38 protein-coding genes and 1 riboswitch (1 of these 39 cut by a window edge) are annotated in these 40,895 nt (G+C 58.0%); of the genes, 24 read left to right on the top strand and 14 right to left on the bottom strand.

Annotation, left to right across the window (positions count from 1 at the left end; genetic code table 11):
• Both IIA05_07995 and gshB read right to left on the bottom strand, forming a co-directional pair.
• On the bottom strand, positions 1-908 hold a 908-nt coding region (locus tag IIA05_07995; GenBank protein MCH9027039.1), incomplete at its 3' end, for an FAD:protein FMN transferase.
• Entirely contained in the window at positions 868-1,842 is a 975-nt protein-coding gene (gene gshB / locus IIA05_07990; GenBank protein MCH9027038.1) for a glutathione synthase, read from the bottom strand. The genes IIA05_07995 and gshB, both read right to left, overlap by 41 nt.
• Positions 1,843-2,068: 226 nt before the next feature.
• Here gshB and pilG point away from each other — a divergent pair, with 226 nt between their 5' ends.
• The 6 genes from pilG to IIA05_07960 are packed head-to-tail and all read left to right on the top strand — an operon-like array spanning position 2,069 to position 11,279.
• Entirely contained in the window at positions 2,069-2,464 is a 396-nt protein-coding gene (gene pilG, locus IIA05_07985) for a twitching motility response regulator PilG (protein ID MCH9027037.1), read from the top strand.
• A gap of 24 nt (positions 2,465-2,488) precedes the next feature.
• The gene (locus IIA05_07980; GenBank protein MCH9027036.1) at positions 2,489-2,854 is read left to right on the top strand and encodes a response regulator; all 366 of its coding nucleotides are present in this window, start codon (positions 2,489-2,491) and stop codon (positions 2,852-2,854) included.
• Positions 2,855-2,858: 4 nt separating this feature from the next.
• The gene (locus tag IIA05_07975; GenBank protein MCH9027035.1) at positions 2,859-3,440 is read left to right on the top strand and encodes a purine-binding chemotaxis protein CheW; all 582 of its coding nucleotides are present in this window, start codon (positions 2,859-2,861) and stop codon (positions 3,438-3,440) included.
• 14 nt (positions 3,441-3,454) lie between these two features.
• Positions 3,455-5,512, top strand: a complete 2,058-nt coding sequence (locus tag IIA05_07970) for a methyl-accepting chemotaxis protein (GenBank protein MCH9027034.1) — start codon at positions 3,455-3,457, stop codon at positions 5,510-5,512.
• Positions 5,513-5,517: 5 nt separating this feature from the next.
• Positions 5,518-10,815, top strand: coding sequence for an Hpt domain-containing protein (locus IIA05_07965; protein ID MCH9027033.1), 5,298 nt, complete (start codon positions 5,518-5,520; stop codon positions 10,813-10,815).
• Complete coding sequence (locus IIA05_07960) at positions 10,812-11,279, top strand: hypothetical protein (protein ID MCH9027032.1); 468 nt, start codon at positions 10,812-10,814, stop codon at positions 11,277-11,279. Before IIA05_07965 ends, IIA05_07960 begins: the two co-directional genes overlap by 4 nt.
• Before the next feature lie 28 nt (positions 11,280-11,307).
• Here the strand turns inward: IIA05_07960 and IIA05_07955 are convergent, their stop codons facing one another.
• The gene (locus tag IIA05_07955) at positions 11,308-12,126 is read right to left on the bottom strand and encodes a 16S rRNA (uracil(1498)-N(3))-methyltransferase (protein MCH9027031.1); all 819 of its coding nucleotides are present in this window, start codon (positions 12,124-12,126) and stop codon (positions 11,308-11,310) included.
• A gap of 42 nt (positions 12,127-12,168) precedes the next feature.
• On the opposite strand from IIA05_07955, the gene ampD reads away from it, so the two are divergent.
• From ampD to IIA05_07940, 3 genes are read left to right on the top strand one after another with little or no spacing between them, the layout of a single operon-like run.
• The gene (gene ampD, locus IIA05_07950) at positions 12,169-12,744 is read left to right on the top strand and encodes a 1,6-anhydro-N-acetylmuramyl-L-alanine amidase AmpD (GenBank protein ID MCH9027030.1); all 576 of its coding nucleotides are present in this window, start codon (positions 12,169-12,171) and stop codon (positions 12,742-12,744) included.
• Positions 12,741-13,655 carry a regulatory signaling modulator protein AmpE gene (gene ampE / locus IIA05_07945; protein MCH9027029.1) on the top strand — a complete coding sequence of 305 codons (915 nt, stop codon included), beginning with the start codon at positions 12,741-12,743 and terminating at the stop codon, positions 13,653-13,655. The genes ampD and ampE overlap by 4 nt, the downstream gene beginning before the upstream one ends.
• A 7-nt stretch (positions 13,656-13,662) precedes the next feature.
• Entirely contained in the window at positions 13,663-14,535 is an 873-nt protein-coding gene (locus IIA05_07940; protein MCH9027028.1) for a cobalamin-binding protein, read from the top strand.
• Between the two features lie 6 nt (positions 14,536-14,541).
• On the opposite strand, the gene IIA05_07935 is transcribed toward IIA05_07940, so the two are convergent.
• Positions 14,542-15,096 (bottom strand): cob(I)yrinic acid a,c-diamide adenosyltransferase, encoded by a 555-nt coding sequence (locus tag IIA05_07935; GenBank protein ID MCH9027027.1) that lies wholly within the window; start codon positions 15,094-15,096, stop codon positions 14,542-14,544.
• Positions 15,097-15,121: 25 nt separating this feature from the next.
• Complete coding sequence (locus tag IIA05_07930; protein MCH9027026.1) at positions 15,122-16,933, bottom strand: TonB-dependent receptor; 1,812 nt, start codon at positions 16,931-16,933, stop codon at positions 15,122-15,124.
• Positions 16,934-17,040: 107 nt separating this feature from the next.
• Positions 17,041-17,261, bottom strand: a riboswitch (cobalamin riboswitch).
• A gap of 98 nt (positions 17,262-17,359) precedes the next feature.
• Between IIA05_07930 and IIA05_07925 the strand changes: the two genes are divergently transcribed.
• Together IIA05_07925 and IIA05_07920 are read left to right on the top strand one after the other, a co-directional pair.
• Positions 17,360-18,118: an inositol-phosphate phosphatase gene (locus IIA05_07925; protein ID MCH9027025.1), complete on the top strand. Its 759-nt coding sequence runs from the start codon at positions 17,360-17,362 to the stop codon at positions 18,116-18,118.
• On the top strand, positions 18,115-18,918 hold the full coding sequence (locus IIA05_07920) for a PhzF family phenazine biosynthesis protein (protein ID MCH9027024.1): 804 nt from the start codon (positions 18,115-18,117) through the stop codon (positions 18,916-18,918). The genes IIA05_07925 and IIA05_07920 overlap by 4 nt, the downstream gene beginning before the upstream one ends.
• Here the strand turns inward: IIA05_07920 and IIA05_07915 are convergent.
• Entirely contained in the window at positions 18,900-19,667 is a 768-nt protein-coding gene (locus IIA05_07915; protein MCH9027023.1) for an ABC transporter ATP-binding protein, read from the bottom strand. The two genes, IIA05_07920 and IIA05_07915, sit on opposite strands and share 19 nt — an antisense overlap.
• A gap of 69 nt (positions 19,668-19,736) precedes the next feature.
• On the opposite strand from IIA05_07915, the gene IIA05_07910 reads away from it, so the two are divergent.
• Positions 19,737-20,537 (top strand): alpha/beta fold hydrolase, encoded by an 801-nt coding sequence (locus tag IIA05_07910; protein ID MCH9027022.1) that lies wholly within the window; start codon positions 19,737-19,739, stop codon positions 20,535-20,537.
• Between the two features lie 19 nt (positions 20,538-20,556).
• Here IIA05_07910 and pdxH read toward each other — a convergent pair whose 3' ends face one another.
• The 4 genes from pdxH to IIA05_07890 all read right to left on the bottom strand — a co-directional run bounded on the left by pdxH (position 20,557) and on the right by IIA05_07890 (position 24,890).
• Positions 20,557-21,246, bottom strand: coding sequence for a pyridoxamine 5'-phosphate oxidase (gene pdxH, locus IIA05_07905; protein ID MCH9027021.1), 690 nt, complete (start codon positions 21,244-21,246; stop codon positions 20,557-20,559).
• A gap of 95 nt (positions 21,247-21,341) precedes the next feature.
• Positions 21,342-22,820 carry a gamma-glutamyltransferase gene (locus IIA05_07900; protein ID MCH9027020.1) on the bottom strand — a complete coding sequence of 493 codons (1,479 nt, stop codon included), beginning with the start codon at positions 22,818-22,820 and terminating at the stop codon, positions 21,342-21,344.
• Positions 22,821-22,911: 91 nt separating this feature from the next.
• Entirely contained in the window at positions 22,912-23,772 is an 861-nt protein-coding gene (gene fghA, locus IIA05_07895) for an S-formylglutathione hydrolase (protein ID MCH9027019.1), read from the bottom strand.
• Positions 23,773-23,780: 8 nt separating this feature from the next.
• Entirely contained in the window at positions 23,781-24,890 is a 1,110-nt protein-coding gene (locus IIA05_07890; GenBank protein ID MCH9027018.1) for an S-(hydroxymethyl)glutathione dehydrogenase/class III alcohol dehydrogenase, read from the bottom strand.
• 118 nt (positions 24,891-25,008) lie between these two features.
• Between IIA05_07890 and IIA05_07885 the strand changes: the two genes are divergently transcribed.
• From IIA05_07885 to IIA05_07860, 6 genes are all read left to right on the top strand, one after another.
• The gene (locus tag IIA05_07885) at positions 25,009-26,451 is read left to right on the top strand and encodes a coniferyl aldehyde dehydrogenase (protein MCH9027017.1); all 1,443 of its coding nucleotides are present in this window, start codon (positions 25,009-25,011) and stop codon (positions 26,449-26,451) included.
• Positions 26,452-26,549: 98 nt separating this feature from the next.
• Positions 26,550-27,098: a hypothetical protein gene (locus tag IIA05_07880; GenBank protein ID MCH9027016.1), complete on the top strand. Its 549-nt coding sequence runs from the start codon at positions 26,550-26,552 to the stop codon at positions 27,096-27,098.
• A 115-nt stretch (positions 27,099-27,213) separates the two neighbouring features.
• Complete coding sequence (locus IIA05_07875) at positions 27,214-28,308, top strand: sensor domain-containing diguanylate cyclase (protein MCH9027015.1); 1,095 nt, start codon at positions 27,214-27,216, stop codon at positions 28,306-28,308.
• Positions 28,309-28,436: 128 nt separating this feature from the next.
• A complete protein-coding gene (locus IIA05_07870; protein ID MCH9027014.1) occupies positions 28,437-29,441 on the top strand; it encodes an extracellular solute-binding protein in 1,005 nt (334 codons plus the stop codon).
• Positions 29,442-29,464: 23 nt separating this feature from the next.
• Entirely contained in the window at positions 29,465-31,111 is a 1,647-nt protein-coding gene (locus IIA05_07865) for an iron ABC transporter permease (GenBank protein ID MCH9027013.1), read from the top strand.
• The gene (locus IIA05_07860; GenBank protein ID MCH9027012.1) at positions 31,101-32,156 is read left to right on the top strand and encodes an ABC transporter ATP-binding protein; all 1,056 of its coding nucleotides are present in this window, start codon (positions 31,101-31,103) and stop codon (positions 32,154-32,156) included. Before IIA05_07865 ends, IIA05_07860 begins: the two co-directional genes overlap by 11 nt.
• A gap of 14 nt (positions 32,157-32,170) precedes the next feature.
• Here the strand turns inward: IIA05_07860 and IIA05_07855 are convergent, their stop codons facing one another.
• Complete coding sequence (locus tag IIA05_07855; protein ID MCH9027011.1) at positions 32,171-33,115, bottom strand: iron ABC transporter permease; 945 nt, start codon at positions 33,113-33,115, stop codon at positions 32,171-32,173.
• 179 nt (positions 33,116-33,294) lie between these two features.
• Between IIA05_07855 and IIA05_07850 the strand changes: the two genes are divergently transcribed.
• On the top strand, positions 33,295-33,849 hold the full coding sequence (locus IIA05_07850) for an RNA pyrophosphohydrolase (protein ID MCH9027010.1): 555 nt from the start codon (positions 33,295-33,297) through the stop codon (positions 33,847-33,849).
• A 9-nt stretch (positions 33,850-33,858) separates the two neighbouring features.
• Here IIA05_07850 and IIA05_07845 read toward each other — a convergent pair whose 3' ends face one another.
• Positions 33,859-34,278 carry a CopD family protein gene (locus IIA05_07845; GenBank protein MCH9027009.1) on the bottom strand — a complete coding sequence of 140 codons (420 nt, stop codon included), beginning with the start codon at positions 34,276-34,278 and terminating at the stop codon, positions 33,859-33,861.
• A gap of 130 nt (positions 34,279-34,408) precedes the next feature.
• On the opposite strand from IIA05_07845, the gene IIA05_07840 reads away from it, so the two are divergent.
• The 3 genes from IIA05_07840 to erpA are packed head-to-tail and all read left to right on the top strand — an operon-like array spanning position 34,409 to position 35,958.
• Positions 34,409-35,134 carry a hypothetical protein gene (locus tag IIA05_07840; protein MCH9027008.1) on the top strand — a complete coding sequence of 242 codons (726 nt, stop codon included), beginning with the start codon at positions 34,409-34,411 and terminating at the stop codon, positions 35,132-35,134.
• A gap of 26 nt (positions 35,135-35,160) precedes the next feature.
• A complete protein-coding gene (locus tag IIA05_07835; protein MCH9027007.1) occupies positions 35,161-35,565 on the top strand; it encodes a polymer-forming cytoskeletal protein in 405 nt (134 codons plus the stop codon).
• 51 nt (positions 35,566-35,616) lie between these two features.
• A complete protein-coding gene (gene erpA / locus IIA05_07830) occupies positions 35,617-35,958 on the top strand; it encodes an iron-sulfur cluster insertion protein ErpA (GenBank protein MCH9027006.1) in 342 nt (113 codons plus the stop codon).
• A gap of 11 nt (positions 35,959-35,969) precedes the next feature.
• Here erpA and IIA05_07825 read toward each other — a convergent pair whose 3' ends face one another.
• Together IIA05_07825 and IIA05_07820 are read right to left on the bottom strand one after the other, a co-directional pair.
• Complete coding sequence (locus IIA05_07825) at positions 35,970-37,079, bottom strand: anhydro-N-acetylmuramic acid kinase (GenBank protein ID MCH9027005.1); 1,110 nt, start codon at positions 37,077-37,079, stop codon at positions 35,970-35,972.
• Positions 37,080-37,086: 7 nt separating this feature from the next.
• Positions 37,087-38,541, bottom strand: a complete 1,455-nt coding sequence (locus IIA05_07820) for a peptidoglycan DD-metalloendopeptidase family protein (GenBank protein MCH9027004.1) — start codon at positions 38,539-38,541, stop codon at positions 37,087-37,089.
• Positions 38,542-38,698: 157 nt separating this feature from the next.
• On the opposite strand from IIA05_07820, the gene IIA05_07815 reads away from it, so the two are divergent.
• Positions 38,699-39,901, top strand: coding sequence for a tyrosine--tRNA ligase (locus IIA05_07815; protein ID MCH9027003.1), 1,203 nt, complete (start codon positions 38,699-38,701; stop codon positions 39,899-39,901).
• A gap of 81 nt (positions 39,902-39,982) precedes the next feature.
• A protein-coding gene (locus tag IIA05_07810; GenBank protein ID MCH9027002.1) for a bifunctional helix-turn-helix transcriptional regulator/GNAT family N-acetyltransferase crosses the window boundary here: on the top strand, positions 39,983-40,895 show its 5' portion. It continues 62 nt past the right edge of the window; only the first 913 of its 975 coding nucleotides appear in the window; its start codon is at positions 39,983-39,985; its stop codon lies beyond the right edge, outside the window.

Below are 40,895 nucleotides of genomic sequence, written 5' to 3'. Positions count from 1 at the left end.
CCCGCGACGAACAGCGCCGTTGCCGATGCATCGGCGAGTGCGCCGTTGCCGGCGATGACGGTCAGCGACACGGTGCCGATCGCGGGATAGCCTGTCTCCGGGTCAAGAATATGGTGATAGCGAACCCCCTGGTATTCGAAGAAACGTTCGTAATCGCCCGAGGTAAAAACGCTTTCATCGCCGTCGATATCAATGCCGGCGATCACGCCCGGGCGGCGGGGATGGCGAATTCCTATGCGCCAGGCGCGCTCATTGCGTCGACCCATTGCGCGCAGATCGCCGCCCGCATTGACGATGGCGTTTTCGATACCGGCTTCGCGCAGCAGTTTTATCGCGCGGTCGACGGCGAGCCCTTTGGCGAATCCACCCAGATCGATTGCCCAGCCCCCGGTCGGCGACACGAGGCGGCCTGGCAACCAGTCTATATGCTGCTGGCTGGGCATCGCCGCCAGTAATTCCAGCAATTTTGCCGGGTCCGGTGGAGCCGAGATCGGCGCCGCCTGGTTAAACCCCCATTCCCTGACCAGCGCAGCCACGGCCGGGTTGAAGCGGCCGCCGCTGAGCCTTGTATAAGCCATCGCCTGCCGGACCATCTCGAGCAGCTCGGCATCGGCGGTCGCCGACCCGGTGGCCATCAGTTGCGCGTTTAACCTGGCGAGTTCGCCATCGGCCCAGGGATGCCAGCGATGATGCAGCGCCTCGAACAAGATTCTGATCCTATCGCTTGCCTGGCGTGCGCGGGTCTCCGGCACGCCGGCGATGGAAATCTCGATTTGCGTTCCGAAAGCGGGGAATGCGCTGTGCCAGACCGGCGATCCCGGCTCGCAGGAGACCACTAGCAGCGCGGCGCCGATAATCAGCAGGCGTCTAATTTTTGGGCCCCTCTGCCAGCCTTGACTGAATCGCATCCATGATCAGGCCGCCGATATCCAGATCAAACTCTGCGTCGAGTTCTCTGATGCAAGTCGGGCTGGTCACGTTGATTTCGGTCATGTAGTCGCCGATCACATCCAGTCCCACAAACAGCAGTCCCTTTTCTTTCAGGGTCTGGCCCAGTTGGGCGCATATCCAGTAATCGCGTTCGCTCAACGGCACGCCCTGGGAACTGGCGCCGAGCGCAAGATTTCCCCGGGCTTCTCCCTCCGCCGGAATACGGGCCAACGCGTAGGGCACTGGCTCACCATCGATCAGCAAGATCCGCTTATCGCCGGTTTCGTTGATTTCCGGCAAAAACCGCTGTGCCATCGTGAATTGCTGACCGAAATCGGTCAGGGTTTCGGCTATTACGTTGGTATTGGGATCATTACTAGCGACTATAAAAATCGATCGCCCCCCCATGCCATCCAGCGGTTTGACAACGATTTTGTCATGGGTTTTGGCAAATTCCCGGATGCGGGCGATCGACCGGGTAATCAAAGTTTCCGCACAGCACTGCGGAAACCACGACATATAAACCTTTTCGTTGGCATCGCGCAGGCTGGCGGGATCATTGACCACCAGGGCGCCCTGATCCTGCGCCAGTTCGAGTATATAGCTGGTATAGATGTATTCCATGTCGAACGGCGGGTCTTTGCGCATCAGGATGACATCGAGATCGCCCAATTCCATGTCCTTGCTTTCGCCCAGGGTAAACCAGTCGGTTGGCTGGTCGCGCACAGCCAGCAGGCTGGCCGTGGCCATCGCCTTGCCGTTTTCCACCCACAGGTCAGCCTGCTCCATGTAATGCAAGATCCAGCCACGGGCGGCCGCGGCCAGCAACATGGCGAAAGTACTGTCCTTGTAAGGTTTGATATCGGCGATCGGGTCCATGACGACGCCGAGCCTGACTGGATTCTTGTTCATATTCTTTTGCTTCTCCGGCCCGTTTGGACGGGGTATTCTACTGCCACGCCAGTACCCGCATAATAGCAAAGGGCGGCCTCACTGAGCCGCTTGCCGTCTGGATGACGGCAGCGGTCCCAATATGTTAAAACCCCCATCAACACAGTGATTCACTGATCGGATTGGCAAAGATTTTTTCACACCTCCAGAATGGACCGGCAGGTGGCAGCGAACAGGAGTAGCGCTAGTGGCTGAGGAAAATCGACCGAATCTTGTTGGCCTCAAGGTGCTGGTTATCGATGACAGCAAAACCATACGAAAAACAGCCGAGACTTTGCTATCCAGGGAAGGGTGCGAGGTGTTTACCGCGGTGGACGGATTCGACGCCCTTTCCAAAATTGCCGATCACCAACCGGATATCGTTTTCGTGGACATTATGATGCCACGCCTCGACGGCTACCAGACTTGCGCGCTGATCAAACACAATAAGGTTTTCAGGTCGATTCCGGTCATCATGCTTTCCAGCAAGGACGGTCTTTTCGACCGTGCCAGGGGGCGAATTGTCGGCTCACAGCAATACCTGACAAAGCCGTTTACCAAGGACGAGTTGCTAGGCGCGATTGCGAGCCACGTCCGCGCTTGAAGGGGGACTGGACAGGAGAAAGATATGGCGATGGTGCTGATAGTCGATGATTCACCCACCGAAGTGCACGTTATGCGGCAAGCGCTGCGCAAACACGGATTTGATACGGCCGCGGCCGGCGATGGCGCCGAAGGAATTCGCATGGCACAGAAACTCAAGCCGGACCTTATCCTGATGGATGTGGTCATGCCGGGACTCAACGGTTTTCAAGCGACCCGGCAACTCAGCAATGATCCTGAGACCGCCGATATACCGATCATCATGGTGACCACCAAAGGAGAGGAGACGGATCGCATCTGGGGGATGCGCCAGGGAGCCATCGACTACATCGTCAAACCCTTCGCCGATTCCGAGCTTGTTGCGATTGCCCGTTCGGTGCTCGAAAAGTGAGACCATGAAGAATTCATCCGGGTTGAAGAAGCTGACTGACCGGCCATTCGAGTTGTTGCTGGAAATGGAAAGGCGGGCGCGAGCGGCAGCTTCGGGGAGCCAGAAGCAGACCGCTGAGGAAAAGGAATACGTCGGTATTGGTTTTCGGTTGGGAGACGAACAATTTCTGGTGGCCAGGGATGAAATCCGGGAAGTCCTGACGCTGCCGTCCGGCGTTGCCAGGGTCCCGGGGGCGAAGCACTGGCTGCGTGGGCTGGTCAATATACGCGGGCAACTTTTGCCGCTGATTGACATCAACCATTTTTTTGGCGGCGGCATCGCGGCAAACAGCCGTCGCGCCAGGGTCTTGTCGGTCAATCATCGGGATGTGCCGGCCGGCCTGCTGGTTGATGAGGTACTGGGGTTCCGGCGCTTTCCGGAAAGCCAAAGAAACCGTGAGAAGCCAAAAACGGTGATCCGCTGCGATCGGTTTCTCAGGGGCTCCTTTGCACAAGGCGGCGAAATCTGGCCCGTTCTGAGCCTGAAAAGCCTCGTCGAAAGCGATGAATTTCTGAATGCGGCGGATATCGGGCCGGTAACGTCCTGAAACGGAATATATCAATGACAGACAATTTTGATTCGGTTAAATGGCTGCCTGCGCTGATGGGTGCGCTGGGCCTGATGTTGCTGTTGGCGCTGTTGACCGCCTACATGGGCAGTCGCGCAAGCAGCGCCAGCCAGTCCAGGGCCCTCGGCGTAAGCCTTCTGGACCAGCGGCTCGGTGCCGTGGCGGAGGCCGTAAGCAGCGCCGGCAAGGGCGAGAGCGCGGGCTATCGGCAACTCGCTGACCTCAAGGAGGCAGTGGCGTCGGCCCGGGAAAAGCTTGCCGGGGCCGGTATCGAAGCCGGGTTATCCGGGGACTGGCAGGCATTCAGCATTGCCATGAACGGGCTGCTCGCTGCGCAGGATAAGGCGCAAGGATTACCGGCCGCCGTCGATCAGGCGATTATCGATGCCGGCGTATTTATCACTGTACTGAAGCGCATGTCGGCGAGCCTGCTCGGCAGCCGCTGGCAGGATCAGCGGGAGAGCCTGGAACAGGCTGCCGGTCTCACTGGTTCCGCAGTGGTGATCCTGCAGTCGTATAAGGACGGGCAGATTGGAGTCGAAGAATTCAGCACGCAGATTGCTTCCACCGCAGAAAATCTGGCCGCTAAAGTTGAACAATTGCTGGGCGATCAGCAATTTGGCGGCCAAGCTGCGGACGAAGTCGGTCTGGCCTACCAGACAGTAGCGCCGGTGTTGCGGGCCGCGGCAGAGGGCGTTGCCGCCAGCGTCAGTTCACTGGCCGCGGGCGCCGATCTTATCGCGGTGGCCAATAGCCTGCGCGGTAAAATTACAACCGCGGTTGACGAAGCGGGTCCGGCCGGGGGGCTGCTTGCCAGCCCGGCCCTGCATTTCATCATCCTGGTAGCTGCGCTGTTATTTCTGGCGGGCGTGGTCTGGTTCTATTTCTCGAGCGCCAATATACAGCGGGTTGCCGAGGAGCATGCCCGTCAGAATGAGCGCAACCAGCAAGCAATACTCAGGTTGCTGGATGAATTGGGTAATCTTGCAGATGGCGACCTGACCGTGCAGGCAACGGTAACCGAGCATATTACCGGCGCTATCGCCGACTCCATCAATTACGCGATCGAGGCATTGAGGAACCTGGTCACGACGATCAGGGATTCCTCGATCCTGGTGGATGCGGCTGCCAGGCAGTCAGAAGCCACGATCAGCCATCTTGCAGCGGCCAGCGAGACCCAGGCTCAACAGGTTGGTTCCACGACCGAATCGATCGCCCGGATGGCCAACTCCGTCGAGGAAGTGTCGGGTAACGCGGAACGTGCGGCAGATGTTGCGCGCCATTCGGTTGATGTCGCCCACAAAGGCGGCGATGCTGTACGCCGGACGATCGAGGGGATGAACAGGATTCGCGAAACCATTCAGAATACGTCCAAGCGCATCAAAAGGTTGGGAGAAAGCTCGCAGGAAATCGGCAATATTATCGAGCTGATCAATGATATTGCCGAGCAAACGAATATTTTGGCATTGAACGCTTCGATACAGGCGAGCATGGCCGGCGAGGCGGGCAGAGGATTCGCGGTGGTCGCCGATGAGGTTCAGCGTCTGGCCGAACGCTCGACCAATGCGACCAAGCAGATCGAAGTCCTGGTGCGCACGATCCAGTCGGATACCAATGAAGCAGTTGTTTCAATGGAGCGCAGCACGACCGATGTGGTTGGCGGCGCGCTGCTGGCTGAAAACGCCGGTGCGGCGCTGGAGGAAATCGAACAGGTTTCAAACCAGATCGCTTCCCTGGTACAGAATATTTCCGATTCAGCCAGGCAACAGTCGCTGGTTGCTGCCGATATCTCCCGCAATACGGGAGTACTCAGGGAAATCAGCGACCAAACCGCGGAAAGCACGAGCGCGACTTCGGCGTCGATTCGCAAGCTCGCTGAACTGGCGACTCAACTCAAGCGCTCGGTGGCAGGTTTCACCCTGCCGGACGACGAAACCGGAAACGACAGCCCGGCGGTGGGGAAACAAACAGCCGACGCACCGCTGGTCGAACCGAACCTCGTCGATGCATTGAATGCGGGGGACGACCGCGACGAGGCAGTGCAGGTTTGAATCAGGTGTCCGACAACCGGTACGGCGGTGAAATAACCCGGCAAAACCTGGAGTTGGTTAGCCAGGGTCTGTCAGAGACCCTGCAGTGCGCGCGCGTCGCCCTTGAGGAGTATATCGAGGATCACGGGCAACAGCAGATTCTGCGGCAGGCAGCGGAGCATCTGCATGTAGTCCAAGGGGTGCTGCGTCTGGTCGAAATTTATGGCGCGGCGTTGCTGGCCGAGGAGATGGAAAAAGTTATTGCCTATCTCCTCAAGAGCCAGCGTGGAGAGAAAACGCAAACCGATGCGTTGGAGGCGCTGAGTCGCTCGATGATTCAGTTACCGGTTTACCTGGATCGGGTTATCAATGGCGGCCGTGATATCGCGTTGATTCTCTTGCCCCTGCTCAACGATCTCCGCTCGGTTCGTGGACGACCGCTGTGGTCTGAAGGGACATTGCTGCTGCTGAATCTCACCGCTGACAGGCAACCCGCAGCTTCACCGGGCAAAAAAGTTATCGATAAGCAACTCGATATCCGGGAAGTTGCAGCGCGTCAGCGACCGAGATTTCAAAACAGTTTGCTTGGCTGGATACGCGGCAGCGATCCCGGAAAGGAACTCGAAATCCTGTCCGAGATCGCGGAAAGCCTGGAGCTGGCGGCAAGCAACCGCGAGGTAGAGCAGCTTTGGTGGGTTGTAGGCGGCATCATCGAGGCCCTGAGCGACCAGGGGCTGGAGACCAGCGTGTCGTTAAAACGGTTGCTCGGCCAGGCGGATCGACAAATAAAAAGATTGGTCGATATTGGCGAGGAAGGCGACGGCGGGGACAGTTCCGCCGAATTGCGCAACAACCTGCTGTATTACATCGGCCGCGCCACCAGTAACGGCACGCGCGTTGCTGCGATCCAGCGTGCTTTCAAACTGGACGAAATTCTGCCCGGCGATGAGGAAATTGAACGGGCACGCGAGGGTCTGTCTGCGCCAAGCGTGAAGCTGATGAAAACAGTTGCCGCGGCTATCAAGGAAGATCTGGCCAATGTAAAGGATGTACTCGATATTTTCGTTCGCACCGGTATGGAATCCGTGCAGGAGTTGATGCCGCAGGCCGAATTGCTCAAGAAAATAAGCGATACGCTCGGCGTGCTTGGGCTGGGTGATCTGCGCACCCTGGTCATGAATGAGACCAGCCGTCTGCAGGTGCTTTTGAGTGGCGACGATTCACTCGAGGAAGCTGATTTTTTGCAGATGGCCGCCGCCTTGCTCCAGGTCGAGGATAACCTGGATGACGCGTTGCTAAAGCTGATTTTACCGACGCCAGAAAAAAAGCAGGTAGCGGAAGGTGAAGACAGCGATGCGGCACGCGAATTTCGTCCGGTTGCCGATGCGGTGCTGCGAGAATGCCTGGTCAATCTCGCAAGAGTAAAGGACGCGATGAGCCATGCGCTGAATCACGGCGAGTTCCAGCCGATGGACCAGGTTCCCGACTTGATGCGCGGCGTCGTGTCCGGACTGCTGATGCTGGAAAAATCGCGTGCGGTCGAGCAAACGGAGAAAATCAGCGCCCTGATTCGGCAATACGTGCAACCTGGGCTGGAATCGATCAGCGCCAGGGGGCTGGATCTGCTCGCCGATGCACTCGTCAGCGTCGAGTATTACCTGGAAACAATGAGAAATGGCCGTAGCGACCCCTGGTACATGCTGGGCAATATCGATAACTGTCTCGAGGCGCTGGCAGCGCTCGGGGAAATGGATCGAATCCCGGCAGTAGACGAAGCGGACCAGGATGCGACCGTCGTTGTCCGGCAAGCCGGAGAATGGCCACGGGGCGAGGTGAGAGAGCAGGCCAGGCTAACTGTCGAAGAACTGCCGGTGCTGGACCTAAAAACAGGCGATCCGGGCGAAAGGCTGGATCCCGAGTTTCTCGAGTTGTTTATCGAGGAAGCGCGCGACGAAATTCTGGTGATCAGGAAGCAGCAGGCGATCTGGAAAGCGGACACCGGCAACCATGAGGCTTTGCGTCGGATGCGGCGCTCCTACCACACGCTCAAGGGCAGTGGCCGGATGGTTGGCGCCAGACGGATCTCCGAATTTTCCTGGGCGGTTGAGAACCTGATGAACCGGATCATCGACGGTACGCTGGAGCTCGATATTGAGATGATCAGGTTGCTGACCGTCAGTTGCGCGGTGCTGCCGGAATTGGTCGAGGAACTGGAGGTTGGCAGAAAGACCAAGACCAACGTCGCAGGGCTGGTGGCGCTGGCGGTCCGCCTGGCCGAACCTGGTCCCGTTGAGTCGGAAATTGAACAAGCCGCCGCTGTCGATGATATCGGTGATGCCACCATGGTTGCGCCGCACATTGACGGCCTGCTCGAGGCCGCGGGTCAGGAGCCGGCGCAAGACGTGCCTGAGCCGGAAATGGACCCGGTACTCAGGAAAATTTTCGTCAAGGAAACCACCGGCCATCTCAAGATCATTCGCGATTACCTGCAAGCCTGTGTCGCTGGCGCCGCACCCTATCCGATTACTGAGAGGCTGTACCGGGCCTGCCATACCTTACATGGCAGCGCAAAAATGGCGGGGGCCATGCAAGGGGTAAAGGTCGCCGAGCCACTGGACCACCTGGTTCGCAAACTGTACGACATGGGCAAGGGACTCGACATGGCCGGCATCAAGGTCTGCCACGATGTCGTCGCATCGTTTGACCGGATTATCAGTCATCTCGATGAGGATACGGGTTTTTTCCCCAGTCACCACGGGCTGATCGAGCGACTTCACGATCTCGAAGCCAAGCTGGATGCTGAGCAGGAAGACGCTGGCGACGGGGAAGAAATTGAGCCGCGGGCTGAGGAAGCAGAGGTCGAGTTCGACAGCGAAATCGCGTCGATTTTCAGTGAAGAGGCTGCTGAACTGCTGGATACTGCGGAGACAGCGCTGTCCGGCCTGCGCGCCGACGCAGCTGACCAGACCGCGCTTGCAGAACTGAAACGATGCCTGCACACGCTTAAAGGCGGCGCACGCATGGCCGGTATACCGGCAATGGGAAATCTCAGTCACGAGACTGAGTCTTTGCTGGATATGATCGGCCAGGATCAACTGAGCTTTAGCGACTCGTTGGCGGAAGTCCTGCAGGCCTCATTGGATGGTTTGCATGCAATGCGTGAGACGGTGAGCTTTGGGCAGCAGGTGGCAGCCAGAAACGATCTACAGCAAGAGATTGCCAGCTTGATGGATGGTGCCGGCAGTGATGCCAGGAAAGCAGCGGCGCAGCTAACCGCGCCAGGCCAGCAAGGCGAGCAGGCCGAGGACCGGCAAGCACAGGAATTTTCGGACCGGGAACCGGTGCGTGCGGCAAGAGTACAACCAGGCGCAGCGACGCCCCGGGAAAAAGCCAGCGAGGATCAGCCCGTGGCGACCCCGCCAACCGCTGTCGCGGAGCCGCCAGCAACGGAAGATTTGTCGGCGATTCCGGTACCGCAACAGTCGTCCGCGATGCCGATGCGGAAGGAATCGCTGGAACGCCAGGAATACACACGCGTAGAGGCAGATCAGCTCGACGAGATGTTGAATCTTGCTGGCGAAATAAGCATCTATCGGTCACGCCTCGATCAGCAAATGCGGTCGACCGATTTTCACCTCGCGGAATTGTCGCGCACGATTACGCGCCTGCGGGCCCAGGTGCGCAATATGGAACTGGAGACCGAAACCCAGATTTTGCATCGCCATCAGGAGGAGTCGGAAACCAGTGATTTCGACCCTCTGGAGCTTGACCGCTATTCGATGATTCAGCAATTGAGCAGGGCCTTGGCCGAATCGGTCAACGACGTCGCCAGCATCAAGGATTTGCTCGAAAAGTTATTTCAGGAATCGGATTCCCTGTTATCGCAACAGGCAAGGCTAACCGCGGATTTGCAAAGCAGCCTGATGCGGACTCGCATGGTCCCTTTTAATCGTTATGAAAAACGATTGGACAGGATAGTGCGCCAGACAGCCGGTGACGCGAACAAAAAAGCCGAGTTAAGGCTCGAAGGCGCCAGCGGTGAACTTGACCGGCAGGTGCTCGAACGCATGTTGCAGCCGCTTGAACATATTCTTCGCAATGCGGTGGTTCACGGCATCGAGGAGGAGTCAGCGCGCAAGGCGGCCGGTAAACCCGAGACTGGGGATATTTGTATTGCCCTGAAACGGGAAGGCTCGGAAATGATGATCCGGGTCTCCGACGATGGCGGGGGAATCGATGCCGAGGAGATCAGAAAGAAATCGATAGCCAGCGGCTTGCTCGATGTCAACGAATCCATGCCATCCGAGCAGGTTTTGCAGATGATATTCCGCCCCGGGTTTTCAACCGCCAGCAAAGTGACGCAGACAGCCGGCCGCGGCGTTGGGCTCGACGTGGTTTCCACGGAAGTGGAACGTCTGGGCGGGTCTGTACACGTAGAATCTACACTTGGCGTGGGCGCCGGCTTCGTTATCCGGCTGCCGTTCACGCTGGCGATCACGCAGGCCATGGTGGTCAGGGTGGGTGACGAGTTCTATGCCTTGCCTTTGCCGACGGTGGAAGGTATCGCTCGGATGCCGCGTCATCAGGTCAGCGAACTGCTTGGACAGGAAGACCCGGAGTTCGAGTATGGCGGACGACAGTACCGCTTGCGTCACCTCGCTCATTTTACCGGCGGTCATTCGGCCGGGTTTGCCGACGAAGATTTGTCGGTGTCGATTATCCTGGTTCGGGCGGGCTCGCATTCGACGGCGCTGGTTGCCGACGAGCTGCTCGGCAGCCGTGAGATCGTGGTCAAATCGGTCGGACCCCAGGTGGCCGGAATCTCGGGCATATCGGGTGGCACCATACTCGCCGATGGCAGCATCGCATTAATACTCGATCTCGGTGGGCTGGTCCGCTCGGATGCCGCGCGCCGGCGTCCGCAACCGATCGCGCGCAAAAAAGATACGCGGACTTTTGTGCTGGTGGTGGATGATTCGATTACTGTTCGCCGCGTTACCCAGAGACTTCTGGAGCGAAACGGTATGCGGGTTATTACAGCCAAGGATGGTATCGATGCGGAGGCCTTGCTGCAGGAACATATCCCGGACGTTATTTTGCTGGATATCGAAATGCCGCGTATGGACGGCTATGAGCTAGCGTCCAGGATTCGTACTGACGACCGCCTGGTCAATATTCCCATCGTTATGATTACTTCGCGTACCGGCGAAAAACATCGTGCAAGAGCGATCGAACTCGGCGTAAATGATTATCTTGGCAAGCCATACCAGGAAAGCCAGCTGCTGGATGCCATCGAGCCGCTGGTTGCGAAACGGGGCCAATGAGCGAGACCAGCCAGGAGCTATACAGTCTTCTGATTCCGTTGGCGGAAAGGCGCCTGCTGGTCCCACGCGCTTGTGTTGCTGAAGTCGTCGGCTTTTCGATACCGGAAGGCAACGGCTCGGATTACGCTTGGTATCTGGGAGACCTGCGCTGGGATGGCCGATTTGTACCGACTGTTTCTTTCGAAGGATGCTGCGGCGACAAGATTCCCGAAACGGGCCGGCGTAGCAGAGTCGTTATTTTTCACGCGACCGGCAGCGCATTTCCGGGACGCTTCTTTGGCATTGTAAGCCAGGGTTTTCCGCAGCTGGTCAGAGTCAACCCGGGAGTTCTGCGTAAGGAGCCCGATGAGAAAAAAAACGCCAATTTGCCGATCCTATGCCGGCTTCGGATGGTCAATGAATATCCCCTGGTGCCGGATTTGGAAAAGCTGGAAGCAATGATCGTCGATGCAGTGGGATCCTGAGCACAGGATTCACCGCTACCTCAACGCCTCATTGCGCCAAGTCTCCAAACCTGGCTTGCAACAGGCTCAGACCGACCAGGCCAGCGGTCTCGGTGCGCAAGATCCTGGGGCCCATACGCAGACTGCAGAATCCTTTTGCCGCCGCCGCCGCCGTTTCGTTTTTGCCAAAACCGCCTTCCGGTCCGACCCAAAGGAGAATTCGGCGGCCCGGAGTCTGCCGGATGTCATCGATCCGGGTTGCTGAATCGGTTTGCAGCAATAGGCGCAAGGGGTATGCGCTTTGGGTAGCGTTCTCGATCAGCTCCGCGCTGCTTTGCAAAGATTCGATGACCGGCAAGACGGTGCGGCCACACTGCTCGCTGGCGCCGATGACCACGTTCTGCCAATGCTGCATTCTTTTTTCCAGCCTCCGGGGGCTCAGCCTGGTTACGCAACGCTCCATCGCCACCGGGATGACTCGGCTGACGCCAAGCTCGGTTGCTTTTTGCAAGACCAGGTCCATGCGTTCTCCCCTGATCAGCCCCTGGGCCAGCGTGATGTCGACCGGTGACTCGGTCATCGGGTGGTGCGGCTCGGACAGGGCCACTTCGACCTGGCCGTTGGTGATCTTGCTGATCCGGGCAGGGTATTCTCCACCGCCGCCATCAAAAACAATCAATTTTGCCCCGGGCCTGAGCCTGAGGACACGAATCAGATGCCGGCTCGCCGCCTCGCCGAGCATCGCGTGACGCGCGCCCCCCAGTTGCTGATTGTGATATATCCGGCTGAGCCTCACGCGTTCAGTCCACCATTGCTGGCTGTCGTGCCCATGGATGTAGATTGTCGCCGCGCGTCCCAAGCGGTTCAAGCTGTGGCAAAATGCATGCATGTGAAACACTAGGCTGCGCGGATGGAAATCAACTCGAAAACCGGATTGCTGGACGCGGCGAAACAGGTCTCCTCACCCAATTGCGATCGGCGGCCGCCTGACTGCCAGCCTGAACTGATTGTGATTCATTGCATCAGCCTGCCACCCGGGCGGTTTGGCGGACCCTGGATAGAAAAGTTTTTCGCCAACGAATTACCGCCGGATGAGCATCCGTATTTCCGCGAAATCTGCCGGCAAAAAGTTTCCGCACACCTGTTGATAAGGAGAGACGGCGGGCTGGTTCAGTTTGTGCCCTTTGACCGAAGAGCCTGGCATGCTGGCGAGTCGGCGTATTGCGGTCGCGCGGCCTGCAATGATTTTTCCATTGGTATAGAGCTTGAAGGGACGGATGACGGATCTTTTGAAATGGCCCAGTACCAAAGCCTGTGCCAGGTTGTTATGACACTTTGCAAAGCCTATCCTTATCTGACTACGGAAAAGATTACCGGCCACAGCGATATTTCGCCCGGCCGCAAGCTGGATCCAGGCCCTGGTTTCGATTGGAAACTGCTGGGTCGTTTTTTGCAGAATCCGGAGAAAGAGTCGCAGACCCTATGAACCTGATCGCATTAATTATCGGACTATGCCTGGAACGGCTGGTTACCCATTTGTTGCATCTTCGTGAGCCGCGCTGGCTGGATGCCTACTTCGACTGGGGTCTCGCACGGTCGCGCAATATGGGCGCCTGGCTGCAAACCCTCGCGGTTATAGCCATTATCCTGATCCCGGTGTTGCCGATATTGCTGGTCGCCGTTGGCTTTCGCGATGTCTTGAATGAATTGCTCTATTTGTTGTTTGCGATCTTGTTGTTGATTTTTTCCCTGGGGCCGCGCGATCTCCAGGAGGAGGTGCGGGGTTTTTGCGATGCGCGCAGCAAAGGGGATGAAGAAGAAATCGGGCGCAGCGCCAAGGAACTGACGGAAAGCGATTTTCCTCGTGATCCGGGTGAGAGGGAACTTGTGGTCGAAGAGGCCGTTCTTTTTCAGGCAGTCAACCGGATTTTTGCCGTCGTGTTCTGGTTTATGGTTTTCGGGCCGGTCGGCGCCTGGATGTTTCGGGTCACCGACTTGTTTCGCAGGCGGAAGTCCTACGAGGCTGCGCGTCTGCAGGATAAAAACGACGAAGCCGCCGCCGCGGGTGATTCCATATACTGGATACACGGGCTGTTGGTATGGATCCCATCCCGGTTGTTGGCGATAGGCTATGCGATTGCCGGAAGTTTTGATGGCGCATTTTCCGCATGGCGTGCGTACGCGAAAGCCAAGCGGAGCAAATTGCGTAGCTACATCAAGACTAAAGAGTTGCTTGCCGCGGTCGGCCGGGGGGCGCTGGAAGAGATTCGCGGCGACCTCCTGGACGAGGATCCGCAGGCGTGCAGTGCCCGTGCGGCAATCCGGCTGGTGCAAAGAGCGCTGTTTGTCTGGGTTTTCGCGATCGCCGTTTTGACCTTGCTGGGCTGGGCGGTCTGAACCCTGCATGAAGACCCTGCTGTCCGTTCTGGTCGGGACGGCATTTCTGGCGATAACCGCACCGGAAACGAAAGCGCAAGTCCGCCAGCCCGTGGAGTTCGAGAAGCCAGAGCGTATCGTTGCCCTGTCCCCGCATCTTGCTGAACTGGTATTTGCTGTCGGTGCCGGCGATCTGCTGGTCGGGACCGTCGAATACAGCGACTATCCGCCGGAGGCGCTGAGCATCGCAAGAATTGGCGACGCATTCAGGATCGATTCGGAAAAACTGGCAGCGCTGCGACCGGATCTGATATTGGCTTGGCCAGGCGGCAATCCACAGACCCTGATCGATGCACTTCGCGGTGATGGTTACCGGGTGCTCGAACTGGCGGCAACCGGGCTGGGATCGGTTGCTGTCCAGCTTCGCCGTATCGGGGAGCTGACCGGTCACGCAGAGCGGGCCGGGCGCGCGGCGGAGCTATATCTTGCGAAAATCGACCGCCTGCGGGTCGAAAATCTGCGCAAACCGCCGATCCGTGTTTTTTACCAGGTTGCTCAGCGGCCCCTGTTTACAGTCGGCAGCAAACAAGTTATCAGTGAGGTGGTTTCGCTGTGTGGCGGGACAAATATTTTTGCAGATATTGACAGCCTGGCGCCGGTGGTCAGCATGGAGGCGGTATTGCTGCGCAACCCGCAGGTCATCCTGTCTGCTCGGACAGGTAGCGCGAACCCCCTGGATATCTGGCTGGATTTCCCCTCGGTCGCCGCGGTCAGGCTCGAAAATCTGTACCTGGTGGACGCATCGCTGCTGGCTCGGGCCGGTCTGCGCCTGGCGGATGGCGCGGCCCAGGTATGCCGCCTGCTCGATCGGGCGCGCCTGAAAATCACGCAGATTGGCTAAGCTCGATTAAGCCCGGTCGCGGTTCCAGAGTACTTCGCTGCCTTGTTCGTGGCGGGCCAGCACCCGCGCAACCACAAACAGCAGATCGGACAAGCGGTTCAGGTACTGGATCGCTTCTGGCCGGATATTTTTTTCCAGCGCCGACAGGCTGACGACGCGGCGTTCGGCCCGCCGGCAAACGGTGCGCGCGAGGTGGCAGGTCGCCGCCGCGGGCCCGCCGCCCGGCAGGATGAATTCCTTCAGGGCCGGCAGGTTGGCGTTGAACTGATCGAGCTGGGTTTCCAGGCGAGCGACAAACTCGCTCGTTATCGCCGCGTGACCGGGAATACACAGTTCTCCGCCCAGATCGAACAGGTCATGTTGCACTTCGACCAGGCAATCGACGACCGGCTCCGGTAATCCGGCACTCGCAAGCACCATGCCGATGGCGCTGTTGGTCTCGTCGACACAACCGAAGGCCTCAACCCGCAGGTGGTCCTTGCTGACTCGCTTGCCGTCGCCCAGCCCGGTCTCTCCCTTGTCGCCGGTGCGCGTATAGATCTTGCTCAGACGATGTCCCATCGGCTCTGCCTCCGTTTCCGCGGTTTTATTTCGCCGGCAACAGGTAGTTTAGCGCCATAAAGGCAGCCCGTTTGGAGCTGTTAAAACCCGCCGCTGTCTGGTATTCCTTGTCGAGCAGATTCTCCACCTTCAAGCTCAACTGCCAGTGCTTGCCGATCGTAAACCGGCCGTTAAAATTGAGCAGCGTGTAGCCGCCGATATCGACCGGCGCCGGAAAGCCAAAATCTTTTCTCTGGTCCGTGGCCAGCAGGCTGAAGCCGAGGGCCAGCGACTGCAAATGCCTGGTTATTCCCAGGGTCAGGCTGCGTTTCGAGCGGCGCAGCAACTGCTGGTTGTCACTGATGTTTTGCGGGTCCTGGAAAACCAGGCTGCTGCGCAGGTCCCAGCCATCGTTCCGAAAACGCCAGGTCATTTCGAGCCCGGAGATCCTGGCTTTCGCGACATTCCTGTTCTGGCCGGCAAAGGTTGCCGGGTCGATGACCACAAACTGGATCAGGTTGTCTATGTCGTTTTCGAAGGCTTGCACGGAAAGGCTGGTGTAGTCGGTGAATTGCCAGCGCAGGCCCAGTTCGACATTCCTGGATTCCTCGGCCTGCAGATCGGGGTTGCCGCCGAAACCGAACAGGTCGGTGGCATCCGGCGCCCGGAAACCGGTACCCAAAGACGCGGTCAGCATCAGTGAATCCGTGGCCAGGTACCCGTACTCGATATTCCAGGTGCTGATGCCGCCAAAACTCTCAAAATCCCCATAGCGCATGGCCAGCAACAACTGGTGCCGGTCCCAGCCGAACTGATCCTGCAGGTAGAAAGCGTAATCGTCCCGGTCACGATCGAAGCCGGTGCCAAAGGAAAGGCTTTCTGCATGCTCCCTGGACAAATAAATTCCAGCCGACAGAAGCTGGTTGTCACCGATTGCGAAGCTGTTATACCAGTCCAGTGTCGTGCGCTCGGTGCGCACGAAGTCCATGCTGTCATTCTGGTCTATGTCGTCGCTAAGCTGCGCCAAAGTGATGCGGCTGCTCCAGTTTTCATCCGGGGCGAAACCGAGCCCCAACGACAAAGTCTGGTTGCGATAGTCCTGGCTGACCGGCTGCGCGAAAAAATCCAGGTACTCGCTGGTTCCACTGGCCTGCCAGAAGGAAAGTTCCAGATCCAGTTTTCCCAGGCGGGTGTTGCCCTGCAAGCGCGCGCTGTTGTTGTCATAGCCACGATCGACGCTGCTGCCGGTCCGCACCGGGAAGCCATCGGTATCGAAGCGGCTGAACGACGCATACAGGGCATTGCCCTCGTCCTGCCAGCTAACCGCCACGCCGCGGTCGTAGGTCCCATAACGCCCGCCGCCGGCGTTGAATTCCACTTTGCCGTCCGCCTTGCGGGTAATCACGTTGATCACGCCGCCGATCGCATCCGAGCCGTACAGACTGGTGCGTGGCCCTTTGACGATTTCGATGCGTTCAATCATCTGCGGGCGAATGTTCTGGATCGCCGCGCCACCGATAGTGCCCGGGTTGATCTTGATGCCATCGATCATGACCAGCACATGATTGCTGTCGGTGCCGCGCACGAACACGGACGTGGTTTGACCGGTGCCGCCGTTGCGCGAGATTTCCAGCCCGGCATGGAAACGCAACAGGTCGGCGAGGTCCCTGGCCAGGCTGAGTTCTATTTCATCGCGATCGATGACCAGGACCGGCGCCAGCGTGCTTGCCAGGGACTGCTTTTCCCGGGTAGCCGTTACCACGATTTGCTGAAGGCGTGCCTTGTCGTCCTCGCAACAGGCAGCAACGGTCTGGGGGGATATTGCCGCCATCGCGGCTAGAAAAAATACTGCTTTCATTGTTGGCTCCTTACCACGCACCCGTGGGTGATCGAGACCGGAAAAATACCGGTCCGTGGAGGAAGCAGTGGGGGTAACGACCCATTGACGCTGTGCCCTCCGCGGCGTCGGTATGTGGACCATCGGGCCGGTCTCCGGACTGACGAGTGGCTTACGCCGGCTTCATCTCCTTCCCGCGTATTACGCAGTGGACTCACGGACTTACCGTGTTGATGAAGCTTGCCTCGATCACCGTTGCGGGGGCAGTGCCGGAATGACTGGATCTTTAGCCCAGCGCACCGGCTTCCCGGGCAGCCATGCTGCCTGCACCTGATGGAGCACGAACTCTATGTTTGGCCATGGGGGCTGTCAAGTCGGACCCGTTCGTCGTCGGCCAATCAATGGTCAGCCTGAGGTAATATGTATTTTTTGTTGTTGCGGATGCGCTTGATGTTCAGCGAATATCTTGAAACGGCGCGTTTGGCAGCCGATGCCGCCGCGGAAGTGATCAGCCGCTATTACGGCCAAGCACTCGATATAAAGACCAAGCCCGATCAGACGCCGGTGACCGAGGCGGACACCGCTGCGGAGCAGGCGATACACGGCATCATCAGCGAACGCTATCCGGACCACGGATTTTATGGTGAAGAGAAGGGGCGCAGCGGCGGCGGCGATTTCCTGTGGCTGGTGGACCCGCTCGATGGCACCAAGAGTTTTATCCGGCACTACCCGTTTTTTTCTACGCAGATCGCGTTGAGTTTCAAAAACGAACTGGTGGTTGGTGTTTCCAATGCGCCATGGTTTGGCGAGCAGGCTTGGGCGGCCAGGGGCCTGGGTGCGTATCTGAATGGCGAGCGAATCTCGGTCAGCGATTGCGCTGAGCTTGCGCAGGCCACGTTGTCCTCGGGCAACATCGCCAGCCTGGCTGCGGGCGAGCGCTGGCCGGCTTACGGCAAGCTGCTGGGCAAAGTGAATCGCACCCGCGGTTATGGCGATTTTTATCACTATCACTTGCTCGCGTCCGGCCGTATCGATGTGGTCGTCGAGTCAGATGTCAATATCCTCGACATTGCCGCGCTTTGCGTGATTGTCGAGGAAGCCGGCGGTCGCTTCACTGACCTTGATCTTGAAGCCATAGGATTGGCAACCACGACCGTGCTGGCAAGCAACGGCTCGCTGCATGACCGGGTAAAGGAGTATCTGTGAAATTGCCGATTTACCAGGTCGACGCTTTTACCGACCAGGTGCTCAGGGGCAACCCGGCAGCCGTATGCCCGTTGCAGGAGTGGCTGCCGGATGCGCTGATGCTGAGTATCGCGAGGGAAAACAATTTGTCGGAGACCGCTTTCCTGGTCGGCGGAGACGGCGAATACGAGATACGCTGGTTCACTCCCGCCTACGAGGTGCCGTTGTGCGGTCATGCAACGCTGGCATCGGCGATGGTGATCCGGGAGTTTCTTGAACCAGGCTGTGACCGGGTCAGTTTTGAATCGGCCAGCGGACCGCTCGGCGTTACCCATGAAAGCGGTTGGTATGAGCTGGATTTTCCATCCGACCCGGGTGTTGAAATTGCCGCGACGCCGGAACTGGTCAAGAGCCTCGGATGCGAGCCCATGGAAGCGAGGCTGGCCAGTTATTACTTCGCGGTTTTCGAGTCGGCACAGCAGTTGCTGGATTTGCAGCCCGATTTTGCCTGCATGGCCGAACTCGACAGGATCGGCGTCATCGTGACCGCTCCGGGTAGCGATGTCGATTTTGTCTCGCGGTTTTTTGCACCCCAGGCGGGGATCAACGAGGACCCGGTCACCGGGTCTGCGCATTGCACCTTGACCCCTTACTGGTCAGCCCGGCTTGGCAAGGACCGCCTCGAGGCCAGGCAGATTTCCGAGCAGGGAGGCTATTTGAGATGCACGATGCGAGGCGACCGGGTGGGTATCGCCGGGCAGGCGGTTTTATACATGCAGGGCGAAATCCGCATCCCGGATAGTCAGTTTGCGACCAGGTAGTCACTTCCAGCGTGTGATATTGCAGTGAATCGAGTGTGGAAAATCCGCTGCAGATTGTCGACATTCAATACTTCACGGGTCGGCCCGGATTGCCAGTTGCCGTCTCCACTTAGCAGCAGCGCGTGATCGAAAAATCGCTTGGCCAGGTTGACGTCGTGCAGGCTGGCCAGCACAGTTTTCCCCTGATCCGCCAGTTGCCGGAGCTGGCGCAAGATCTGTAACTGGTGGCGGGGGTCGAGATGGGTAATCGGCTCGTCCAGCAACAGGATATCGGTATCCTGGATCCACAAGGTGGCTATCGCCAGGCGCCTTCTTTCACCGCCGGACAGTGTTTCGACCGATCTTTTTTCCAGCCCGCCCAGGCCCAGTTCGCTCAGCGCGCTCTCGGCCAGCAATACATCCTGCCGGGATTCCCATGCGAACAGGCCCAGATGCGGGTGCCGCCCGATCAGCGCCGTTTCCATGACGCTGGCCGGGAAAGCGTCTTCGTTGTCCTGCATCAGCAAACCAAGTTTCCGGGCCAGCTCTCGGCGCTGCCATTGATCCAGCGGCTTGCCGACCACCAGGACCTGTCCTGACGGGATTGGCAGCAGTCCCGCCAGGGTGTGCAGCGTCGATGTCTTTCCGGTTCCGTTCTCGCCGAGCAGGCAAGTCATTTGCCCCGCACACAACGCGAGGTCCAGCCGCTGTACCAGGCAGCGATCGGCCACAACGATATCCAGTTTTTCGCATTCCAGTAATTTGTTCATGCTTGCTGCGGGCTCCACTGTCTTGTCATTATTGACGATTATTCGATTCTGGTCACACGGGAGTGGTTAATGCCGGTAGTCAGAATAAGCAGTTTTTCGCTTTACTATGATAAGAGCGGGGCCGGCGAGCCGCTGCTGTTGTTACATGGGCTGGGATCCAGCGCTCTGGACTGGGGGGAGCAAGTGCCCGCCTTTGCATCTCATTACCAAGTCATTACGCCGGACCTGGTGGGTTTTGGGCGCAGCGACAAACTGACCCGGCCGCACAGCATCGCCGAATATGCCAACGATATGTTCAAGCTGCTTGATCACCTCGGCATCGATCGCTGCCATGTGTTTGGCCATTCGATGGGCGGGGCCGTCGCCTTCCAGATGGGCGTGGACAAGCCGCAGCGGGTCAGGAGTCTGATCATTCTCAACAGCCTGCCCAGTTTTGTCCTGGATACGGCGGCCAAGCGCCTTGAATACTATCTGCGCATTTTTATCGTCCGCGTGTTCGGCATGAAACTGCTGGCCCGCCTGGTGACCCGACGCCTGCTGCCACAAGAAAAGCACCGCGTGGTCGCCGGGAAAATGGCCGGACGCTATGCGCGCAATGACCGGAAGTCATACGTGGAAGCGCTCAAGGCGTTGGTGGGCTGGTCGATCGTGGACCGGCTCGGCGTGCTGGTCATGCCGGTGCTGATGATCAGTGCGGATCAGGACTACACGCCGGTCGAGGAAAAACGCAAGTATCTTGAGCACATGCCTAACGCACGCCTGGAGGTGATCGGCGATAGCCGCCATGCGACCCCGGTGGATCAGGCCGCAGCGCTGAATAAAATCGTGCTGGATTTTCTGGACGAGGTATCGACTGAGCGGTCTCGGTGACAGGCAGGCCAAGAAAAATTCAGGGTTGCAATCGGGTCGATTGCCACTGCCCGGCCTGGATAGCGTGGTCGCCAACCACGGTCAGATCACGGGTCCACAAACCACGGTCATGGATTCGGCCGGCGCCTTCGGCCCATAATTCCACGCTGGAAATCCACAGACGGTAACCGCCCCAATGCTCCGGCCTGGGGATATCCGCGGGCGCCAGCCCACTCGATTCCAGCGCGGCAAGTTCCAGCCCCAATTTTTTTGCCGCCTGCTCAACCTGCTTTTGCATGTGGCCCAGCGATGCTATCGGCTCGCTCTGGTGGCTCGCCCAGGCGCTCAGTTGGCGCGGCCATGGCCGCGCGGCAAAATATTCATCGCATTCCGCTGCCGGAGATTTCGTTACTTGTCCCTCAATGCGTATTTGCCGGCGCAGCTGGTCCCAGTGGAAAACGGCAGATGCCTGGGGGTTGCAGGCAAGGTCGCGGCCTTTCTTCGAAAGGTAATTGGTGAAAAAAACCAGGTAACCCGGATCTCTCACCAGCTCCTTGCACAGGACCACCCGGGAGGTAGGCATTCCGGATGGTCCGCTGGTCGCCAGGATCATCGCGTCCGGATTGGGCCGGTCCGCATTTTCTTTCGCAAAAGTCAGCCACTCATCCACGGTTTGCAGTGGGTCCTCCGGCAAACTTTCGGGAAGAAAATGTTCGTGATCATGGTGCATGGTCGGGACCTGATGATTTTTGGGGATAGACGGGATGTTCTCAGATGGGATGCTAATCGGCCAGCATGATTCGTTCATTGACCCATATCATGTACTTAACAGACCAGCGTCGCACCTGTACGCCGAGGGTCGGCTGCCGCGATCAGGCTGCCATCCGCCAGCCGGGCTGCCGCGGTCACACCGCCAAAAAACATGTCGAGCCCATCGAAGCGTCGCAGGGGCAGATTTGTGTCATCTTGCGTGGCGCCAGGTTCGCAGGCTATAGCCAGGCCCGCAGCCGATTTCTCGACGTGCGCCCTCGGTTTTTCTATGGCTTCCGCAAGTGGCAGTGACTCAAAAATTACGTAGTAAAGGGTATACAGCAATGCCGTGGTAATTCTTTCCGCGCCCGGCGATCCGATCGTGAGTACGCTGCCATTTTCGTTCCTGGCAATGGTCGGCGCCATATTCGAAGGGACCCGGGTACCGGGCGGATCGGTCAGGATACCGCGACGGTTGAGCTCGGTTTCGCCCAGGCAATTGTTCATCCAGATTCCCGCGCCACCCGGCATCAGGCCGCTACCGTATCCCGCCGACCAGGTAACCGCGCATGCCAGCCCGCTTTTGTCGACAGCGGATACATGCACCGTGTTGGGCGCCGATATTCCCCGCGCGGTTTTTTCGAGATACGCAAATGCTGCAGGCGCCGGATCGACGAGGCCGGCCATCTCCTTTCTGAGCCGCATGATTTTCCGCTGAACATCCACCAGTATCGACTGGCAATCAGTGCCGGCCTCAACATTTTTCTCCAGCAACAGGAGCATTGCCGCCAGGCTGGTTCCGCCGGCGGCCGGCGGCGGGTTGCCGGCGATTTTCCAGCCATTGAGTTCCACCATGACTGGTTTACGGGCTATAACCTGGTAGCAAGCCAGGTCGGTTGCGCTCAGGACTCCGCCGGACTTGATGATATCCCCGGCGATCCGGCGGCCCAGGCTGCCGGTATAGAGGCTGTCAGGTCCCTCGCGTGCGATGATCTCCAGGCTGTCGGCGAGCTTCGGAAGACAGATCCTGGCGCCGGCTGCCTTGATTCCGCCAGCGGGGGTCAGTAATGCCCGCCGGCCTTCCTCGCTGCGGGAAAAAATGGGTTTTGCCGAATATTGCAGATATGACCAGCAGGCCATGCTCAGCGGAAAGCCATTTCTTGCGGTGTCGATCGCCGGTTGCAGCAGCGTTTGCCAGGGCAGCTTGCCAAATTGTTCTCCGGCGCGGCCGCAGGCGGCGATTGCGCCTGGCGTGCCGATCGATGCGTTGCCAACCAGCGTGGTTATGCCACCGCCATACTCCATGTGCACCGCATCCAGATCGGGTGCGGCGGGGATACCGTCTCGGCCCGGCATTTCCACGTTGCCGTCTATGGTGACCGGGAGGCCGTCCTGCGGCCAGATTGTCAGGTAGGCGCCGCCGCCCAGCGCGGTGACGCCAGGCTCGGTTGTCGCGGCGACCAGGACAGCGGCGATGGCTGCGTCGACGGCGTTGCCGCCTAAGTCTGCAATCTGGCGGGCAGCCGCAACGGCGCAGTCCGAGCCGGCGGCCAAGGCAAGGCCCGGGCTGCGGTTGTCTGCCCCGGCTCCTCGAGTTGTTTCATAGCCCGGGCGCATTCGTCCGTCTTTCGATCAGCCCTGGTTTTCAGGTCGCCAGCGCGCTGGCATGATACTTGAGATGGTCGCCGATAAAACTGGCAACAAAGTAATAGCCGTGGTCGTAACCTGGATGCATACGCAGTTTCAGCGGATGGTCATGCTTGACGCAGGCATCCTCCAGGAGGCCTGGCAATAACTGTTCCTCGAGATATTCGTCCGCCGCTCCAAAGTCGATCAATAAAGGCAGTTTTTCCTTGGTCTGGCCGATCAGTTCGCTGGCGTCATATTGCCGCCAGCGCTCCCGGTCCTCGCCAAAATAACCGGTGAATGCCTTGACCCCCCAGGGACACTTCGCCGGGGCGCAAATCGGCGAGAGAGCCGAAACCGACTTGAACATGCCCGGGTTTTTCAACGCCACGATCAGCGCGCCGTGTCCACCCATCGAGTGACCGCTGACCGACACGCGCCCGATGTCCAGCGGAAGATTCGCGGCGACAACCTCCAGCAGGTCTTTGCTGACATAGTCAAACATTTGAAAATGCCGCGACCAGGGAAGGCGGGTGGCATTGACGTAAAAACCCGCTCCGCTGCCGAAGGCCCAGTCCTCGTCCTCGCCCGCCGTTCCCGTGTCCCGTGGGCTGGTATCCGGTGCGATCAGCGCAATCCCCAGTTCAGCGGCATATCTTTGTGCGCCGGATTTCAACATGAAATTTTCTTCGTTGCAGGTTAGTCCGGAAAGCCACAACAATGCCGGCACCTTGGTTTTTTTTGCCTGGGGTGGCAGGTAAACCGAGAACCGCATACTGGAGTCGCAACTTTTCGAATAATGCTCGAAGCTTTGCAGGTCGCCGTCGAACAGTCGGCTTGACGAGCTCAGGTTGAGAGTGGGTATTGCGCTGTCGGACATGGCTGCCCCTAAAAGTGAATGACGGAGCGGATTGATTTGCCTTCGTGCATGAGATCGAAAGCCTGGTTGATGTCTTCCAGCGGCATGGTGTGGGTAATCATCTCGTCTATCTTGACTTCACCGGCAAGATACTGCTCGACATAGCCTGGCAGTTGAGAGCGGCCCTTTACGCCACCGAATGCGGTGCCTCGCCATACTCGCCCGGTCACCAGTTGAAACGGTCGCGTACTGATTTCCTTGCCTGCGCCGGCAACGCCGATGATTGTCGATTCACCCCATCCCTTGTGACAGCATTCCAGCGCCGCGCGCATGGTATCGGTATTGCCAATGCATTCGAAGGAGTAATCCACGCCGCCGTCGGTCAACTCGATGATTATCTCCTGGATCGGGGAAGAATGGTCCTGTGGGTTGACGCAGTCGGTCGCGCCGAGTTGCATCGCCAGCTCAAATTTCGACGGGTTGATGTCGATGGCGACGATGCGTTCCGCGCGCGCCATGACCGCGCCCTGGATCACCGCCAGCCCGATTCCGCCCAGGCCGAATACAGCGACCGACGAACCGGGCTCGACTTTGGCCGTGTTCAAGACGGCGCCTATGCCGGTGGTGATGCCGCAACCGAGCAGACAGACTTTCTCCAGTGGAGCCTCCGGGTTTATTTTCGCCACGGCAATTTCAGGCAGCACCGTGTATTCAGAAAAAGTGGAGGTACCCATGTAATGGAAAAGAGTTTTGCCGCCTATGCTGAGACGACTGGTCCCATCGGGCATCAACCCCTTGCCCTGCGTCTCGCGTATTTTCTGGCACAAATTGGTCTTGCCGGAAGTGCAGAAACTACAGCTACCGCACTCGGGAGTGTACAGCGGAATGACATGATCTCCGGGCTTGAGGCTGCTGACGCCGTCGCCGGTTTCCACAACCACCGCGCCGCCTTCATGACCCAGTATTGCCGGGAAAAGACCCTCCGGGTCATCGCCTGACAATGTGAAGGCGTCGGTATGGCAAACGCCGGTTGCGACGACGCGCAACAGGACTTCACCTCGCAACGGGCCGGCGACCTCGATCTCCTCGATTTCCAGTGGCTTTCCCGCCTCCCAGGCGACAGCAGCTTTCGCTTTCATGAATTCCTCCTGCGCTTCGATCTTGCCAGACTGGTCCAAAGGTCGAATACTAACAGGCTTGGAGCCTGTCAGACTCAGGTGTTCGTCGCGCGGCAGGCCCGTCTCTATGGTAATCACTATGTCTGTCAGGCCAAGCGAAGTAACGACTGTCCACCCGGAGACCGATCGCGGCGAGTTGCAAAGCTTGCTGGATACGCAGCGTCAGGCTTTTGGCCAGCAGCCGATGCCGAGCCACAAAGATCGTGTCGATCGCCTCAACCGCTTGCACCGGGCGCTGGTGGCCCACAAGGAAAAGCTGATCGAAGCGATCGATGCGGATTTTGGCGGCCGCAGCCGGCTGGAAACCGAGTTCGCCGAAATCCTGATGCCGATTCAAAACATTGCTTATCTAAAAAGGCATTTGCGACGCTGGATGAAACCTGAACGCCGCCATGTCGGTTGGTTGATGGCGCCGGCCAGTGCAAGGATTTACTACCAACCGCTGGGTGTAGTCGGCATCGTTTCGCCGTGGAATGTGCCACTGTTTCTCGCGGTTCAGCCGCTGTCGTACGCGCTGGCGGCCGGTAACCGTGTGCTGCTGAAACTGTCGGAAATTACGCCGCATACTTCAGCGGCAACTCGATTCATGCTCGAAGAAGCCTTTGCGGCTGACGAGGTTGCGGTGGTGACCGGGGGCGTGGAAACCGCGCGCCATTTTGTCAGCCTGCCTTTCGATCACTTGTTGTTCACCGGTTCTACCGATGTCGGCCGGGAAGTCATGCGGGCCGCCGCGGAAAACCTGACTCCGGTGACCCTGGAACTGGGCGGCAAGTCGCCGACGATTATTGGCCCCAACGCCGATCTGGAACTCGCCGCCGAACGCATCTGTTTCGGAAAATCGATGAACGCCGGTCAACTTTGCCTGGCTCCCGACTATGTGTACTGCCCGAAAAACCAGCTCGATCAGTTTGCGGCAGCCGTACGCAGACACTGTGCCAGGATGTACCCGTACCTCGATGGCAACCCGGACCACACCTGCATTATTAATGACCGGCACAAGAATCGCCTTGATGCATTGTTGAGTGACGCGACGGCTAAGGGTGCGCGGGTCGAAGTCATCAACCCGAAAAATGAGTTACTGGACGATCGCCGGATGCCGCTGACCCTGGTTTTCGAGGTCAGCGATGAAATGGAAATCATGCGCCAGGAAATTTTCGGGCCCTTGCTGCCGGTGCTGGCCTATGAGGATCTGGAGCAGGTAATCAGCGACATCAACGGGCGGCCACGTCCGCTGGCGCTGTATATTTTCGACCGCGACCGGAAAACGGTCAGGCGGGTGCTTGAGCAAACCCAATCCGGTGGCGCGTGCGTCAATGACACGATTTTTCATATTGGTATCCACGATATGCCGTTCGGCGGCATCGGGAATTCCGGCATGGGCGCGTATCACGGGCGAGAAGGATTTTTGACATTTTCCCATGCAAAAAGCGTTTTCAGCCGGCCGTGGCTGAATAGCGCCCGGCTGGTTTACCCACCACGGCGTAGAATTGCCGACTGGCTGCTCAAGCTTCTTGTCCGGTAGGCATCCGGGTCAGCTGATCCGGCTTGTTTGACGCTGGCTGGCCACTCATAATCTCCGCAATCCTTCTACCCTATGAATTTGCGGCTGCGGGGATTTCGATGTCCTGGGGATCAAAAGTGGTTTTGCTGGTGATGGGGCTCGGCTTTGGTCACGCATCGCTTCCGCAGTCAGTTGTGGATGCTGAATTTAAATTCGACCCATCCTTGTTTTCCAGTACGAGCGATCGACAGGTGGTGTCCCCACGATCTGCCGAGCCGAGCATGGTATTTACCAACCGGGTGATATTGCCGGCAGGCGCCGAGCAGATGTACAACCCCGTTACCGGCTACGTTCAGGGCTGGTGGATGCAGGTGCTAGATGATGGCCCGGCGGGTTTTCTGGCTGGCGCGGGTACGGAGACCGATGTTCAGCACTGGGTTTCGCGGCGCGCGCCCCGGGCCCTTTATCTGAATGCACAATACCGGTTTTTTCCTCACGGCAGCGAAACTCGTCTCGAAGTCAAGGTAACGATCAGTGGGCTCGACCAGAAATGGATGCCAGGGCTGCAAAAAATGATCGATGACTTTCTGCAGACGCGGTTGGTCCCCTACGTTGAAGGTATACACGGAAAAACGACAATGGCAGCGGTGGACTTGCCAGGAACCTGAAATATTTTTGCTCGGCAGTTTTTGTTGCTTGTTGATGGCCGCTTGCATTGTGTAGAGGCAGCCGATAAAAAGGGTAGCTGCGAGCCAGGAAACTCGCGACCGGTTAAGGAAAACAATGAGCGACCTGCAAGCCAAGAACAAGAAGCTCAGGGAACAGCTAGCCGCTTTGACGAGTGAGGCTGAGAAAAACCACGCGATCCGGGAGCGATCGCAGGCCAGGGAACTTGGTCTGTTGCAGGCTGAGTCGCTGCAGGACCTGATGGAGCACATGGTGGCCGGGTTGGCCAATTCTTTTGGACTTAGCAACGTCACTCTTTTGGTGTGCGACCCGCATCATGAAATTCGCCACCTGCTGATGGATAGCATGGACCGTGATGAAGAGCTGCCGGGCGTTATCTATGTCGATACGATGACGGGTCTGGCGCCGCAGTTCACCTCACTGAGCCGACCGTGGCTTGGGCCGTACAACGCCGCCGACCATCAGTTGGTTTTCCCTGATTCCACTCACCTCAAGAGCGTCGCGTTACTGCCGTTGATCCGCCAGGACCGCCTGATGGGGAGTCTGAATTTCGGCACCACCGATGTGACGCGCTTTACGCCGCAGCATGGTGTGGATGTGCTCGCTCACCTGGCGACCATTGCCTCGTTTGCGCTCGAAAACATGGTTAACCGGGCGCGGCTCGTGCGCAGTGGTCTGACCGATGTCCTGACGGGCTGGCACAATCGTCGTTATTTGCAGGATCGTCTGCGAGAGGAGTTGGCCCGTGCGCGGAGAGACAGGTTGGGCCTATGCTGCCTGCTGCTCGATGTCGATCATTTCAAGCGCATAAATGACCAGTTTGGGCATCTTGCCGGTGACCGCGCGTTGCGCGAACTCGCCCAGAGGATTGAAAGCCAGATCCGGGGAAGCGATATGGCCGCGCGCTATGGCGGCGAGGAATTCGTTTTACTGTTGCCCGCGACCGAGGTCGAAGATGCCGTAGACCTGGCGAACCGGATCAGGGCGGCGGTCAGTGAAACACCGATTACCATAGATCCGCATAACGCCGTAACCATTACCGTGTCCATCGGGGTTTCCAGTTGCCTGCCCGATGAGTACGAACAGGACCTGAAAACGGTGGCGGAAGCCTTGCTGGCGGCGGCGGATGTCGCAATGTACAAGGCGAAGTCGGCGGGGCGGGATTGCGTAAAAACCGCTGCTGAGCCCTGAGTGGGAAAATTGCCGATCCGCGTACCCCAAAACGGCCGATGTTTGCTGGTGAAGCCGAAAAAAGTGTTGTAAATACAGTACTTTCATATGATAATGAGAATCATTTGCATTTAGGGCATGGCGAATTCATGAGAACCAACAACGCTTTTTATGTACTGGTGGGAGCTTTGCTGATGGCCGCCTGTACGCCGCCCGCCGATTCATCCCTGGTCGTTTATTCGGCGCGCAACGAGCAGTTGATCAAACCGGTATTTGACCTTTACGAGCAAGAAACGGGCATCAAGATCGATTTCGTAACCGACAAGGCGGAAGTGTTGATGCAACGGCTGGTTGCGGAAGGCAAAAACGGTCCTGCCGACCTGCTGATAACCGTGGACGCGGGTAATCTTTGGCATTCTGCCAGGGAAGGGTTGTTCCAACCGGTCGAATCGTCCGTACTCGAAGCCAATATTCCAGGGCATCTTCGCGATCGCGACCAGCAATGGTTTGGAATCTCTGTGCGCGCAAGAACGATAGTCTACGATCCCGCCGCCGTTTCCCGGGATGAGTTGGTCAATTATTTCGATTTGGCAAAGCCAAAGTGGAAAGGGCGCCTGTGTCTGCGAACCTCGAAGAAAGTCTACAATCAGTCGCTGGTCGCCATGTTGATCGCCCAGTACGGTGAGCAGGAAACCGAGGTGGTCGTGCGAGCTTGGGTCGACAACCTCGCAACGGACGTTTTCTCGGACGATACGCGGTTGATGAAAGCGATATTGGCGGGGCAGTGCCAGCTCGGTGTGGTCAACAGTTACTATTTTGGTCGGTTGCAGAAAGCGCAGCCCGATTTGCCGCTGGCGTTGTTCTGGCCCGCTGCCAGCGACGGTGGTGTCCATGTCAATGTTGCCGGTGCCGGCGTAACCCGTTTTGCACCCCGCCGTGAAAAGGCGGTCGCCTTTCTGGAGTGGCTTTCGCAGCCGGCGGCGCAGGCTGTGTTCGCGAGCGTCGGCATGGAATTTCCCGCCAATCCCGCAGTCGAGCCCGATCCGCTGGTCGTGTCGTGGGGAGCATTCGAAGCCAGCCCGGTTGACGTCGTTTCAGCCGGCGAATTGCAAGCCGATGCTGTCAGGCTAATGGACCGGGCGGGGTACCATTAGCCGGGCTAGAGGTAATTACCACTATGTCGGTGACCCCACGGCCGCATTGGTTGCGTCGATCCTTGCCGGGACCGTGGTTTCTGGTCGCTTTGGCAATCGCGTTGCCGGCGATCCTGGCGGTCGGTGTCATCGCCGGCGCTTTCTTCAACCCGGATACCGAAGTCTGGCCGCATTTGCTTGAATTTGTCCTGCCCCGGGTGTTGAGCAATACCTTCTGGCTGGTTCTAGGCGTCGCCATACTCACGACGATACTGGGTACCGGTCTGGCGTGGCTGACGGCAATTTGCGAATTTCCAGGGCGCGGCGTTTTCGCCTGGGCCCTGTTGCTGCCTCTGGCGATCCCCGGCTATGTGCTGGGTTTCATCGCCATCGGTTTGCTGGAATACGCCGGGCCCGTGCAGGGTTTTTTGCGTGAGTGGCTGGGACCGGGCAGCTGGCTGCCGCCGATACGCTCGCGCGCAGGCATAATCGTGGTGTTGAGTCTGACTCTCTATCCCTATGTGTACCTGGTTGCGCGCAGCGCCTTCCTGACCCAGGGCAAACGGGTGCTTGAAGTGGCCCAGTCGGTTGGTTTCAATGGCGTACAGGGATTTTTCAAGGTAGCGCTGCCGATGGCGCGGCCGTGGATAGCCGGTGGCGTGATGCTGGTTGTCATGGAAACGCTGGCCGATTTCGGGACCGTGGCGGTATTCAATTACGACACGCTGACAACCGCTATCTATCACGCCTGGTTTGGCCTGTTTTCCGTGAGGGCTGCGCTGCAGCTGGCATCGTTCCTGGTGCTGGGGGTCTTTATCGTTGTCGTCGTAGAGCGATGGCTGCGCGACCGGGCACGTTACCATCCGGGAAAATCTCCTCCTGGCGGCCGCATTCGCCTTGGCGTTCGCAATCGCTGGCTGGGTTTCGCTTGTTGCGGGCTGGTCTTGTCGCTGGCTTTCCTCCTGCCGTTTACCCAGCTGCTGATCTGGGCGTGGCGCGATGTCGTCACCGGCGGGCTGGATTTGAGATTCTGGGGTTTTGCCTGGCGCTCGGTCAGCCTGTCGTTGACGGCGGCCGGCACCATTACCGTGGCCGCTTTGTTGTTGAATTACGCGATGCGGCTTGATAAACACCCATTGAGCCACCTGGCTGGCCAGATCGCCACGCTGGGGTACGCGATGCCCGGAACTGTGCTGGCGATAGGTATCTTTGTGCCGCTGGCATTCGTCAACAACCAGCTGCAGGCCATCCTGGATTTCCTGTTCGCGGCCAATGCGCCGCAGCTAACCCTGCAGACCGGTCTTGCCACTATGCTGCTCGCCTATCTGGTGCGCTTTCTGGCGGTCGCTCATCAACCGGTTGCAGCCAATATGCTGCGGATTACCCCGGCAATTGATGAATCGGTTCTGGTACTCGGCGTTTCGGGATGGACATCGTTGCGGCGGGTCCATTTCCCGATGCTCAAGACCGGGCTATTGACCGCTTTTGCGCTGGCTTTCGTTGACCTGATGAAGGAAATGCCGATTACTTTGATGACCCGCCCGTTCGGCTGGGAGACGCTCGCGGTCCGGGTATTCGAAATGACCTCGGAAGGGCAATGGCAGCAGGCCGCATTACCCGCCTGTGCCATTGTGCTGGTAGGCTTGCTGCCGGTCGTGATTTTGACTCGGAGGTCTGAGCATGAGGCTTGAACTGGACAACATCGTTCAGGCGTACCGCAAACGCGAGGTTTTGCAGGGAATCAGCTTTCAGATTGAGCAGGGTGAAATCGGCTGCCTGCTGGGTCCGAGCGGCTGCGGCAAGACCACGGTTCTCAGATGTATCGCCGGTTTTGAACCGGTAATCGCAGGCCAGGTTATTACCGACAACACGGTCATCAGTGGACCGGGATTTACCGTGCCGCCGGAACTCAGGGGCATTGGCATGGTGTTCCAGGACTTCTCTCTCTTGCCGCATCTCAATGTGTTGAACAACGTCGAATTCGGCCTGCATGTTCTGCCGCCAGCCCAGCGGCGCGAACAAGCGCTTGCAACCCTCGCGTCCATGGGGCTGTCAAATACGGTCGAGGTATATCCGCACGAACTGTCCGGGGGCCAGCAGCAGAGGGTTGCCCTGGCTCGTGCGCTTGCCCCAAACCCGAAACTGCTGTTACTGGATGAGCCTTTTTCCAGTCTCGATAGCGAGTTGCGGCACCGGCTCAGCATCGAAGTCCGTGAGCTGCTGAAAGAGCGTGGAACAACGACGCTGATGGTTACCCATGATCAGCAGGAGGCGTTTTCGATCGCCGACAGTATCGGCGTGATGCTGGATGGCCAGTTGATGCAGTGGGACAGCGCGTACCAGCTTTATCACGAGCCCGCCAACCGTTTTGTCGCCGACTTTATCGGCCGTGGCGTTATCGTCAGTGGCCGGGTGGAAGAAGGGGGCATCCGGATAGGGCTCGGATTGCTCAAAGGCGGCAGCGACAAGCTGTCGCCCGGCACGGTAGTTGATGTTTTGCTCAGGCCCGACGATATCATCCATGATGATGACAGCAAGCTGACCGCGCGGGTCTGCCACAAAGAATTTCGCGGGGCGGACATCCTGTACACGCTTTCCCTCGACTGCGGCGATCACTTCTACGCGCTGGTTCCCAGCCATCACAACCATCGTGTCGGAGAACACATCGGGGTGCGTCTTGCAGCGGATCATGTAGTGACTTTTCCAAAGTACGGCGACCAAAAAAATCCGACTTGAGCGGTGGCTGGTATTCAGGTGCCACGCTTCGAATTGAGCAACATCAGGAACAACGGGACGCCAATCAGCGCAGTCAGCGCACCGACCGGTAATTGTCGCGGAGCGACCACGGTTCGCGCCAGGGTATCCGCGACCACCAGCAGTGAACCGCCAAGCAAAGTCGCAGCGGGCAGCACGATGCGGTGATCAGACCCGGCGATCAGCCGGACCAGGTGCGGTACCACCAGGCCAACAAATCCAATGCTGCCCGCGGTCGTTACGGCCGCCGCTGTCAGCAGTGAACTGAGCAGATAAATAGTCACCCGCAGCGGGCCGACTTCGACGCCGAGCAAAGTTGCCTGCTTTTCGCCCCGGGTCAGCAAATTCAGCGGCCGAGCCATGGCCAGGCAGATTGCCAGTACCACGACCAGGAGCGCCATCTGGCCACGCCACTGGCGTACGAAGGAAAAGTCTCCCATCAGCCAAAAAAGCATGCCCCTGAGGCTGCTGTCAGGCCCCAGCGCAAGGATCAGGCTGATCAGGGCGCCCATACCGGCGGCCAAAACGACGCCAACCAGGAGCAGGCGGGTTGGTGTCCAGCCCCCTCCTCTACGGGCCAGTACAAAGACGATCAGCGTGACTGCAAGCGCCCCGGCAAAGGCGTTGCCGCCGATCCAGAAGCCGCCGAGTCCGGCGCTAATAGCCAGCAAGGCGCCGACCGCAGCGCCTCCGGAAACACCCAGGATATATGGGTCGGCCAGCGGGTTGCGCAGCAGGACCTGCATCAGGCAACCTGCCAGGGCGAGCATGCCACCGGTGGTCAGCGCGGCCAGGGCCCTGGGCAGGCGCAGGTCGATGACCAGGGTTCGAGCCAGTTCGTCGGCGCTGCCATCGAGAATTCTCCAGAGGGTCTGTGGCTCGAGAGATACAGAGCCTACCAGCAGCGCAAACAACACGCTGGCCAAAGGAACCAGCGCCATGATGAGGTAAATCCTGGTTCTGGGCGCTGGTTTCAAATGCGAATCTCCGGGGCGGCTGCCGTCTTGGTAAAAAATACAGGCTAAGCCTAAACAACGCGGCGCAGGTGAACAAGCTGCTAGTTATGGACGCCGCCATGTGGAACAATCGCAGCAGTTTCAGTTTTGTCTTCAATGGGTATATGAAGGATTACATAGATTCGGAAGGATTCAGGGCCAACGTAGGAATTGTAATCAGTCGCGATGACGGTCAGGTATTTCTCGGTGGCCGCGTGCGTCAAAAAGGCTGGCAGTTTCCGCAAGGCGGCATTTTGACCGGGGAGTCCGCTGAACAGGCCCTGTTCCGGGAACTCCATGAGGAAGTCGGCCTGACCGACAAGGACGTGAGTATCCTCGGTTGTACGCAAGGGTGGTTGCGCTACCAGTTACCAAAAAAATATCAGCGTAGCCAGAGTCTGCCTCTGTGCGTAGGCCAGAAACAAAAATGGTATTTGCTGAGGCTGTCGAATACCAGCACGCGATTGCGTTTCGATTCTACGGCTCAGCCGGAATTTGATCGCTGGCGGTGGGTCGATTACTGGCAGCCGGTCCGTGAAGTGATTTTTTTCAAGCGGCGGGTGTATGCGCAGGCGCTGACCGAACTCGGACAATTTCTGGGGAAGGACAAGCTTCCCCGGCAACCGGAGTGGATCGAAGAAACTCTGCGGGCGTCCGCTGCCGGCCCGGACTATTCATGAATCGTCCGGCTAAAACGGACGAACGACCGCGAGGATAATAATAAGAATCAAGCCGATCGCCGGCACCTCGTTGAAGACCCTGAGCCACCGTTCGCTGTGCTTGCATTTTTTCTGTGCCAGGTCGCAGTGAATTTTCCAAAGATACCACTGGTAAAGCACCAGGCCGGCGACCAGTGCCAGCTTGATCTGTACCCAGGGCATCTCGAGGTAAAGCGGTTGCAAGGCAAGCAGCCAGAATCCGAAGATAAAAGTCAGCGCGCCGCCGATCGTCATGAGGATAAACAATCGCCGCTCCATGACGATGAAGCGCTGGTGGCCTTCTTCGTCGGTTGCCTGCAAGTGATAGATATAGAGCCTGGCCTGGTAGAAAAGGCCGGCAAACCAGGTAACCATGAAGATCACGTGCATCGCTTTGACCCAGATCATCATACTTCCCCTGTCTCAGACTTTAGCGATGGCCATTATTGTACTGTGAACGTTGCTTGAGCAATAAGAGTAAATACCTTATTGTCGCGGCGCCACCAGGACGAACTGCGGCGCTGCGATGGAGGAACCGGCGGTGGGTAAATCACGTTTGATCGTGAAAAATTATTCACCCCTTCGGTCGCGCCTCAACTGGGCGATCGCGCTGCTCATGTTGTTCGGGGCAATCTGGCTCAGTTTCGAATACGGGCGAATGCAGGCCGGATTTTTTGTTCTTGAGGCGGTGGAGACGGAGAGTGGTCTGCGACAACAGATCGCTGACCTGGGTGTTACTTCCGATGGGCTGAGGCAGAAAGTGGCCGTGCTGGACGCATCGCACCGAATCGACAAAGAGGCGTATTCGCAGGTCGAGGAAAGACTCCTGGAACTTCAGCAAGAACTTGCCGACCGGCAGAAAGACCTGAATTTCTATCGCGGCATCATGGCACCCGAATCGCAGGCGGAAGGGCTGCAGATACAGGAGATGAGTCTGCTGCAGCTTGCCGAGGAAAAATATTTCCGCTTGCACCTGGTCCTGATGCAGGCGGTTAATCACAGCCGCATCGTTTCCGGCCGGGTTCGAATATCTGTCGATGGCGTCCAGGACGGAAAATCCGTGACTCTCGATTTGTCGCAACTGGGCCGGCCGGGCGAGCAGTTTGAGCCCATAGAATTTTCGTTCAGGTATTTCCAGGAGTTCGAGCGAGAACTGGTCTTACCGGAAGGATTTGTCGCGGAACGGATTAACGTGGTGCCGGTGCCAAGCCGGCGGCCGTCGCGAGCCGTGCGTCAGTCTTTTGACTGGCAACCGCAGAACGGTTAATACTTTTACGATGTTCGGGGGAATCAATGTTTGGTCGTAAAAAGAAAAACCCTTCAATCGATACGCTGATCGGTTGCAACAGCCGCGTTGAGGGCGATATAAGGTTCGGCGGCGGCTTTCATGTCGATGGTTATATCAAAGGCAACGTAAAGGCGGCCGCCGAAACGATATCGATAGTCAGCATCAGCGAACGCGGGGTTATTGAAGGAACCGTCAGCGCGCCGGAAATCGTGCTAAACGGAACGATTATTGGTGACGTGGTTGCAGGGAATCGCATCGTGCTCGGGCCGAATGCGAAGGTTAACGGCAACGTGTATTACAATCTGATAGAAATGTCGATTGGCGCCGAGGTCAATGGTAAGCTGATCCACCGGCCGGGCACGACCACGCCTTTGCTGGCGTATCAGAAGAAGGTCAGCGATGCCTCTTGAAAAACGGGCATCGGAGGCCTATAAAGAACCTGTACAGACTGTGGTATTGAGATGACAGCAGAAACAGCGGTATTGATATTTACAGACTCGGCCGCCATGAAGGTCGGGGAGCTGATCCGTGAAGAGGACAACCCGGATCTGAAACTTCGCGTCTATGTGGCCGGCGGCGGCTGTTCGGGTTTTCAATACGGCTTTACTTTTGACGAGACCGTGGAAGACGGCGACACCAGGATAGAAAACTGCGGTGTAACCTTGCTGATAGATCCATTGAGCGTTCAGTATCTGGCTGGCGCCGAAATCGATTACAACGAGGATCTCCAAGGCGCACAGTTCGTAATCAGAAATCCCAATGCGAGCAGCACCTGTGGTTGCGGCTCATCCTTTTCGGTCTGACAGACAGGCGGCTAGACCGAATAAATACCACCCAGTATCGCGGCCTTGCTCGAACCGGTGATCGCAGGCAGATCTATCGGCCTTCCCGCGATGGTTTCCTTGGCCAGCCAGGCGAAGACGGCCGCCTCGACCCAACCCGGATTCAGGCCGTATTCCGCAGTCGTCGATACGCTACGTCCTTGCAGATGCGCCCGTAATCTTTTCATCAAGTGGAGGTTTTTGCCGCCTCCGCCGCAGATCAAAACCCGTGTACTGTCCGCCGCATGGTCGCGAACCGCATTGCCGATAGCGCTCGCGGTCAATTCCGCCAGCGTCGCCTGTACATCCTGCAGGCGCGGCGATTGCTCCAGCTTGCTGATCAGCCCGTCGACCCAGGCCAGGTGGAACGTCTCGCGGCCCGTGCTTTTCGGCGGAGACTTCGCAAAGAAGTCATGCGCGAGCATGGAATCCAGCAGTTCCTGGATAACCGTCCCACTGGTGGCCCATTCGCCGTCACAGTCGAATTTTTGATCCCGATGACGCCTGCACCAGGCATCCATCAATACGTTACCCGGGCCCGCATCAAAGCCATGGACCGTCTCCTCGGTTGGTAACAGCGTCAGGTTGGATATACCACCGATGTTGACCACAACCCGGTATTCATCGGCGCTGGCGAAAACAACCCGGTGAAAGGCCGGGGCCAGCGGCGCTCCCTGGCCACCGAGCGCGATATCCATGCGCCTGAAATCAGCCACTGTTTTGATCCCGGTTTTCGCGGCGATGATGTTTGGATCGCCCATTTGCCAGGTGAACCCGTTTTCGCCTGGCTGGTGCCACAGTGTCTGTCCATGACTGCCGATCGCGACCACGGCGCTGGCATCGATGGCCGCTTTCGTGATCAGCCGGGTGGCAGTACTGGCAAAGCATTCTCCCAGTTCCCGGTCGAGTTTGCCGAGTACTCTGAGGTCAGCCTGGTCCGGGTACTCGAATAAGCGGAGCAGCTCTTTTCGAAGGTTCGCCGGCAGCTCATGGCTTTCCGTGCTGATTAATGTTGGCAGCTCGTTATCGAAAGAAAGCAGCGCGGCGTCTATCGCATCGAGGCTGGTACCCGACAGCAAACCGATATAAAGGCTGGAACCCATCTGTGGCTCAGGGAACGGCCGCGATAGCGACCTGTGATCGCCTGACTGTATCCAGTTGCGCCAGCAGCCCGCCAGTCTGCTGAAAAAAAGCGTCGTGCTGGTCTTCGGCAATCGGCGCCGCCTTTGGCAAGGAAACCGTACGAGGATTTCGGTGTACGCCATTCAATCGATATTCATAGTGCAGGTGCGGTGCAGTCGCGAGGCCTGTTTTGCCGACATAGCCGATTACCTGGCCTTGCTTCACGCGGCGGCCAATTCTGGCCTGTCTCGCGAATCTGGACAGATGTCCATAAAGGGTCGTGATGTTGCCACCGTGCTGCAAGATAATGGTGTTGCCATAACCGCCTTTTTTGCCTCGGTGAATGACTTTACCATCACCCGCAGCCTTGACCCGGGTTCCGCTGGGCGCGGCATAATCCACGCCCTTGTGTGCCCGTACCACATTTAGTATCGGGTGACGGCGCCTGGGATTGAATCTCGAGCTGACCCGTGAAAAATCAACCGGCGCCCGGATAAAGGCTTTGCGCACCGAGTGGCCATCGGGTGTGTAGTAATCAGCCTTTCCCGAACTGTCCACGTAGCGGAGCGCGCGATATGAATCGCCGTTATTAATGAACTCTGCAGCCTGGATTTCGCCATCGCGCAGGAACTCGCCTTCCTGCCAGATTTCCTCATAGATGACGACAAAGCGGTCTCCCCGCCGGATATCGAGAACGAAATCGATGTCCCACGCAAATATGCCTGCCAGATTCATGATTACCTTGTCGGCAACGTTGGCCTGCTTACCCGCTTCAAAAAGTGAACTGTCTATTGTTCCGTGACGATAGGCGAGCCTGTTTTCGATCGGGTGGTCGATCTTCTGCAGTGCGAATCCCTGTTCATCGCGGACTACGCGAACCGTGGTGGTTTCATTAACCCTGCGCTCGAGGCTCTGCAGATCGCCATTGTTATGCGTAACTTCGAATCGATCACCGGGTTTGATGTCGCGCAACATCGATCTCGCCGCAGACAGATCGAGCAATGCCATCAGATCGGCCCGCCTGAGATTGTGCCTGCCAAATAACCCATCCAGCGTGTCTCCGCTTTTGACCGTCAGGGTCAGCTTTTCGCCGGTAGCGCTGATTCGGGTGCCTGTTTCCGGGTTGCTCACCAATGGGAAGTCTTTGTGGAGGATGGCTGCCACAGTGAGCCGCTGGTCATTCTCATAAGTCGAAACAGCGGGGCCGGCAGCGGGAAGCAACAGGGGCAGGGTCAGGACGTGGTCGCCGGATCGATTTGCGACGATGCGGGTCAGCGATTCAGAAATATCGGCTGGTTCTGTTTCGGCAGGAGCGAAAAGCATCATTGCAACACCGATCGACACAGCGAGACCGGTGGCAAACCAGAGCAGCCGAAAAGAAACACCTGACGCGGGGGAGACAAATTTGTAGTCGTGCCTTAACTGGCTGGGTATTCGGTCCACTTGTGGCCCCGGATGTTCGCTGCGGCTAACACTAACGGGACTTTCGAGAAGCGTCAAATTCATCAAAATTCATCCAGCGGCGGCTTTGCCGGCTGCCAGTCCGGCAAAAAAAAAGACAGGCGGTGCAACTGGGTTGCACCAGCCCTATAATCGCCTGATGCCTTCAGTCAAAGAACAAATGGAAGTCATTCAACGAGGGGCAGATGAGGTCATCGTTGAGAAAGAACTTGAGAAACGCCTGCGAGCGGGTGGCAAGCTGCGGGTGAAAGCCGGGTTCGATCCGACGGCGCCCGATCTGCACATCGGGCACACCGTACTGATCAACAAGATGCGCCAGTTCCAGCAGTTGGGGCACGAGGTAATATTCCTGATCGGCGATTTTACTGGAATGATTGGCGACCCGACCGGCAAGAACGCGACCCGGCCTGCATTGAGCCGGGACGAGATTCTCGAAAACGCGAAGACCTATCAGGACCAGGTGTTCAGGATTCTCGATCCTGACCAGACCAGAATCATGTTTAACTCGACCTGGATGAGCGAAATGTCGGCCGCCGATCTGATTCAATTGGCGGGTAAACATACGGTGGCGCGGATGTTGGAAAGGGACGATTTCAGCAAACGCTACAAAGACGGCCGTGCCATTTCCATTCACGAGTTCCTGTACCCGCTGGTTCAAGGCTATGACTCGATCGCGATGAAAGCCGATGTCGAACTGGGCGGCACCGATCAGAAATTCAATTTACTGGTTGGCAGGCAACTGCAGCAAGCGTACGGGCAGCAACCCCAGATCGTTGTCACCATGCCTTTGCTCGAGGGGCTCGATGGTGTCCAGAAGATGTCCAAATCGCTGGGTAACTATGTCGGCATAACGGACCCGCCCGCCGAAATGTTTGGCAAGCTGATGTCGGTTTCCGATGATTTGATGTGGCGTTATTTTGAATTACTCAGCTTTCGCAGTACCGCGGATTTAGCCGCTTTGCAGAAGGCCGCCGACAACGGCCGGAATCCGCGCGATATCAAGATCGAGCTTGCCATGGAAATCATAGAACGATTTCACGATCGCGCGGCGGCGGAAAAGGCAAGGGATGATTTTGTCGCCAGGTTTAGCCGCGGCGAAATACCGGACGAAATGACCGAGTGCGAACTGGCGACCGAAGATGGCGAGCTCGGCATCGCCAATGTGCTGCGCGGCGCCGGGCTGACCGCCAGCAACTCGGAAGGGTTCCGTATGCTCAAGCAGGGCGCGGTCCAGGTGGACGGCGCCAAGGTTACGGACCGCGATCTGGCGCTGAAAGCAGGCGCCACCTACATTATCCAGGTCGGCAAACGAAAGTTTGCCAAGGTCAGCTTGGCCCCCTAGGCGAGCAAACGGCCACTTTTGTTTGCCGCTTGAGTCGGTATGTGTTAGTCCTAACGTAAATACTGACGGAACCTGGATTCTATGGCTGTACCGGCACTGGATAAACTCAACGAGTTGACCCTGGGCTCCTTGCTGAGGCGGGTGACCGATCGGCTCTACGCCAGTATTGACGAGGTCTACAAGGACAATGGCATCGATATTAATGCGGCGTCTTTCCCGGTCCTGCACGTACTGGCTGAGCAAGCGCTGGCGGTAACGGAAATCGCTGATCGTATCGGGCAGAGCCATTCGGCCGTTAGCCAGATCAGCAAACGCCTGGCAAGAAAAGGCTACCTGGAGCACACCATCGTTGAGAGCGATCGCCGGCAGCGACAATTATCACTGACCGACAAAGGCCGGGCGGCGATACGCGAGCTAAGGCCGGTTTGGGCGGCGATCGTGCATATCCTGAGCCAGTATATTTCCGCAACCGGGCACGACCTGCTCGCGGCGCTCAGAAACTTTGAAAGCGTTTTGACAGAGCACAGCTTTGTCGATGATGTACGGGCCGTGGCGAAACGGACCAAGGCAGACGCGGTCGAAATATTCGATTTCCAGCCTGAGTTCAAAGCGGCGTTTCTCGAACTGAACACGGAGTGGCTGCAAAAGTATTTTTATGTCGAGGAAATGGATCAGCACATCCTGTCTGATCCGCAAAAACACATTCTGGACCCCGGTGGCGCTATTTTCTATGCACGCTACATGGGCGAGATCGTCGGCACCTGTGCGCTGATTTACCAGCAGAATGGCGCCTATGAGATCAGCAAAATGGCGGTGACCGTACACAGCCAGGGCCTGGGTATCGGGCGGCGCCTGCTCGAGGAATCAATTATGCGCTACCACCGGCTTGGCGGTACCTACCTGTACCTTGAATCAAGCAGCCGGTTGTTGCCGGCCATCCACTTGTATGAGTCCGCGGGTTTTGTCCATGAGAGGCGGCCGCAAAGGTCGCCAT

It is taken from the genome of Pseudomonadota bacterium (genome assembly GCA_022572885.1).
Lineage (GTDB): Bacteria > Pseudomonadota > Gammaproteobacteria > Steroidobacterales > MnTg04 > MnTg04.
Note: the sequence above shows the minus strand (reverse complement) of the source record. Positions and strands in the feature narration are given on the sequence as shown.

Excerpts from the sequence above, each read along its gene's own strand:
- gshB (MCH9027038.1), bottom strand. The coding sequence starts at position 1,842 with ATGAACAAGAATCCAGTCAGGCTCGGCGTCGTCATGGACCCGATCGCC.
- IIA05_07980 (MCH9027036.1), top strand. The coding sequence starts at position 2,489 with ATGGCGATGGTGCTGATAGTCGATGATTCACCCACCGAAGTGCACGTT.
- IIA05_07975 (MCH9027035.1), top strand. The coding sequence starts at position 2,859 with ATGAAGAATTCATCCGGGTTGAAGAAGCTGACTGACCGGCCATTCGAG.
- IIA05_07970 (MCH9027034.1), top strand. The coding sequence starts at position 3,455 with ATGACAGACAATTTTGATTCGGTTAAATGGCTGCCTGCGCTGATGGGT.
- IIA05_07960 (MCH9027032.1), top strand. The coding sequence starts at position 10,812 with ATGAGCGAGACCAGCCAGGAGCTATACAGTCTTCTGATTCCGTTGGCG.
- ampD (MCH9027030.1), top strand. The coding sequence starts at position 12,169 with ATGGAAATCAACTCGAAAACCGGATTGCTGGACGCGGCGAAACAGGTC.
- ampE (MCH9027029.1), top strand. The coding sequence starts at position 12,741 with ATGAACCTGATCGCATTAATTATCGGACTATGCCTGGAACGGCTGGTT.
- IIA05_07940 (MCH9027028.1), top strand. The coding sequence starts at position 13,663 with ATGAAGACCCTGCTGTCCGTTCTGGTCGGGACGGCATTTCTGGCGATA.
- IIA05_07935 (MCH9027027.1), bottom strand. The coding sequence starts at position 15,096 with ATGGGACATCGTCTGAGCAAGATCTATACGCGCACCGGCGACAAGGGA.
- IIA05_07930 (MCH9027026.1), bottom strand. The coding sequence starts at position 16,933 with ATGAAAGCAGTATTTTTTCTAGCCGCGATGGCGGCAATATCCCCCCAG.
- IIA05_07915 (MCH9027023.1), bottom strand. The coding sequence starts at position 19,667 with ATGAACAAATTACTGGAATGCGAAAAACTGGATATCGTTGTGGCCGAT.
- IIA05_07910 (MCH9027022.1), top strand. The coding sequence starts at position 19,737 with ATGCCGGTAGTCAGAATAAGCAGTTTTTCGCTTTACTATGATAAGAGC.
- pdxH (MCH9027021.1), bottom strand. The coding sequence starts at position 21,246 with ATGCACCATGATCACGAACATTTTCTTCCCGAAAGTTTGCCGGAGGAC.
- fghA (MCH9027019.1), bottom strand. The coding sequence starts at position 23,772 with ATGTCCGACAGCGCAATACCCACTCTCAACCTGAGCTCGTCAAGCCGA.
- IIA05_07890 (MCH9027018.1), bottom strand. The coding sequence starts at position 24,890 with ATGAAAGCGAAAGCTGCTGTCGCCTGGGAGGCGGGAAAGCCACTGGAA.
- IIA05_07885 (MCH9027017.1), top strand. The coding sequence starts at position 25,009 with ATGTCTGTCAGGCCAAGCGAAGTAACGACTGTCCACCCGGAGACCGAT.
- IIA05_07880 (MCH9027016.1), top strand. The coding sequence starts at position 26,550 with ATGTCCTGGGGATCAAAAGTGGTTTTGCTGGTGATGGGGCTCGGCTTT.
- IIA05_07875 (MCH9027015.1), top strand. The coding sequence starts at position 27,214 with ATGAGCGACCTGCAAGCCAAGAACAAGAAGCTCAGGGAACAGCTAGCC.
- IIA05_07870 (MCH9027014.1), top strand. The coding sequence starts at position 28,437 with ATGAGAACCAACAACGCTTTTTATGTACTGGTGGGAGCTTTGCTGATG.
- IIA05_07865 (MCH9027013.1), top strand. The coding sequence starts at position 29,465 with ATGTCGGTGACCCCACGGCCGCATTGGTTGCGTCGATCCTTGCCGGGA.
- IIA05_07860 (MCH9027012.1), top strand. The coding sequence starts at position 31,101 with ATGAGGCTTGAACTGGACAACATCGTTCAGGCGTACCGCAAACGCGAG.
- IIA05_07855 (MCH9027011.1), bottom strand. The coding sequence starts at position 33,115 with ATGGCGCTGGTTCCTTTGGCCAGCGTGTTGTTTGCGCTGCTGGTAGGC.
- IIA05_07850 (MCH9027010.1), top strand. The coding sequence starts at position 33,295 with ATGAAGGATTACATAGATTCGGAAGGATTCAGGGCCAACGTAGGAATT.
- IIA05_07845 (MCH9027009.1), bottom strand. The coding sequence starts at position 34,278 with ATGATGATCTGGGTCAAAGCGATGCACGTGATCTTCATGGTTACCTGG.
- IIA05_07835 (MCH9027007.1), top strand. The coding sequence starts at position 35,161 with ATGTTTGGTCGTAAAAAGAAAAACCCTTCAATCGATACGCTGATCGGT.
- erpA (MCH9027006.1), top strand. The coding sequence starts at position 35,617 with ATGACAGCAGAAACAGCGGTATTGATATTTACAGACTCGGCCGCCATG.
- IIA05_07825 (MCH9027005.1), bottom strand. The coding sequence starts at position 37,079 with ATGGGTTCCAGCCTTTATATCGGTTTGCTGTCGGGTACCAGCCTCGAT.
- IIA05_07815 (MCH9027003.1), top strand. The coding sequence starts at position 38,699 with ATGCCTTCAGTCAAAGAACAAATGGAAGTCATTCAACGAGGGGCAGAT.